This window comes from Haloarcula nitratireducens, assembly GCF_019599505.1.
Map to the genome: position 1 here is coordinate 1 of NZ_RKLT01000025.1, position 41,851 is coordinate 41,851.

General features: G+C 53.0%; 33 protein-coding genes and 4 pseudogenes. 24 read left to right on the plus strand and 13 right to left on the minus strand.

Annotation, left to right across the window (positions count from 1 at the left end):
• Nucleotides 1-1,532 precede the first annotated feature (1,532 nt).
• The 4 genes from EGH23_RS22690 to EGH23_RS22705 all read left to right on the plus strand — a co-directional run bounded on the left by EGH23_RS22690 (nt 1,533) and on the right by EGH23_RS22705 (nt 5,029).
• Complete coding sequence (locus EGH23_RS22690) at nt 1,533-2,579, plus strand: single stranded DNA-binding domain-containing protein (RefSeq protein ID WP_220582272.1); 1,047 nt, start codon at nt 1,533-1,535, stop codon at nt 2,577-2,579.
• Between the two features lie 611 nt (nt 2,580-3,190).
• A complete protein-coding gene (locus EGH23_RS22695; RefSeq protein WP_220582273.1) occupies nt 3,191-3,490 on the plus strand; it encodes a hypothetical protein in 300 nt (99 codons plus the stop codon).
• A 98-nt stretch (nt 3,491-3,588) separates the two neighbouring features.
• Nucleotides 3,589-4,452, plus strand: a complete 864-nt coding sequence (locus tag EGH23_RS22700) for a S8 family serine peptidase (RefSeq protein ID WP_220582274.1) — start codon at nt 3,589-3,591, stop codon at nt 4,450-4,452.
• 283 nt (nt 4,453-4,735) lie between these two features.
• Entirely contained in the window at nt 4,736-5,029 is a 294-nt protein-coding gene (locus tag EGH23_RS22705; protein ID WP_220582275.1) for a PadR family transcriptional regulator, read from the plus strand.
• A 99-nt stretch (nt 5,030-5,128) separates the two neighbouring features.
• Here the strand turns inward: EGH23_RS22705 and EGH23_RS27535 are convergent, their stop codons facing one another.
• The 5 genes from EGH23_RS27535 to EGH23_RS22725 all read right to left on the minus strand — a co-directional run bounded on the left by EGH23_RS27535 (nt 5,129) and on the right by EGH23_RS22725 (nt 10,419).
• On the minus strand, nt 5,129-5,281 hold the full coding sequence (locus tag EGH23_RS27535) for a DUF7837 family putative zinc-binding protein (protein WP_483867130.1): 153 nt from the start codon (nt 5,279-5,281) through the stop codon (nt 5,129-5,131).
• Nucleotides 5,282-6,796: 1,515 nt separating this feature from the next.
• On the minus strand, nt 6,797-7,321 hold the full coding sequence (locus EGH23_RS22710) for a hypothetical protein (RefSeq protein WP_220582276.1): 525 nt from the start codon (nt 7,319-7,321) through the stop codon (nt 6,797-6,799).
• 277 nt (nt 7,322-7,598) lie between these two features.
• Entirely contained in the window at nt 7,599-8,159 is a 561-nt protein-coding gene (locus tag EGH23_RS22715) for a TATA-box-binding protein (RefSeq protein ID WP_220582277.1), read from the minus strand.
• Between the two features lie 79 nt (nt 8,160-8,238).
• Complete coding sequence (locus tag EGH23_RS22720) at nt 8,239-8,403, minus strand: DUF1931 domain-containing protein (RefSeq protein WP_220582278.1); 165 nt, start codon at nt 8,401-8,403, stop codon at nt 8,239-8,241.
• Nucleotides 8,404-8,457: 54 nt separating this feature from the next.
• Nucleotides 8,458-10,419 (minus strand): archaea-specific SMC-related protein, encoded by a 1,962-nt coding sequence (locus EGH23_RS22725; RefSeq protein WP_220582279.1) that lies wholly within the window; start codon nt 10,417-10,419, stop codon nt 8,458-8,460.
• Between the two features lie 371 nt (nt 10,420-10,790).
• Here EGH23_RS22725 and rdfA point away from each other — a divergent pair, with 371 nt between their 5' ends.
• The 7 genes from rdfA to EGH23_RS22760 all read left to right on the plus strand — a co-directional run bounded on the left by rdfA (nt 10,791) and on the right by EGH23_RS22760 (nt 19,905).
• Entirely contained in the window at nt 10,791-11,432 is a 642-nt protein-coding gene (rdfA, locus tag EGH23_RS22730) for a rod-determining factor RdfA (RefSeq protein ID WP_220582280.1), read from the plus strand.
• Nucleotides 11,433-11,591: 159 nt separating this feature from the next.
• Nucleotides 11,592-12,932, plus strand: coding sequence for a glycerate kinase type-2 family protein (locus EGH23_RS22735; protein WP_220582281.1), 1,341 nt, complete (start codon nt 11,592-11,594; stop codon nt 12,930-12,932).
• Nucleotides 12,933-13,330: 398 nt separating this feature from the next.
• Nucleotides 13,331-14,089 (plus strand): IclR family transcriptional regulator, encoded by a 759-nt coding sequence (locus tag EGH23_RS22740; RefSeq protein WP_220582282.1) that lies wholly within the window; start codon nt 13,331-13,333, stop codon nt 14,087-14,089.
• 605 nt (nt 14,090-14,694) lie between these two features.
• Nucleotides 14,695-15,825, plus strand: coding sequence for a TAXI family TRAP transporter solute-binding subunit (locus EGH23_RS22745; RefSeq protein WP_220582283.1), 1,131 nt, complete (start codon nt 14,695-14,697; stop codon nt 15,823-15,825).
• 320 nt (nt 15,826-16,145) lie between these two features.
• Nucleotides 16,146-17,207 carry an isocitrate/isopropylmalate dehydrogenase family protein gene (locus EGH23_RS22750; RefSeq protein ID WP_220582284.1) on the plus strand — a complete coding sequence of 354 codons (1,062 nt, stop codon included), beginning with the start codon at nt 16,146-16,148 and terminating at the stop codon, nt 17,205-17,207.
• A gap of 2 nt (nt 17,208-17,209) precedes the next feature.
• Nucleotides 17,210-17,632 carry a universal stress protein gene (locus EGH23_RS22755; RefSeq protein ID WP_220582285.1) on the plus strand — a complete coding sequence of 141 codons (423 nt, stop codon included), beginning with the start codon at nt 17,210-17,212 and terminating at the stop codon, nt 17,630-17,632.
• A 284-nt stretch (nt 17,633-17,916) separates the two neighbouring features.
• Nucleotides 17,917-19,905: a TRAP transporter permease gene (locus EGH23_RS22760; RefSeq protein WP_220582286.1), complete on the plus strand. Its 1,989-nt coding sequence runs from the start codon at nt 17,917-17,919 to the stop codon at nt 19,903-19,905.
• Nucleotides 19,906-20,105: 200 nt separating this feature from the next.
• Here EGH23_RS22760 and EGH23_RS22765 read toward each other — a convergent pair whose 3' ends face one another.
• Both EGH23_RS22765 and EGH23_RS22770 read right to left on the minus strand, forming a co-directional pair.
• Nucleotides 20,106-21,005, minus strand: a complete 900-nt coding sequence (locus tag EGH23_RS22765) for an NAD(P)-dependent oxidoreductase (RefSeq protein WP_220582287.1) — start codon at nt 21,003-21,005, stop codon at nt 20,106-20,108.
• A 165-nt stretch (nt 21,006-21,170) separates the two neighbouring features.
• Nucleotides 21,171-22,286, minus strand: a complete 1,116-nt coding sequence (locus tag EGH23_RS22770; protein WP_220582288.1) for an alanine racemase — start codon at nt 22,284-22,286, stop codon at nt 21,171-21,173.
• A 207-nt stretch (nt 22,287-22,493) separates the two neighbouring features.
• On the opposite strand from EGH23_RS22770, the gene EGH23_RS27335 reads away from it, so the two are divergent.
• A complete protein-coding gene (locus EGH23_RS27335; RefSeq protein WP_425433267.1) occupies nt 22,494-22,592 on the plus strand; it encodes a maltose acetyltransferase domain-containing protein in 99 nt (32 codons plus the stop codon).
• A gap of 239 nt (nt 22,593-22,831) precedes the next feature.
• On the opposite strand, the pseudogene EGH23_RS22780 reads toward EGH23_RS27335, so the two are convergent.
• From EGH23_RS22780 to EGH23_RS22795, 4 genes and pseudogenes are all read right to left on the minus strand, one after another.
• Nucleotides 22,832-23,749 (minus strand): annotated as a pseudogene (locus EGH23_RS22780) (site-specific integrase); the annotation flags it as partial.
• 188 nt (nt 23,750-23,937) lie between these two features.
• Nucleotides 23,938-25,812 (minus strand): transposase, encoded by a 1,875-nt coding sequence (locus EGH23_RS27115; RefSeq protein ID WP_220582290.1) that lies wholly within the window; start codon nt 25,810-25,812, stop codon nt 23,938-23,940.
• A 63-nt stretch (nt 25,813-25,875) separates the two neighbouring features.
• Entirely contained in the window at nt 25,876-26,370 is a 495-nt protein-coding gene (locus EGH23_RS22790) for a twin-arginine translocation signal domain-containing protein (protein WP_220582291.1), read from the minus strand.
• A gap of 95 nt (nt 26,371-26,465) precedes the next feature.
• Nucleotides 26,466-26,786 (minus strand): annotated as a pseudogene (locus tag EGH23_RS22795) (phage integrase SAM-like domain-containing protein); the annotation flags it as partial.
• Between the two features lie 1,138 nt (nt 26,787-27,924).
• On the opposite strand from EGH23_RS22795, the gene EGH23_RS22800 reads away from it, so the two are divergent.
• The 4 genes and pseudogenes from EGH23_RS22800 to EGH23_RS22810 all read left to right on the plus strand — a co-directional run bounded on the left by EGH23_RS22800 (nt 27,925) and on the right by EGH23_RS22810 (nt 32,079).
• Nucleotides 27,925-28,920, plus strand: coding sequence for a ParA family protein (locus EGH23_RS22800; protein WP_220582292.1), 996 nt, complete (start codon nt 27,925-27,927; stop codon nt 28,918-28,920).
• A complete protein-coding gene (locus EGH23_RS22805; RefSeq protein WP_220582293.1) occupies nt 28,917-29,372 on the plus strand; it encodes a DUF7970 domain-containing protein in 456 nt (151 codons plus the stop codon). Before EGH23_RS22800 ends, EGH23_RS22805 begins: the two co-directional genes overlap by 4 nt.
• A gap of 212 nt (nt 29,373-29,584) precedes the next feature.
• A pseudogene (locus tag EGH23_RS27120) lies at nt 29,585-29,788 on the plus strand (AAA family ATPase); the annotation flags it as partial.
• A 1,052-nt stretch (nt 29,789-30,840) separates the two neighbouring features.
• Nucleotides 30,841-32,079 carry a Cdc6/Cdc18 family protein gene (locus EGH23_RS22810; protein ID WP_220582294.1) on the plus strand — a complete coding sequence of 413 codons (1,239 nt, stop codon included), beginning with the start codon at nt 30,841-30,843 and terminating at the stop codon, nt 32,077-32,079.
• 1,231 nt (nt 32,080-33,310) lie between these two features.
• Here the strand turns inward: EGH23_RS22810 and EGH23_RS22815 are convergent.
• Entirely contained in the window at nt 33,311-33,634 is a 324-nt protein-coding gene (locus tag EGH23_RS22815) for a DUF6788 family protein (RefSeq protein ID WP_220582295.1), read from the minus strand.
• Between the two features lie 138 nt (nt 33,635-33,772).
• On the opposite strand from EGH23_RS22815, the gene EGH23_RS22820 reads away from it, so the two are divergent.
• Nucleotides 33,773-34,699 (plus strand): MarR family transcriptional regulator, encoded by a 927-nt coding sequence (locus EGH23_RS22820; RefSeq protein ID WP_220582296.1) that lies wholly within the window; start codon nt 33,773-33,775, stop codon nt 34,697-34,699.
• Nucleotides 34,700-34,734: 35 nt separating this feature from the next.
• Here EGH23_RS22820 and EGH23_RS22825 read toward each other — a convergent pair.
• A pseudogene (locus EGH23_RS22825) lies at nt 34,735-35,193 on the minus strand (RNA-guided endonuclease InsQ/TnpB family protein); the annotation flags it as partial.
• On the opposite strand from EGH23_RS22825, the gene EGH23_RS22830 reads away from it, so the two are divergent.
• The 7 genes from EGH23_RS22830 to EGH23_RS22860 all read left to right on the plus strand — a co-directional run bounded on the left by EGH23_RS22830 (nt 35,179) and on the right by EGH23_RS22860 (nt 41,814).
• Complete coding sequence (locus EGH23_RS22830; RefSeq protein WP_236045022.1) at nt 35,179-35,391, plus strand: hypothetical protein; 213 nt, start codon at nt 35,179-35,181, stop codon at nt 35,389-35,391. The pseudogene EGH23_RS22825 and the gene EGH23_RS22830 overlap by 15 nt on opposite strands.
• On the plus strand, nt 35,388-35,768 hold the full coding sequence (locus tag EGH23_RS22835) for a DUF7970 domain-containing protein (RefSeq protein ID WP_220582297.1): 381 nt from the start codon (nt 35,388-35,390) through the stop codon (nt 35,766-35,768). Before EGH23_RS22830 ends, EGH23_RS22835 begins: the two co-directional genes overlap by 4 nt.
• A gap of 229 nt (nt 35,769-35,997) precedes the next feature.
• Nucleotides 35,998-36,672 (plus strand): helix-turn-helix domain-containing protein, encoded by a 675-nt coding sequence (locus EGH23_RS22840; protein WP_220582298.1) that lies wholly within the window; start codon nt 35,998-36,000, stop codon nt 36,670-36,672.
• Nucleotides 36,669-37,364, plus strand: coding sequence for a hypothetical protein (locus EGH23_RS22845; RefSeq protein WP_220582299.1), 696 nt, complete (start codon nt 36,669-36,671; stop codon nt 37,362-37,364). Before EGH23_RS22840 ends, EGH23_RS22845 begins: the two co-directional genes overlap by 4 nt.
• A gap of 1,025 nt (nt 37,365-38,389) precedes the next feature.
• Complete coding sequence (locus EGH23_RS22850; protein ID WP_220582300.1) at nt 38,390-39,769, plus strand: Cdc6/Cdc18 family protein; 1,380 nt, start codon at nt 38,390-38,392, stop codon at nt 39,767-39,769.
• Between the two features lie 75 nt (nt 39,770-39,844).
• On the plus strand, nt 39,845-40,882 hold the full coding sequence (locus EGH23_RS22855; protein ID WP_220582301.1) for a hypothetical protein: 1,038 nt from the start codon (nt 39,845-39,847) through the stop codon (nt 40,880-40,882).
• A gap of 71 nt (nt 40,883-40,953) precedes the next feature.
• Complete coding sequence (locus EGH23_RS22860) at nt 40,954-41,814, plus strand: beta clamp domain-containing protein (protein WP_220582302.1); 861 nt, start codon at nt 40,954-40,956, stop codon at nt 41,812-41,814.
• Nucleotides 41,815-41,851: the final 37 nt, after the last annotated feature.

Consider the following 41,851-nt stretch of genomic DNA (forward strand, 5'->3'; position numbering starts at 1 on the left):
ACGGTCATTAGTTGCGCTTCTCTGGTTTCTGCGGAGGCTTCCCATTCCACACCCATTTTGCTGCAGCCGCTAGACCGTGGTCTGCGTAAACCCGCCGGAAAGTCAGTACGAGATACAGTATCCCCAAACCAGCCAAGAGCCAAAGACCCCAGAGAATGACTTGATCGAAGCGCGAGTTGATTGGGAAGAGAAAGGGCAGCCCACCGACGATTACGGCGAAACCGACTACTCCGACGGGTGGAATGGCCAGCTTTGTCGCTGACTCGCTATCAGCCATATATGGTGATACATTGTCATCTATGGTTATAATCTCTCACCTCCACGAGGAAACTCCAGAAGAGACGCAGGTTAATAGACGGACAGAGTCAAGAGCAACAAACGACACTACGTTGGCAATCTCTCACGCTCAGCTTGTAAGCCTGAGCAATATATCGGTATCTGGCTGCTTGAGGCGTGGGGTAGACAGATAGCCGAAAGACACCGGGTTTCCGGTGAACGACATCGTGGGGCTGGCGGCAAGGAGCAAACGCCGGGAGGCTGGTGTGTGAGCAAAGTGGGACTGACAGACTGGCTGGATAAGTGCTCCTCCGTGTTATCGTATGCAGCGGCAGCAGCCGCCGCTGGGCGGCTGTGTGAAGTGGAGAGATGCCGGGAACGATAGTCCCGAATGGTGCTCCGGTAGATATACGAGTACGAGGAAACGTCCCTGAGCGTGTACCTCATTTCCAGACGAAAAGCGCGACGGGGTTCTAACTAGATTCTGCTACGGATATCTAAGTCGCTACAGATCAACAGAAGTTCTCCGAAGAAAAGCAGGCAACGCTATTCCGGTGATAATTGACAGCACTAACACGCGTACCGCTGAAATCTTCCAGAGATAGCGAACCGGATAAACTACGCTCGTATTGACGGCGACGGTGAGACAGAATCAGCACATTTTGAAAGCCCCACGGCGCTGGCGGTCGCTCAGCGACATCTCCTCGCTGCGCTCGGAGAGAGATCGCTGACCCGACTACAGCAAGCGCCAGCGCCGTGCCCCTTTCAGTCCCATCCGACCAGACCAGCAGAACCCTTGGGACCGCCCTCCCTCGCCGGAACGAGGACGCTCACTGACTCACGGCTTCGCCGTTCGTCTCTCGCGGTCGTACGCGACCGCGCACCGTTCGCTGTGTTCCGGGCGCGGCCTCCGGCCGCGCCGGGCTTTCACCCATCCGGCACTCGGGCGGCCCCGCGGGATGCTCACGGAACCGCAACCGCACAAGATGTCCGCCGCCGTCGAGGGTATCCCACCAACTCGTACTTATATACTAACTTCGTCTAAACTCGGAGTCGTAAAACTTCCTTTTGAGCGACTCTATAGCCACTCTATTCCACTTGAAGTAATCCAATTCAGTCGTTGGTTTTAAGTAACAGGCACCCATGGCCTTATGTACGGGAAGACACGACACGCGGCGCTCACGAAGGTAGTTTCACGCCGCAGGAAATCGGGTGCTAGTACACCCGACAAGTGTCTTTCCAAGGCACGAAAGACAATGTACGCTAACGACTCCGGCAGTAAGAAAGCATCGTCCGATATCGACCAGCAGCTGCAACTCGGCGCACACGTCGACGGTGGCCCCGAGCATCTTCTCCAAGAAGTCGCCGAAACGGCGAACGGCGACGAACTCGATTACCGGCCTAACCGCGGCAGTGACTCGCGGGGCAACTATTACGCTCGCCAGAACGACTACGACTGGACCCGCTCGACCGATGTCGCCCCGGATCGCCGCCACGGCGAAACGCTGGCCGCCCAAGAGCAACGCCACGGCGAAAACGCCGAACAGGCCCGCCACACCCAGACGGCCCGCGATGCCCACGGTGAGATCGACCGCGAAGCCTCGGCCCGCCAGCTCACTACTAGCGACCAAGAGCGACCCGACAATTTCGAGGCAGAACCAGATCCACGCGCCGAGATGGAGGCCGACGCACTGGCCGACGTGAATCAAGACGCTACCACGGTCAGCGACCAGACGGGTATCAGCCACGCCGCGGCAAGCCGCCTCGTCGCCGGCCACACGACCGAGAGTGATTCGCGCTTCGACGGTGTCTTCGGCGCACTCACGGCCGCTCGCGCCGCGATGAACGCGCCGGTCCCGGTCGGGGACATGAATCCCCATGGCTACGAAGCTACGATCGAGGGAACGGTCACGCATCTGATTGAGGACCCCGCCGCATCGAATCAGTATCAGGTGGCGTACGTCGAGGACGACGATGGCGACACGGCGAAGGTGACGGTCTGGGTCAAGTCCGTCCACGGTGGCGCGATGGTCCGGACCCTCCACGAAGGCGACCGCGTGCGCATCTGTGCGGGCAAGCCCGGCGAGTACAACGGACTGAAGACGCTGGCCGTGACGAGCAATACGACCATGTGTATTCTCGAACGCGGTGACGGTCCCGCCCCGACCGGCGACTGTCGCGCGTCGTTCGGCTGTTCTGGTGAGAGTCCTCGACTGGCCTCTTGGGACGTAGAGGCAGACGCCCATGCATGGGCGAATCGGATGGACACGGCAAAGGCAGTTGAGGTGACGCTGGCCGACTAACCCCGACCTCGGTCGGCTTCGCCGTCGAGGCAGGCCGCCCGGTCGGCGCTGAGGCCACCTCGCGCACGCGGCCTCGTCGCCGCCCACTGGCACAGCGGGGCGGCGACGAGCCAACCACGCGCACGGACTGGGGCTGGGGCCGCAAACGGCGTCAACGTGGGTCAGTCAGGCCGGGCATCCAGCGTGATCGGGCCTCTGGTGGGACGCTCCCGTGGGCCAGCCAGTGGGGCAATGGGAGATATCGGGCTAGTGTTTTCGACAGCGCGCGTCGCCACCGGAAGACTCACTCTGTTCGTCTTCCGAGCCCTCGTTCGCTAGCGCTCACGAGGACGACGGAGCGCTGCGCTCGGCGCAACGCGCGCCTCGCGGCGGTCCACCGTGCCTGCAGTGGCGGGCACGGTCCCTATATACCGTGCGTTCGGCAGGGTTTTCTCTAGATCGTCTCGCTGGTATCGCGATTTCGGACAGCTACTTGCGCTGAACTCATCTTTTGGTCACTCGCAAGATCTGTTACACTCCCGGCTACCAAAACAAGAGAGTCCCACAATCAGAGCATTCAACACTCGCCGCACCTAGGTTTAACACCGAGGAACGTCTCGAGAAAATCAGCTATGCCAGAGTACATCGACCCAGGTGTCACAAAGCTTCGAGACAGCAGTAGTGACGACACCATCACGCTGCTACTGGGCGTCTCTGGCGACCGTGAGGAGTTCATAGCCCGTGTTGAACAGCTCGATGCAACAGTTAACGCGTCCCTTGGTCAGGCAACAGTGCGTGTGACCTGCCCGAAGGCGACCGTGAGTGAACTATGCGAACTTGATGGACTGAAATCGATCGAGCTTGAGCGGGAGGACGTCCGAGCGCTTGATGAGGGAAACGATCGATCCCGCCGGCGTGTGACTCGCTCCTAGACTTACGCCAGTTCGTTTTCGACTCCTCTGCTGTCACACTCAATCTCCAGTCTTCGACCCACGAAGGTGAGACTATCCAGATTGGGCTCGTCGATTCAGTGCTCGAACCAACCGCTGCACTGGCCGATACGCTCGATATCGACCAGCGGCTGAACTACGTCGCTGATGACGCACCTGACACCACTGGCCACGGCGAAGACGTGCTTGAGTTACTGGGGTATTTTGCGCCTGCTGCGACGTTCAGTCTGTACCGAGTCGTGGCGGCACACGGGACTGCCAAGCGGGGGAATCTTGTTCAGGCAATCGCAGACGCGAGCAGTCACAACATCGATATCCTGAATCTCTCTGTCGGGATTCATCACCACGAAGAACCCACTGGAGATTGCGGTGGGCACTGCCGTATCGCCGACGAGGCGCGGCTTGCTATTGAGAGTGGAACCGCGGTCGTCGCCGCGGCAGGAAATCGAGAGAAGGACAATCCACTCGCAGTCCACTGTCCGGCGCGCCTCACTACTGCGATTACTGTCGGCGGGTTCGTCTCTCACTGCCGAGCCGACCTGCTCGATTCACCAGCATCTGGACAGTACTGGGTTGACAACGATACCGAACTCGTTGGCCCATTTTGTGGCCAACGCGGGTGTGGTCCAACCAAGCAGTGCGAGGAGTACCGCTATGAAAAGCCCTGGCAGGGAAACGTCTCTTTCCATAATGCTGTGCCTGACGTGCTGGCTCCAGTTCATCATCCAGCCGGAACAGACACCGATCCAGTGCTCCAGTCTGGGACGAGTTTCGGGACGCCAATCGTCTCAGGGTCGCTTGCGACCCTCCTTAGCGACCTCCCCGACAGTGAACCCGACCCTTCACCTACGCAGTTACGGCAGGCCGTCTCGATGGGAGCGACCGACATCGATGAAGGAACAGTGCCGAAATTTGATGCTGGTGGAACGCGGGAGCTGCTGTAGCCTCTTTTACTTGCCGTGACTCCGAAAGTTGCGAGTCCGTTACGGACTCACAGCTGAGATTGCGGTAGGTGCGAGGTATCCATCCATGCACTGGACCGCAATCCATGCAGCTAGACGTGACACCAAGAGTAAAACATTGCTGTGAGCAGTAGGCCGAGGTGGTTGATACACTCCCTCCCGAGCAGCGTTCAGTGTGACGCGGTACGGAAACTTCGCCGCAGTAGGGCGGAGACGTGACTTGTTCGCCAACAAACATATGAGAGAGCGACGCATATTAGATCTCATGCACGACCTCACTGGGTTCCAACGAGATCTGCTGTATGTCGTCTCTGGCCTCGATGAGCCTCATGGCCTTGCCATTAAGGATGAACTTGAGGACTACTACGAACAGGAGATTCACCATGGACGACTTTACCCGAATCTCGATACACTCGTGGAAAAGGGCCTCGTCGAGAAAGGTGAGCAAGACCGGCGAACGAATATCTACTCACTCACTCGGCGTGGCCGCCGAGAACTTGAGGCCCGCAACGACTGGGAACGCAAATACGTAGAACCTGCAGAGACCTCGGCTGCATAGATACGCTTAGAGAGGTTCTCTAGCCCCTCGCAAGTTGTTCCGATTCGACGAAGGTGACGCTGTTCTGCCCTTCTTAGCAAACTGATCGGAGACTGGCCGCTATTCGGGTTTCACGACGTCTTCACAGGTCGGACATTCGGCCCAGATGCCCGTCGTCCCATCATCTTGCTCATACTCAACTAATAGCCACGCTGGAGTAATGTCTGCATCGCAGTCCGGACACCGACCAAGTATCGACGTATCACGAGTCATGTCTTGGGGAGGTATGGGTACCAGTCTCCACGTTCCCTCATTCTGGAATGGCTTCCGTAGTAAGTGTTGGGTGGGCAATAATTCAAGCCGCGAGTAGCCGAATACCAGATAGATTAGAGTTCATCCGGATCAAGTTCCTGCAGTCGATCCCGGCGAATATGCGTACTTTCACCTTCTGAGACGCCACCTGTATCAGCAGTGCCTGCACAGAGTGAGCAGTCAGGCCAGTGATCGGGAAGTTTCTCACGCGTCGTCTCTCGAATTTCTGTGGCCTGCCGGAGCGGCTGGCAGTCTGGGTCCGTGTGGATGTGTATGGATGTTCCAACGCCGACTGGCCCTCGTTTCTTGATCCAGACTGTCTCACTCGACATTGATTCAATGCTATGGTCGCGTACTATATGAATGGGCTTACGCATTTTGGCTACCGAAAGCACAGGGTATCCGAATGGATTGTTGCTGGACTGCGTACATCGATAGCGACGGACTCCAATTTACTAGGAGAGTGGGTTCATTGCTAACCAACAGAATCGGCCTTTCGCTGGATAGTGTTGGTTAGTGGTGGCTCGTATCGCTGGGTAGCTGACCTAGTCCATATTTGGTGGTGGGGAAGGGAAGATGGAGTTCACCTCATAGCCGGTGCTTCACATCATAGCGAAGTACGCAGCTGAACGAGAAGTCTCTGAATCTCACGACCACGAGAGCTCTCAAGTCGGTCCGAAACGAAATGTTGGTTTTCAGCCAATTCGATGCCAGGAAGGTCGGGGAGATAGGTCTGGAAATTCTTTACAAGCGTGCTGACAACAGCTCCACAGGCAAGGAGTGAGACTGGGTTTTCGCTGCATGATGCACTCGGTTACAATGTGGTGGTCGGCATCGTTCTGAGACCGAGCGAAGCGCGACACTTGTGGGTCTGCCAGCCAGTCGAGGCAGGGGGTTGTTCACAGGATCGACGTGAGTGAGAGCAGTCTATCTATTGAGGCACTCCTCGGTTGAGTGCATCGGCGTGCGGTGGTTTCATCTCTGATCTATAAGAGGTTCAATAGCCACCGAAATACAAATCGATGACGGGGGGTGAGCCACCTATTGACTGCCCTTGGCAAAACACTCCCAATCTCGATATGTTTGTTCGGCTACTATCTCGATTACCGCACCAACCTGTGGGCAAGATAAAGAGTCACGTTGTTTTTGACTCATCCGGCTGCCGTCTTGCGGTTTCCCGCAAGTCACGACAAATATTTCCTATTAAGATGTGAGTCAGACGCTCGTTGTCTTGTGATTTCAGAGAAAGATACATCCGAAGAAGTGATTCTACTGAAAGCATGATAATTTGGAGGGTCGGATGCAGCTAGTTTGGCTCAGAGGAAGGGGCCAATGAGGGGCCACTCTAGTACGAGGAACACTGAATAGTTAGATATCTATGAATAACATGCGGGGTTCTAGGAACTAACGAGGAACTGAGCAACCTTCTACAACCAGCTCGAAAACGAGAACGAAACAGCCGCGTAGAGTCAGGAGTTACATGAAGTCAGCTGCGTCGAACTCGTCATCATCAGCCTCAGAAGTAGTATCATTATTGGACCCTTCTGGGGGCGCTGACTCAGACGCTTGTGACTGATCATCGGCATCTGGATCGGGGGTCACTTTCTCCGAGTCATCCTCCGCAGATGGAGAGGATTCGGCACCGTCTAATAAATTTTCAGAAGACTGGTGATTTTCCGATTCATCGCCTTGGTTTGACGAAGGAGTATCATCGCTTCCGGAGGAGTGTGGCGAGTCCAATTCCTCCTCGAACAGCGACTCGGAATCTTCGCTCTCAGCATCTATCTCCGATAGAGAAGTTGAAGCAGTATTCTGCGCAGTAGTGCGATAGCTTTCACGGAATGACTGGCTCATCTGGAGCACTGTAGTCCGTTTATCGATCTCGTCGAGAACCTCGGTCGGTGTGAGGTCAGTCTCGTCAGCAAGTTCGACGAGGAGGTCCCGTATTTCGATGGTGGCTCTACGTCCATCGGGTAAGTCCAGAATGCGCCGATCCAGCATCGTCCCCAGATCCGAGAGCGCGTCGACGTCAAGCCGTGAGAGTGCATCTCGCCACCGGCGGTCACTATACGTGAGAAATGGCGTCTCGTCGACATCGGCGGCCGCCCAAACGTCCGGATCAGTCGCAGTAGTGGACGGTTGCGTGTCTGCACTCTCCGTGGAACCCCGTGTGCTCGATGAACTGTTTGAGCATCCGTAGCCCGCTATCTGTCTCAGTGACGTTCGAGAAGCTCTACGTCTCCACTATCATGCACAGCGACCAATTCATCGCACAAACTCAGTCCAGTAACCCGAGATCGCTCAGCCGATCTTCGATTACGGTGAGCGCGTCTTCGGCATCGCTCAATTGCTTGCCACCCGTGATGACGAGTTTCCCGCTGCCGAACAGTAGTGCCACGACATCTGGCTCGTCGAGTCGATAGACCAGTCCTGGGAATTGCTCTGGCTCGTACTCGATATGCTCGAGACCGAGCCCGATCGCAATCGCATTCAAATTCAAGTTCGCCTTTAGATCAGCGCTCGAGACGACATTCTGGATATCGATCGTTGGTGAGTCGTCAACCTCGACGCCCAAACTACGGAGTTCATCAAAGACTTGTCCGAGGGCAGTCTCGACAGCGTCTACGCTTTTGGCCCCGGTACACACCACTTTTCCTGAGCGGAAAATCAGCGCCGCGGCCTTGGGATCGTGCATCCGATAGACGAGACCGGGGAAATTCTCGGGATCGTAGTCACTTCCTTCTAGGTCCATTGCAAGTGAGTCGAGATCAAGTTCCTGGCCGATATCACTAGATGCGACGATGTTCTCTACCTTGATCGACTCCGCTGAGAGACTCATAGTCGTACCGTGCTCCCACGACCCTCTTAAAACAGGGCCTGGTTCAGCGCAGACGAGACAAAAATTGGTTGAGTGTCCCTTAGAGGTCGCGTGCTTGGACCGTCTTCCGGTCGTTGGCTTCAGCTCGCTGGGCAGCGTCTTCGAGCCGTTCAGCGACTTCCTCGTCAAGTGCCTCGTAGAAATCTGCCGAGACATTGTGCTCAGACAGTGCATCCTTCACCGCGGCTTTGACAATTAGCGACATTCCGATGAGGTCTATTCGTGTCTCCTATATAAGAGTTTGAGCTGTGATTGCCGCTCAGATAGCGGTAACCCGGTTCACACTATCGTCCAGTGCTTGGGCGTCTTCCGGGAGCAGGGCGACCACGAGGTACTCCGCGTAGTCTTCGAAGTACTCGACGAGCTGGGCGATCCGGTCCGAGTCAATCGCTTCCAGCGAGTCGAGCAGCATGAACGGCACTGTCTCGTAGAGGTCGTGGACGAGGTAGCCAGCCAGTGCGAAGATGAGCCCCGTGACCTCGCGCTCACTCTCACTGAGATGCTCGACTGTATCTTCGTAGGCTGCGCCATTCTCCGTGGTCCGGACGATATGGAGATCAAACACGGTCTTGTCGACTTTCTGTCGGCCCTCACGCACGGTCTGTTCGACGCGTTCGATCCAGATGCGGTCGAGGTTCTCGTAGTCCAGAATCTCGAGCATCGCGTCCATGTGTTCGTTGAACTCCTCAACAGCGTCGGCTTCGATCTGGTCGATCTTCGTCCGTTCGTCGGTCAACTGTTCAAGCAACTCGTCGCGTTCGTCTCGGAGATCATCGGCTCGGTCCAGCATGTCTTCGATTTCTTCGATTTCCTCAGAGACGTCTTCGAGATCAGACTCGAGGCTGTCGATTTCGAATTCGAGTTGGTTAGCTTCCTTGTGGAGCGAGAGCACCTCCTCGAAATCATCGGATTCGAGGTCGTCGACCTCGGCTTCGAGCGTTTCGACGCCGTCGGTTAGCTCTTCACGCTGAGATTTGAGCGAGTCGAGTTGCGTTTCGCGGCTCTCGAGTTCGTCTTCGATATCCGCAAGCTTACGCTCGATTTGCTCACGCTCGTTTTGCTGCTGTTTGGCCTCGCGCTGGGTCGCTTTCAGGTCCTCCAGGTCGGACTTGACGTCGTTGAGTTCCTGCACCAAGTCTTGCCGGCGTTCTTGGAGCCGTTCGACAGTGTCTTCGATCTGGTCGCGTTCGACCGTCGAGCCACACGTCCAACAGGTGACAGAGTCATCACCATTACCAAGCAGTTCGTCGGTCGGTGAGCCGTTCGAGTCGGACTGCTCAGTATCATCGAGCGTCTCGAGAACCTCGTAGTCCTCATCCTCCAGTCGTTCTTCATTGTACTGGATAAGACTCTGAAGATCCGAGATCTGGGAATTCAGTGTCTGGCGTTTCTCGCGGAGCTGTTCGATTTCGGTTTCGAGGTGCTGGTGATCGCCCATCGGCGTCTCGGGCAGGTCCTCGAGTTCGTTTTCGAGGTCACTTCGCTCCTGTTTGAGCGAGCTGATACTCTGGTTTTGCGTCTCGATTTGGCGGCGCGTCGATTCGAGGTCTGAACGCGTCGAGCGGAGTTCGTCGAGCTTGTCTTCTAACTCTTCCTGGTCTTCCCGACTCGACTCGACATCTTGATTACTTTCGTCTATCTCAGCTTCTTTAGCTTCAAGCTCGTCTTCTTTATCTTGTATCTGATCCTGTATCTGTTGTCTTCGCTGTTCAAGTTCGGGTATGTCCGTTTTTCTGTCTTCGATAGTGGCTAATTCGTCGTTGATATCGTCCTTTTGTTCTTCTAATTCGCGAATCCTGTTTTTGATATCCTCGATATCGACAGGACGCATGATGATTTCGCGAAGGTCATCACCACGAGCGACAGACTGGCGTGCTTCATTAGTTTCCAGCAGGAACGCGAAGAGATCGGCTACCTCGGGATCGTCGAGGTAACCGTCACCATCGAACACGACCGAGTTACCCGCTCGGGTGAGCGTCCGTTCGTAGGTTTCGCCCTGAAGGTTCAACTGAACGCGCCCTTCGTCGGCGTCGCCCTTGAGTGTCGCCTCATTGCTCCCCATGGCAGCCATAATTGATTGGAGGAATGATGTGCGATTAGTCGCATTCTTGCCAGTCAAGACGGTTACGCCGGGTGGAATCGAGATCTGCGTACTGTCGATACCGCCGATGTTTTCGACTTCAAATTCCGCCGTTTCAGATATGGACTCAGGTGTACTCATGCTTCAAGGAAGAGGCTCCAGCTATTAAAGTCCTATATCTTACCGTCTTGTTAGTCTGTTTACATTATCTGCAGTAGGAGATGTCTAAAACAGCTCTAAGATATTGCCACCAAATGATTACGCTCTATCGATCGGAAAATTGGAGGAGACCCCATATCAGTCACTACACCAAAGAACCCAATATATTGTTGTAAACAATCCATAACAGATATCCGTCAGTTTGAAACAAGTCGTTATGCAACAAGATGATTTACTAGAGAAGCGGCCTCTATCGGGTCACTATTGGCTTTCAGTCACTACTACGATATCGGTCTGGAGTGCCCCAGAGACACAGACAGAATACTTATAAAAAAATCCACCATAGATGCCGTATGACCAACAACGAGGAAAATTCCGAGACGGGGCAAAGAAATTCACAACGTTCCAGCAAGGTAGATCGAGTTATATCTAAATATGGTCTTAGTGGGTTTGGTATAGAACTTGAAAATCGTTGGTTAGGCAATGATCGTGAGCAACAAAGTTTACGAACGCTCGCAGATGTTTTGAATCGACGAATTTTGAAGTCTGCTATGATAGATTCAGGTATGTTGGCAAAACAAGACCGAGTCGATCAATTATACACCGCTCTTACAGACGACTCGACCACTGAAGGGACCCGATTAGAAGCACTCAATGAACTAAATCGGGAAGGAATCGATACTGATGCCATTCAGGACGATTTTGTTTCCCACCAAGCCATTCATACATATTTACGGGAAGATCGGGGTATTGAACGTAGAGATAGCGATACAGACCAGGTAGCGAAGACACGAGAAACAATCGAGCGACTACAGGGACGGCTTCAAGCTGTAGCCGAGAAGGGTATTAAGAATCTGATTTCTACTGGTCGACTCGTTCTCGGCTCGTTCGATGTCATAATAACTATCCAAGTAGTTTGTACCGATTGTAATCAGCAATACGGCATTTCTGAATTATTTGAAAGAGGACATTGCAACTGTGATATAGAAGATTGAATTCTGTCTAAAATGGATTAAAATCTATTATATTAATGTTCATTTATAGTCTAAATTCAAGTATAGAACAGTCACTCACACAGAGCAGTTTTACAGTCTGTACTTTAGCTGCGATACACTCCAACACACTTTTTATTTCTTAGATGAGAATAGCCACTGATGTTCGAGAATAGAGATGTTCTTGCAGCGACCCCTGAGCATGAACTCGCTCTTGATTGCCTAAGTGCCGGTATCAGTGCTGCTCACCCAAAGTCAGTCATCGAAAAGACAGTCAGGATTGATGGAGAAGCACTCAAAATCAATGGAGCAGAGTACAATATAGACGAATATAACCGTATACTTGTTCTCGGAGGTGGCAATGCAGCCGGACAGGCAGCTGCTGCGCTGGAAGATTGCTTAGGAAGACGAATTGAGGAGGGTATTGTAGTTACGGATGATCCAGCCACCTTATCAAGAGTAGAGTGTATCGAGGGAAGCCATCCTATTCCGAACAAAGCCGCAGAAGAGGGTACTAGACAGATACTGCAATCAGCGTTGACTGCTACTAAGGATGATCTCATCATAGCTCTCATTACTGGTGGCGGAAGTGCACTTCTACCCGCGCCCGCGGAGTCGCTCGAGCTTGCTGACCTACAGACAACAACTGAGGAACTACTACGGGCAGGGGCTACAATAGCCGAGATCAATACGGTGAGGAAACATCTCTCTGATATCAAAGGCGGGAAGCTCGTAGGTGCAGCTTCCCCAGCGAAAGTTGTCGGTTTGATATTTAGCGATGTGACTGGTAATGATATTGAGGCCGTTGCTAGCGGTCCAGTGTCTCCTGACAATACAACCTATCATGACGCGCTTGATATCGTCGACCGCTATGATCTCGCGATTCCAGCAGCCGTACAGAATCACCTAACACGTGGTAACGAGGGAGAACATCAGGAAACCCTTGAGGAGAGTAGTGGTGCATTCGACGACGTAGACGTGCACATTCTAGCAGATAATTTTACAGCGCTCTCAGCGGCGAGCGACGTTGCTCGCAAGGAAGGACACGAACCAGTAATTCTCTCATCCCACATTCGTGGAGAGGCCAGTGAAGTCGCAAAGGTCCATGTTGGCATTTCGGAAGAAGTAGCCGCTACTGGAAACCCAGTTAGTCCACCTGCTGTTTTGATTTCTGGTGGAGAAACTACGGTAACTGTCGATGGCGAGGGGAGCGGTGGGCCAAATCAAGAATTCGCGCTGAGTGCAGCGCTTGAGCTCGATCTTCCTAGAACCGTCGTCGGTAGTGTCGATACAGATGGGATCGATGGGAATGTCAATGCTGCTGGCGCACTAATAGACGCCGATACAATCGACGATAAACCTGCCGCTCAGCGTGCGTTAAGCCAGAACGATGTCTACTCTACCCTTGATGCCACAAAGGCACTCCTCAAAACAGGTGCAACTGGTACGAACGTAAACGACCTCCGAGTAATCGTAATTGGTGGCCCTGATGCAGAGGCATGAAACGGCCTATTTAGGGCCAGTTTGAGGGGATTCAGTTGGTGAGTTTTTAGGAAACCGAACTAATAATGTCTTATTCACTGCTATCAATGGTCTCTGCGATCATTGTAGCGTGAGGCGAGTTGTTCGACATGTACCGTAACAGCATTACTATATAAAGTCCTATATAGTGGAACAGGGTTAGCTCGGATAGAAAATTGAGAACCTTTCGTCACAGTGCTCTAAACTTGAGAAGTGTGTGAATATAGTGAGTGTAGACATTCATATTAGAATGATTCACCCCCTACTATCTATTGATTACTCAGAATCCTAAGGTAGTGTGAACTAGTAACACGACACTGATTAGCACCATCCGTCCCACAGTGCGAAACTTTATATGCTCTGCAAGAAAATGTGGTGATATGAGCGAAAAGGTACCAATGAACTCAACAAAAAAGCTGTTTACCATCGTTGAAGAATTACGAGAGAGGAATGGGGCGAGAGTATCAGAACTAGCCACTTCACTCGAGTTGCCAAAAAGTACAATTCATCGACATCTCAAAACACTTGAAAAACTTGAGTATGTCATGAAAGCAGGCGACATCTACTATATTGGCTCGCAATTTCTGTATGTTGGTACCGCCGTACATAATCGAGAGACGTCGTATGCACACATTGAACCAAGAATCAAGGAGCTAGCTACAGAGACAGAAGAACGAGCTCAGTTCATGATTGAGGAGCATGGATACATGGTCTATGTACATCGTGAAACTGGAGATCACGCTGTGCAGACAAACACGCAACTTGGAAAGCAAATGCCAATCCACGCGACCTCAGGAGGCAAGGCAATCCTCGCTGAAATGACCGATAGAGAAGTCTCAGACATCATAGAACGCCATGGACTTCCAGCGATCACGGAAAACACGATAACTGACAGAGATGAGTTCTTTGATGAATTACGAGAGATACGGGATAACGGCGTCAGCTACAACGATCAAGAGTATATTGACGGTTTAAGATCCGTATCGGTTCCAGTGATTAAACCAAGCGGACAACCACTGGGAGCAATTGGAATTTCGGGTCCACTAAACCGATTCAAAGGGGAATTCTATCGTCAAGAGTTGCCAAATAAGCTTCTGGGTGTCGTTAACGAAGTTGAACTAAATATGAAATATTCCTAACTAGTAGAGAAGACAGTTAATCTCTAAGAGTTGTTTCTAATGCGGAACTATCCCTCCATTACATCCCTAAGATTGTAATCCCTAGCTGCCCGATAGCTGTACCATCAATCTCTATCCCACTATGTGGCGTTTTAAAAGTAGTCGTAGTCGAGTAGAATAAGATCGGATCGGAGATTTAACTCAAGTTCCCTCTCAAAGACCCCTGTATTCCTTATTTTCTCTTTTTTAGAGCGTATACCATTTCGGTAGCAGAGAGACAACTCACTCTGCCTTTACAGTCCTATGGTTGTAATGGCAATCAGCAACGTCTGGTAGAAAGCCGAATTACTTGTTCCACGATATAGCACATTATATGGGTTAGAATGAGATGAGGGTCAAGAGAAGAGGCCAGGCAACCTAATTCTACACCATATCAGGGGGTGCTTGGTTGAAAAGAGAAAAGCCAGACAACCCTCTAACGTACGCACATCAACAGAGTGCAGAGTCTGTGTACTTCTGTGTCCATAGTTCAAGAGCTCTGATACCGGCCAACTCTCCTGCTTATCGATGATAGTACATGAGGTACAGAAAGATTTATTAACCAAGTGCCTATAAGCCACTAACGGATGTCTGACCAAGACAGCAGTAACCAGACCAGACGAAACGTACTCAAAGGAACTGCGGGAATCGGCACGATCGCTATCACAGGTTGTCTTGGCGATAGCGGATCCGATGGCAGCTCTGGCGATGGATCTAGTGGTGGTTCGAGCAATGGGTCAGATAGCGGATCTGATGATGGATCCAGTGGCGGATCTAGTGGGGATACCTACGAGCTAAAGATGGGCGGCTCTTCCCAGGGAAGTACAGCGTTCAATTCCATGCAGGCACTCGCACGAGCTCTCAACCAACATAGCGATAAACTGAGCATGACTGTTCAGCAGACGCAGGGGAACGTTGCCAATATGTACCAGTACAACCAAGGCAATCTCCCTGCGATAGCGACAGATAATAACACGATCAATGCAGCGGTTGCGGGAGATGGTCGGTTTAATGAGCAACCGGTCGATAACATCGGTCATCAGTCGTTCCGCTTCAATGGACTCGATATCTTCTGGGTCGCTCGTGAGGGCTCAGGAATTGAAACCACTGATGATTTCGCTGGAAAGACAGTCTATCCTATTCAACCGGGATTCGGGACGCGACTCCTCACTGAAGAAGTAATGCGCGAAGCGGGCATGTGGGAAGAAGTTGAGATCATCAACGTCAATACAAGTGACATTCCCGGAGCGATTCAAGAAGGACGTGTTGATGCGGCAGCAGTCTATGGGTCCAACGGCGTCGAACTAACCGGCTGGGCTAAGCAGATCGATGCGAGAAACGATGTCTATCTCGTCGAAGTCTCAGACAACTTCAAACAAGCAATTAAGAATGTTGCTGGCGCACGTTTAGCGGAAATCGAGCCATATGGATGGAATCAGGAGGTGACGAAAGTTACTGATTCAATCGTTAGCTGGAATCTCGATCTCCAGTGCCTAATTTCACCTGACGTTCCTACAGAAGCGGCGCGCGAATTAGCTCGTGTCAGCCACGAACACACGGACACGATACGAGAGGCCGATCAAACGTACGCAAACCATTCGAGTGTCGAAGACATGACCACCGCAATCATTCCGGAGCTCCCTGTCCACCAAGGAATCGCTGAATTCTATAAAGAAAATGATGTTTGGGAGGACTCCTGGACAGCAGGCAAGGAATAGTAATACGATATCATCGGGATTGGTTCTCTCATCCGTTTCGGAGGACAACTAGTTAAAAGATAGTCGAGAGTCAGTCCGAATAGAGTTCCGGGCCGCTCCTAGATAGCTGCTTCAAGAGGATACTGTTACAGTCTGGCCAGTTGCAATATCGGAACACCAGTTTGCTCCAGAAGGAGTCTTACTTCTAAGCGGAATATACGCTGATTCATCCAAGCAGACCAATTAGAAGTCACAAGAGACTATGCAGTTTTGCGGTCAATTAAATCAACTCAGCCGTTACCCCCAAACACTTTTATAATGGTGCCTCATTATTCGTATCCATGTCGTATGACATAGCGGTTATACCAGGCGACGGTATCGGGAACGAAGTCGTAGATGCCACAGAATCGCTGATGATTGATCTTGCGGCTTCCCATGACGTCGAGATCCAGACGACTCAGTTCGACTGGGGGAGTGAACGCTACCTGGAAGAAGGGGCACTCATGCCTGAGGATGGTCTGGATACGCTAGAGGAGTTCGATTCGATTTTGCTTGGTGCCGTCGGCCATCCGGAAGTTCCAGACCACGTCACACTGCGGAATCTTCGCCTCCCAATTACGAAAGGGTTCAATCAGCACATCTGCAAGCGGCCTTCCTATCTCTTTGAGGGCGTTCAAAGCCCGCTCCGTGGCTACTCAGGAGGGGATATCGATTTGGTTGTCTACCGGCAAAATACGGAGGGAGAGTATGCCGACGTCGGCGGACGCGAGCACCAAGGCTTCAGTAACGAAGTTGCGGTCCAATCTGCGGTCTATACCCGTGAGGGGACGGAAGCGATCGTACGAGCAGCTTTCGAAGCCGCGACAGAGCGGCGGGGCAAGCTCACGAACATTACGAAATCGAACGCTCAGGCGTATGGAATGGTCTTTTGGGATGAGGTCGTCCAAGAGATCAGTGAAGAGTATCCAAATGTAACGGTTGAGCGCCTACTCGTTGACGCGGGAAGCATGGACTTCGTCCGTCGTCCCGACGAGTTCGACGTTGTCGTCGCATCAAATCTCTTCGGCGACATCCTCACGGATATCGGCGGGATCATCTCTGGAAGTCTCGGAATTGCTCCTTCGACGAATATCAACCCTAGCGGCGAGTATCCGTCGATGTTCGAGCCAGTTCACGGAAGCGCGTTCGATATTATGGGCGAAGGTATCGCAAACCCAGTAGGGATGCTGTTATCGATGTCCCTGATGTTCGAACACCTTGATGAAGATGAGCTCGCAGAAACACTCTGGAATGGTGTTGCGGAACAGTTAGCGGATTCCGATGCCCCACGCACTCCAGACATTGGCGGTAACGCAACGACGTTGGACGTTGCAGGTGACCTCGAAGAACGTCTCCTTCAATAACAATGTATCAGGTACTGCTCTCTATCGATGGATCTGAAGATCGGGCGAGGCAAGCCGTCTCGGCAGTTACTGATCTCCCTAGAGCCAATACAGAGGTCGCAGTGACTATCCTCAATGTTTTTGAGGAATTCGATGCAGTCGATGACAGTGGTGGTCGTGTAAAGTCATCTGATCTGTACGAGAACTACCAACCTCCCTCGAGTGTAGAGATGGCTCAGGAACTTCTAGACGAAAACGGTATTGAGTGGACATTCAGAAAAGAACACGGCGATCCAGCAGAAACTATTCTGACCGTCGCAGGGGAGCTTGGTACCAGTGCAATCGTCGTTGCACCAGGTAGCAGGTCGCCAGTAGGCAAAGTTCTGTTCGGGAGCGTTACCCAAGGTATTCTGCTCGATGCTGACCAACCAGTGATAGTCGCGTAAGCTGGTCTCCAAGAAGTTCAACGCTCTATTTCTACTTTCTTTACTTCGACTAGTGCATTAGTTCTCGAAGCTTCGTTCAAACATCCTGTTTAAGCGAATCACACAGCCTTGCTCAGGAAACAGCAAATACAGGAAATATCAGTTTGCCTTGCACTTCACTGCTCAATTCATCTGGTCAAATCAGACATTGTTCAGCAGTTCAGTAGCGATTGAGAAGAATGTCATCATTTGAGAGACGGCACCATAACTATTTTATATGCCCAAAGCAACAGTCAGAGTGAACCATGCCAGCAGAAAGTACCTCGCGATTAGAGTCAATAAACCTGAAGGAGAGAATAGGGAGTACAGTAACGCTCTCTGCCCTAGTACTCTGGGGATTAGTTATCTTCTATGCCTATACCTTAGCGATGCCGAGAGCCCAATATGGTGTATTGTTTATTGCTGGTGCGATTGGAGTATACATCCTCGACGAATTGCAGGGGGCTGTTGCCGAGAGTGAGTACCTTGATGTGGCGCTATTAGTTATCTCGTTATTGGTAACCGCAGTTGTCACAGCTTATGTGAACCTCCACTTTCAGGCACTCAACGTAAACCGAGTCGGGTATGCCTTCCCTCATGAGTACGCGTTAGCAGCTGCTTTTGTTGCGGTCATAATTTACCTCTCATGGCGGTCGTTCGGACTAACATTCCTGAGTATCCTTGTTGGCTCGCTATTGTACGGATACTTCGGTGATCTGATTCCCGGCCTTCTGGGTCACAGTGGACTAGAGGTAAATCGGCTTCTGCTGCTCTTAGTACTTGATATAACTGGGTTTTACGGCTTTCTGACCCAGTTAGTTGCAGCGTGGATTGCCCTCTTCTTGCTATATGCAGGCTTATTAGAGGGCTATGGAGCCTTCGATTTGATTTTCCGCGGAGCAGTTCGAACGTCCAGATACATTGACTCGGGTGTTGCGCAAACTGCGGTCGTCGCGAGTGCAGTTATTGGGTCGATCAACGGATCGCAAACAGCAAATGCTGGGATGACCGGATCTTTTACTATCCCCATGATGAAAGAGAATGGAATCAAACCCTCCACGGCAGGTGGTATCGAGGCTGTCGCTTCGACCACCGGTCAAGTACTCCCGCCGGTAATGGGCGCTGGCGCTTTCATCATGGCATCGCTTCTTGGTATTAGTTACATCACCGTCATTACTGCAGGACTGATCCCTGCAACGATAATGATGGTCTGTATTGTCATCGCGGTTCACTACATCGCAAGCAGTCAGCTAGACGTAATTGATGTCGATGAAGTTCTTGATGGCTTAGACGATCGCTCCCGTGAAGATACGCTGGTTGATACGGCCAAATTCCTCATTCCGTTCTGTGTGCTGGTCTACACCCTCGGGATTGTCCAGCTGACCGTGATGACGTCCGCACTCTATACAGTCATGGCGATGCTGATAACGGGTATCTCGTTCCCTATTGCTCATGCAGTATTCGATTCACGTTCCGTTACGGATCAAGCCAAGGAAACGCTCGTCGACACGGTGGCTGGCTTCCGACGAGGAGCTATTATTACGGCACCGATCGCGATAATCCTTGCAGCAATTAACGGTGTTGTCGACATCTTGATGACGACGGGTGTTCCTGGGATACTCACCCTCTCAATGATGGAGATCTCCGGCGGCATAATGATTGTCGCAGTTCTCATTTCGATGGTAATCTGTATTCTTCTGGGGCTCGGGATGCCGACGACCGCTGCTTACACGGTGGTGGCACTACTCGTCGCTCCAACTCTGGTGAGCCGATTCCTCGTGCCAGAACTGAGCGCGCACTTCTTTGTGTTCTATGGCGCGATCCTTTCCGGTCTCACACCACCAATTGCGACTTGCGCAGCCGTCGCTGCTGGAATCGCGGACGCAGACTTCGTGGATACATGTTATGAAGCCATCAAAGTTGCCGCTCCGCTATTTGTCCTGCCGTTCTCGTTCATCTATCATCCAGTCATTGTCTCTGGATCTCTTGGCCCAGCAGCGCTGTTCACCGGACTCCTCATCCTGCTCGGTGGGATTAGTATAATCCACGGCATCAACTATCGATTTGAAGCTGGAAGAGGTAAGCAGGTTGCTATCGGGTCCATATTCTTCGTCACTGGCGTACTTACAATGGTCTATCCCAGCGCGACTGTTCAGTACGCTGGTGCAGCCGTCATTATAGCTCTATTCGTCGTCCAGCAGCTCATGATGAACGGGATCTCTATTGGTGATTCGGTGAAGAGTCAAGCGAAATAAGCGAGCTATCTATAGAGTTCTGCAGTGACATATAGCCATTGTTCTGATAGGAGAAATCTGATGTTGACTCACTCTATTCGTCTTTAGACGAGTCAAGCGAACAAACCATAGAAGTTGTTCTCTAGCACTTCCATTGACCAATGCCAATGGAATACGCTCGTGAATCTAATCGTATTATCCTATTCTCTGCTAATTAGAGACTACTCGTCGATACGGGCCTTTTCACCAGCTAAATCCTCGATAATCTGGATTACGCCGGAGTGGTCATCTTGTCCATATCCTTTCTGTTCCATCGACTTATACATTTCATGAACGATCCCTGTCGCTGGCATCGGCGTACCGTACTCTTCGCCGGCATCCATAGCGATTCGAAGATCTTTGTAATGATAGGATGAGAAGAATCCCGGTGCAAAGTTCCCGCGGATGACTCGCGGTGCGCGAGCATCGAGTGACCAACAAGCGGCTGCTCCACCGCTGATTGCTTCGAGAACGCGTTCTAGGTCGGCACCGCCCTGCTTTGCCAGCAATAGCGCTTCTGCAACAGCTTGATGCTGGCAACCGACGATAATTTGGTTTGCAGCTTTAGTCACTTGCCCTGCCCCGGAATCACCACAGCGAGTAATCGTATCACCCATTGCTTCAAGCAAGTCGCAGACGGCATTGAACGTGTCTTCTCTTCCACCGACCATAATCGAGAGCGTCCCGTCAATAGCACCTTCTTCTCCACCACTAATCGGCGCGTCTAGCATTTCCGCACCTTCTTGTTCAACATCGTCGGAAAGACGCTCCGTTGCTGCGGGCGATATTGTCGACATGTCGATGTAGATCTGTCCGTCATTGAGTGCCTGAAGTACTCCATCATCACCACGAACGACTGATGTCACAGCATCTGTGTCTGGGAGAACTGTAACTACGACATCTGAATTACGTGTAACTTCTGCAGGCGATGTAGCAGCCCGTGCCCCTTTGTCAACCAATTGTTTGACCGGTTCCTGTGAACGGTTGTACGCAATAACACTGTACCCAGCATCAAGGACGTTTTCTGCCATCGGCTTTCCCATTATACCGGTTCCGATAAATCCAATTGATTTACTTGTCATCGTATGTTTCTCATCTCGCTATTCACATAAGGGCTCTGTTGAAATCGGGGTAGTTCGACTATTTTCCGCTGAAACAGCCGTTAGATGGGGCTACGAACCTAACGTGGCTGCTTCTATCTGCTAACGATAGTGTTAGTAGAAACGTATTGGATTCATTCGTTGCTGCTAGCGGACTTTCCCTCTTGCCTGCACCTCCCAGAGCTCTTCGACCCGGTCGTCCCGGATACCGATGATGAGGTCGTGGAGGTTGATTGTCGTGCAGACGTGAGGCACGATGAACTCTAGTCGGTCGCCGACCGCGAACGACCCGTCTGAGTCGCTGATGTCAATCCACCCGTGTTCCTCACTAGCGTTGACGTATTCAATGTCGTCGCGGTTCTTCGGGACCGGCATTTGCGGTTTGTCTAACGAGAACGTTTTGCTCCCTCCATCGACGACAAGTCGGTCGTTATCCGGCACGGAGATGACCGTCGTGATGACCGTCGCTGTACAGTCGTTTTTGCACACCTCCCACGGTCGGAGTTCGAGTTCGCCGACATCGTTGAAAGGATACATTCCCGGGTTAATTTCGGTTACCACCGGATGCTTACCACTGTATCTTGATGTCGCTGTCCCGCCGATTTTCACTTCGTCTACGGAGGTTACAGCGGCCTCAATGTCCTCAACTACATCCTGGGCCAGTTCCATTGCGTCCCAGCACAGTTCGTCAAACTCCGATTCGGTCGCGGCTTCGGCTTTCACGTGCGACTCATACGAGAGGATACCGTTGAATTCGAGGTTGGCCGCCTCGTCGATCCGCTCCGCGAGAGCCACGGCTTGGGGGCCAGGACCGATACCAGTCCTGTGCAATCCCACATCAACTTCGAGGATAACCTCAACCGTCGTTTGGTGCTCGTGAGCGGCTTCTTGGAGGCAATCGATGGTCGCGGCCGAATCGACTGTCGTCGCCAGCTTCTCGACCTTCTGCGAGAGCCAGCAGAACCGGTCGAGTTTCTTTTTGCCGACAACCTGATACGACAGGTAGATGTCGTCGATTCCGTTTCGCGCCATCGTTTCCACCTCGCCAAGTGTTTGACAGCATATTCCACCACCGTCAGTCATTTCGTCCTCGAGCGCTGCGAGTTCGGCATTCTTGTGCGTCTTAGCGTGTGAACGGAGTGATATGTCATTCTCGTCGGCGAACGCCGCATACTCTTCGATATTGCGCTCCATTGCATCGATGTCGACAAGCAAGGCCGGGGTTTCGAGGTTTTCGACTGGTTGATAGAGTTTTGGGCCCATTTCGTCAGTCGTCCACATAGACATAATCCGAAGGAGGCACTCCTGAAGGAATAAACTGTAGGTAAATGCAAGGGTTGTGAGAAGATTCGCCTCGCGTACGTCCCACCGAATCGACTTCCGAGCGAGGGTATGTCTTTCAGGCTTGGGTCCAGAATTCATTTCGGGATCGATAGGCTATCCGTAACCAGGGATAGCGGGAAGGAGAAGATGCTAAACGAAGAGCTGTACGACACTGACGATTCTGAACTCGCGGCCGAACGGGAACGAACGCGAGAACTCACTATACAATCGTACAGCAGTACATGAGCAGAGCGAATGACGAGAATGCTGACAGCACTCTTCGGGTCGATTAGTGAAAAGTGCGTCGTCGAGCCGCCATTTCGGTGTGAATATAGCTACACTCGACAGTGGTCGACGGCCTCAATAATGTCGTTGTTACTGCCCACAGGAGTAAAGAGGTCCCCCACCGAGCGGTTCCCGATACGACCGAACGTCGTGTGCGAGGCGATAGCGGAGTAACAGTGGAATAGCTACTCCATTCGCAGCTATACGTCAGAATCGACCTCATTGAGGGCTTCTGTCGCAACATCGCCCAGCTCCCCAGCTTCAATATGTGAGTATCGCTCTCTCACCATCTCCTCGGAGTTATCGAGATACCGGGCTGCAACCGTATACCCAAACGCTCTAACGAGGACCTCACCCATCCCACGTCGGCCGCCGTGCGGTGCGAGGTAGTCGTGTTTCGGATGATCGATGTCGATGTCCGCTACGTCTGAGAGACGCTGGAGAATCGATCGTGCACCATCAGTCGTGATTGATGGCGGTCGAACGTCCTCCTCAAGCGCTAGTAACAGGTCGCGAGCGTACTTGTCACGTCGCTCCCCAATTGCATCCGGACGTTCCCCGCGGTCAGCCAGCTCGTCCTGCACAAGCGTTGCGAGTGTCCGCTGGTCGAACGTCGGGAATACTGGCCAGCGCTCAGTTGGTGGGTCCATTAGCTTTCGATAGCTCCGCAACGGCGAAATTACTGGGTCGGGGAGACTTGCGGCGTCCCACTGCTGTTTCTTCCGGTAGACGTCCATACTCCCATCTTCAAGCGAGATATCTTCCCAGCGAACCCCGCGCCGGCGTGGATCGTTTGGGTCCCGAAGCAGTTCCCCGACACGGACGGCTGTATACGCGAGCACGAACACGAGCGCACGGTCACGAGTTACCTTCAGCGCAGTGTATCGCGCTCGCTGCCTGTCAAGAGAATTCGTATCCTCTGGGAGTGTCGTGTACGTCTCGATAGCATCGCGGGCACGCTCGTCGACATATCGGGTGAGTGCGTGACGCTGCTCAAACGTCCAGGCCTGCTGGTCACCGGGTTTGCGACCGTCATCTTCAGGAAGCGGCGCCATCGCACTCGCTCGTTGGGCGTAGTGCGCTTCGAGGTACCCCTCATTGACGCACCAGCCACACCACTAGAAGGCAGGCATGTGACCAAATAATCGGTTGAACCGAGGTTCCTTGCGACATACCCTGACCATACGAAAAGGTCCTGAGAAGACGCTGAGGGTGGCGATTCAGAAACAGCAAGAATTCTCCTGAAAATAAAGAACGTAGAACAGTGCCGCCGCTCAGGAGTCAGCGGACACAGAGCGGCTTAGCGTTAGTCGGGCGGGTCGAGGCCGTAGTATTCCTTCGCCACCGTGAGGAACTGATTGGCATCCACACGCGGCGCGTACGTCGCGTTCTCGCCCTCGATAGCGAGTTTCACCAGCAAGTCCACGAGCCGCCAGACGTTGTACAGAACACACGCAAATACGAAGTTGAAGAACCGATATGTGTGGCGTTTGCTCGTTGTGCGGACACGGAACGTCTTGATTTGCTTGTAGCCGTTCTCGATGCCCCAGCGGTGGCGGTAGCGGCGAACCCTCCGCTCAACCATGTGGATGCGCTCTACCTCGCTATCATCCTCGTTCAGCGTCACGCTGGGATGGTTCGTCTCGAACAGCGCGTACGCTTGTGAATCCTCCTTGCTCCCGACGGTCGGCTCGTTCGCTTCCTCTTCTCGAAGTTCTTTCGTGAGGGCGCTGAACCCGTGCGAGGCCTCATCATCGTCCAGTTCGATACCGAGGTCAGCAAGTTCTTCGCGCATCTCCTCTCGGATGTCTGGCCTCTCATCATCCTCCTCGTTCTCGTCCTCGAAGTCGCCGTCACCACTGGACGGGAGGTACATCCGCTTGCGGGTCGGGCCATTTGCAACTGTCTCCTCCTCGATGTGAACCGTCTTCCCGGCACGACGAAGCCGTGTACACGTCGCCTTCTCTGATTCGTGCTTCCGTGCGCCGTTCAGATAGTAGACGCCATGCTTGTCGCACGCGTCCTTCACACCCTCGCTATCGAACTCTCTGTCCATCATTACGAGTTCGATGTCGTCCACGAGGTCGAGCGCATTCTCCAGCAGGCTGTCCACGATGTCGGCTCGCTTCATCCCTCGTTTGACCGGCATCGCGTCCAGCACGAGCGGGATGTCGTATCCCACAATCTGGATTGAGGCCCACTGATAGTACACTTCACCGTCTTTGTAGCCGAGAATCCAGTCTTCCGTGATGTTGTTGCCCTCGTCGCGCTCAATTTTGCCCGTCCACGGATTACCCTTCGTGATGTCGATTGCGGCCATGAGTTTGCCGACGAGTTCGGCGTTGTGCCGAGCGCGGGCGATGAGCATCCGGTTGGTTTCGTGGAGCATCGAGCGCGTCTCTTCGGCGGAGAGTTTGCCAATCTGGTAACGGTGATTCGACGCACTTGGTGTGCGGTCACGCTGGGATTCGATGTAGAAGGAGTGCTGGCCGCTCTGGGCGTACATATTCTCGCGCATTCCCATGTAGGCGTGCTGTTCCCAGAACGCGTTCTCGTGAACCACGGTATTGTCAGCCCGGTTCAGATAGAACGCATCCGTGACGAACGGCTTGGCCTGTTTCCAGACTTCAATCGTTTTCTCCGCGACCAGCCGCTGTTCACTCCGCTTCGAGGAGATGTCTCGTTTCTCGGGTCGGAACACGGGGTCAGGAGCGGGAATCCCTTGCTCGCGGGCGAAGGCGAGGGCTTCCTCGGTGGCCGTCCGCACGAACTCGCGCTGTACGTCGGTGAACTCTTTGTTCCACATCTCCCAGAGACGTGACTGGCTCGGCGCACCGCTCGTGTCACGGCTGTGAGCGACTGGGAATCCGAAGTCGCGGCAGACGTTGGGGTGCGCATGGAGAAATTGGTGGAGGAGGCGTTCGCGGCAGTCCCACGCGAGCCGAAGCATATGCGCCTTCACCCACGCGTAGAATGAGGTAGTGTTCCGGTGCCAATCAGCCCGGTTGTCGCCGTAGGTATTGTCTCGGAAGAAGGCACTCCGAAGGACTTCAACGAAATCTGGCTTCTCGGCGTAGTGGGTGAGAAAGTGGATACTCCCGTTGTGGGCCTCGCCGCTGACGGTGAATGTGAAGTACCTGTCGTGGTCAAACGGGGATTCAGTAGGCTGAGCAACTGACACTACTCGATAGCACGAGAAATATCTTATAAAACGCTATGGATATTCAGAGACTAAAAGGAGAGTTCAGGATTCTGTCTCGTTGTTGAGCCAGTCGCTGTCATCTGATACCGTCTCAGTCTCAGTGAAACAGTGATTCGCATCAAGGTCGTTGGAGAGATGAATCGTATCGCCCTCCTGTACACGAGCAGTCACCGCGTTTCCTTTGTATTCAGATTCACAGTCCAGTATTAATGGAGCATCCGTGACGCTGGACTCTTTTCCGTCAACTACCGCTCGAACGTTCACCCTCTTTCCTTTTGAGACCTTACCAAGAGATACGACTGTCTGAACCTCTGGTGAGTAGTTTCGAATCCCGGCGGGAAGTTCGATATATTGCTGGACTAAGGTATCATCTCCGTCAACTACGGTGAGTTCGAGGATATGTCGAGCCTTCGTATTGTTGAAGACGGTTATCATCAGACGTTGCTTGGGTGCAAGAGCAGTGCATCCTGCTAAGCCCATAACAGAGACTACACCAAGTCCTTGGAGGAAATTGCGGCGGGAGGGGTGGAAAGTCATTATATCTCGTTCGAGCATCACCCGCAAGTACTTTCTGGATATTGGACACTATTCCGTGGCAGTCCAACCGATTATTTCTGACGTGCCTGACTTCTGCACCACGCAGAGATATAGCGGTAGTAGGTTTGTACGGTATTCTGCTTGAGACCTCGATCGCCGGCGAGATGGCGGGCGTACTCTCGGAAGATACGCTCGTCGAGGTCGTCAAAGGTTGGCTCGCGGTCAACATCGTCAGGAACGATTCCGGTCCAGTCACCGTCACTGCGGTCGCCGGCAGCCCACTCGACGAACCGCTCAAGTTCGCGTGCTGCATTACGTCGATAGTTTCCGCCGTCGCCACCGCGGCCTTTCCCCTTATCCTGGAGGTACCGCTCGAAGCTATCGTCAAGCGATGTCGAGAGTGACCGGTCAGGCATCGTCTGGTCCTCGCTGTTCCTGGGAGCTCGGTCTCGGCGGCTCTCCCCCGGGTGAAGCGACGTTCTGAGTTGGTTGCAGCATTCGTGCTTACCGGACGGCGTGGGGGTACTAAAAACTGGTCGTGATTACTCGTATAATCAGGAGCAGCAGACCAGATCAAGTAAGCCTCCGAATTCAGGCGTCTGTAGCCGTCTACATCCTGGATTTTGGAATTTTAGAGTTATATAAATCGTATAGTGCTATACTAAATTCTCAGCAGCTTGAGCTACGACTGCGACGGTTATAGAAGAACTGTGATGCGTGATTTCGTGGAGAACGACGTTACGGAACAACAGGAATCACATATCAGAGATTCGGTCAGTATTCATAACGATCTCACTAATTTCGGGACCAATTGAGAGTGTTACAGTAAGGGAATCGCACTCTACCGAAATAGAAGAGTCACAGCCGATTCTCGGCTCGCTTTGAGCAGCGGAAGGTTGTTGCCTACCGTTACGGCCGACGAGTGCTCGTATTCGGCTGAAGTTCAGCTTGAACGAGCCACCAACTATTCTCGAGAAAACACTCTGTAGAGGTGGTGTAAGTAGTCGTGTTCAGATGTCTGTTACAGGTATCTGTGACTACTATCTGTGATAGTAGTCTGTGATTAAGGCTTAGCCATCTCAAAGTGCTTCTGAGAGAGTGCTATATACCAGCCGACACAGGTCGATCAAGAGGAGTATACAACGTCTGAACTATCGTCGGTTCTATTGAGATGAGATTCAGTGTGCCTTTCAAGCGTACGTGGAAACTAGTAGTACCCCCTGTTACGAATGTCTGTAATAGGTGCCTGTAACAGCCTTCTGTAATAGATTCTCCTCAATAGATGAAGCAGTTATTAGCTTCCGATTATCTGTTACAGACATGGGTGACCGGCTTGTGTTACAGATGTCTGTAACAGATATCAATAACAGTTAGTTGTTACAGACGACAGAAAACAGCAGCAGCGGCCTAATGCTGACTAGATTGCGGGACAGAGCGCCACAGATAATAATTACAGATAAAAGTTACAGACGCCAGTTACAGATGTCTGTTACAGATATCTGTCCCAAGCGTCTGACACAGATTTATGATACAGTAACCAAGATATCGGTACGTATGATTACGGCCGTAGTATACTCGGAGTCAGGTGGGACGTATAAGACGACAATGACGGCTAATCTCGCAGTCGCACTAGAACGAATGGGTCAGAACACACTCGTACTTGATTTTGACCCACAAGAAGGGAACCTCACGAGTCTCTTCGACGCCGGTGAACATCGAAGCGACCCGGACGCCGACAATTTGGTCAAACATATTCTGGACATGCCAGACGGTGAGTTCGGCGACCTTATCGAGACGACAGCGGAAGGAGTCGACATCATCCCGAGTCACGACATGCTCGGCGATTTCACGTCGAATCTCGAGCAGAAGATTTCCTACGAAACTGGCATGCAAAATATGAGCCGGGATGAGTACCCACGCTTCGAGCTCCTGTACGAGCTGCTCTGGGAGAGGGAGAACCTCCACGAACAGTACGATGCGATACTCATCGACCCTAACGCGCGAGCGGAGGACCTGCTCTACAACGCGATTTTTGCCCTTCGAACCCTCGTCGCACCGGTCAAACCGGCTGGGAAAGGGAACCTCAGCTTGGATGGTCTCGACGAACTCGTCGGCAACATGGAAACACAACTAGATATCGAAATCGGTCTTTCCTGCGTTGTGCCGTCGGGCGTCGGACAGACTAATGCGCATCGCCAATACCAGCAACAGTTCGAGAACACAGCCGAGTTTGCGACCCCCGTGACCATCGGCAATCGCGAGAGTCTCATGGACGCGATGTGGGAAGCCAGAGGATCGGCTTTCAAAGTGGTCGAAGAGCGCTGGAAGACGTTTGAAAGAGACGGTGAGATGGTCAGTGAGCCAGGCCAACGACGGGTGCGTGATAGAGAGATCGACACGCTAGAGAAACTGTACGAACTGGCCTGGTTCATCGCAACACAAACCTTCGACGCTGACGTCGATCCGGTACTCAAACTGGAAATCGACGGGCACGAGAACCAGCAAATCGAACTGACTGACGACGAGTCAATGGAGGCGACGACCTCATGAGCAACTTCAAGTCAGGCTCCGGAAATCTCGATTTCGGTAGCGATAACGACGGCAAATCAGCCGACGAATCGGTAGAGGACCAGAGCCAACCTGAGACAGAGAGTGAGCCTGCCCCATCTGGAAAGAAGACGACAGCACCGTCAGAGAAACCCTCGTCAGGAGCAGTAGAGAGTCCCGATAATGAATCCCCAAACGAGTCTTCGACACCTGACTATCCCTACTTCGTCCGGCGGAACAACGTCGGCGACGAACGCGACAAGCGACTAGAAATCCATCTGCGAGACAAAGTCGCCGCTCAGGAAGCGGCGTTCCGGAACGAACTTGCTACCGAACTGGAAACTGATGAAGTAGCGAAGACGGATGCCCGCGAGTTTGCGTTACTCGCTGCGTTCCAACATCCCGAACAGGTCGCTGAGCTGATGAAGTCAGAAGGATACGGCGCACTGGATTAAGTGCTCTAGAACAAGCAAATAGACATCAAGGGAGACGGACACAGCCCCTGAAAAATCAACTTCGGAAGTTTCCAGAGACGCACGATTTCCGGTGTCAGAAACCACCTAAATGCGGATGAGAATATAGATTCAGCTGGGATGTAAAGGTGGCTTTCCGGAAACAACCCGGTCACGCTTGTATAATTCGACGTAAAATCAGTCTGTCAGGACACATGATTCGCGATGCGCGCATCCTCCCCACTGAGTTCATTCCTCGAGAAGTTGAGCGTCGCAACCAAGAGGTCAACCATCTCACTAGTGTTTTCAATCCGATGATAAATGACGAACCAGCTGATACTACTATTATGACTGGTCCCCGCGAGACGGGGAAAACCTGCCTTTCACAGTTGGTCACTGAACGCCTTCGTGAAGAGATTGACTCCACTGGCGCGACAGGCACGCTAGCTCGTTAAATATCCCGTCGGCAACGCGGCCTGCTTCAACATCAATCTCTCTCGAAAGTTTTGCTACTATCTCTAGACCGATAGCGACCCGATGCCGGCGGCCGACCTCTCGATACTCCGGCTCGCTGTTCCCAAGACCGAGGCGACTGGTGAGCAGTACGATGAACTCACCGTCAACAGAATCCTGTCACCCGTCGGATGAGAATAACCGGATATCCAGCGATAATTAGAGAACACTCAGAACAGTACGCTGTACGGATGGATCTAATCACCCCACCATGTCCGCTGTTCTCGAGTGAAACGAAGAGTGAATCAGAATTACTGCGGACATAGTGGGGTGGTTCGACTGCTTCAGAACTACCATTGTATAATATTGGAGTCAGTAGCACCTCTAGTGCGGGAATAGTTGGAAAAGAAAGGGTGTGGCAACAACTCAATATATAAAACACCCCACTATGTCCGCAGTTCTATACTCTAACTGCCCAAAGAACTGCGGACATAGTGGTGTATGACTTGGAGAGTTCAAACAAACACGATTTCGACTACTAACTGAAAGGCTATCACGAGAGGAGTTTGGGAGACTATTATCGACTTAGGGCATCTATTGAGCCTGTTTTGCCATGATTTCCGGGAGGGAACAAAGATTGATCTAGTGAAGGGTGCCGTTGATGAGATTGGATCCGTTTAGCGACACCGAGAAAGAAAGAGTTACCCTCCCACCCCACTGTGTCCGCAGTTCTTTGTATGGAGAAGAAGGCAAAACCGAGACTGTTACCCTAGTGTCAATCTCTAGAATAGATTGACTGGTGATTAGCTGTCGTTCGGAAACTACCGTACTACTACATAATAAAACTATCCTAGTCTAATATTCATTTAATCTGCTGGTTGGTAGTCTATCAGTAGTTACAGCGGACATAGTGGGGTGGGTGTGTTCCTCCTTTCTTTATATAGGTATAGAACAGCGGAAACTGCGGACACAGAGGGCGGGGGTGGTTTTATTATCCATCAATTCATACAGCCGACCAATGGGTATGTTTGAACGGGACACGGAAATCTATCGCAATCGGGATGCTCTTCGAGGTGATTACCAACCTGACGAGCTTGTTGGCCGTGATTCTGAACTTGAGCGATATAAAACAGCACTCCAACCCGTCATCAACGGGGAACAGCCGAACAATATTTTCCTATACGGAAAAACTGGTGTTGGAAAAACTGCTGGAACACGTTACTTGCTCGATCATCTCGTTGACGACGCAGCGCAGTATGATGATATCGACCTTACAGTAAAGATGCTCAATTGTGATGGTCTCTCGAGTAGCTACCAGATTGCAACGCGATTAGTTAACAAGTTCCGAGACGACGCAAATCAAATTAGCACCACGGGATATCCGCGTGCTACTGTCTACGATATGCTCTGGGACGCGTTAGACAGCTGTGGCGGGACGGTTCTAATCGTACTGGACGAAGTGGATCACGTCAATGATGATAGTATCCTCTATCAACTACCCCGCGCACGGGCCAATGGTAGCTTGTCAGAAGCAAAGATCGGAATCATCGGGATTTCGAATAACTTCTCCTTCCGAGACAATCTCTCTCCCAAGGTCAAAAGCTCGCTCTGTGAGGAAGAACTGCAGTTCCCAGCGTACGACGCCCAAGAACTGATCGAAATTCTTCAGCAGCGTGCTACTGTCGCATTCCACGAGGATGTAATTGATGAGGGGGTTATCGAACTTTGTGCTGCCTATGGTGCGAAAGACGCTGGTGATGCACGGCAATCACTTGACCTCCTGATGAAAACCGGGGATCTGGCACGAGATCAAGATACAGATGTTATTACAGACGATTTAGTTCGCCAAGCCAGAGAAGCTCTTGAACGGGGCCGAATTCGTGAAGGAATTTCCGGACTCACCCAACACGGGCACTTGGTTCTCTATGCGCTACTCACACTAGAACAACAAGGCCAAACACCGGTTCGATCTCGTGATGTTCGACCCCGATACACAAAATTTGCCGAGCAAATCGGGGTAGACCCACTCGTGCCGCGCCGAATGCGGGATCATCTCGGCGAATTATCGATGCTCGGTATCATCACTAGCGTTGAGCGAAACGAAGGCCGTCGGGGTGGAACATATCGCGAGTACTCTCTTGATATGGATATCAGTATGGTACTGACTGCGCTCGAAGAGACGGTGGAAAGTGTTGGCGTCCACGAATCTGTCGCAGACCTTGTCAGTCAGGAGACCACCCTTACTGAATATACCTGATATTCTGAGAATATGTCTCCGCTTTCACGAGAATAACCGTCAGTGCTGGCTGAAGAACTGCGGACATAGTGGGGTTGTTTGGTGTTCAGTCTCTTGAATTTCGTCGCGCTTAACCAAGAAACCCTATACATAGTGTACTTGGCAGTTTGAATTCGTGCCTGCCGGTGTACTGGCACAGCTCGACACGAGTAGGCTCGGATAATCGGTCGCTCTCTGGCGAAGCTCCTTTGAAAACTGGCGGTGAACCAACGCAATTCCGTACACATTAGCGCACTATTCTCCAATACCGAGGGTGTCTGCCAGTTCATGGTCCCACCGAAGTGCCGACCTAACTGGACTCTCAGTCGAAAAGCTCCGGACACAGTGGTGTGTTGAGTCGGGAAATAGTGGTGTATGTAGTCCCAGGTTAGATCTTCGGCTGAAAGCTCCGGAAACAGCAGTGTATCTTCTAGCACCCCTCGAATTCGCCTCGTACTACGAGACACAGCAGATCCGAGCCGTCGAGAGCGTGCTGTCACCACTCGGATGGGACCGATCCGACATTCGTCGAGAGTTCTCAGCTGAGAGATGCCGTCTTGAGTTCGTTCGGTGCCGGCGACGATTTGTAGTCGCAACTTCACGCCCCACCCCGGATTTCCGTCGTTCCGATCCAACCCCACGTTTCCGACGTTCATTGTCCGATATCAGCGTTAGAATGCTGTAATTCGGTGGAATTGGATTGGTGACAATATAGTCGTGTTTCCGACGTGAGATAGGAAACCCGGAGACAGGAGTGTGGCCTCGATCTCGAATTCCGAACCCACACACCCCACGTTTCCGTCGTAATCACTGAACAGGTGGGGAGGGGACTCGAAGAAGGCCTCCCCGACAAGATACCCAAGACGAGAGCGGCCTAGCCGTCCATAGCTGGCCGTCTATAGCAGCAGTTGGAAAGAATTGTTTCATCTGAGGGGGCGAAGTATTTCGCCTCCTTGTTGGCTGAATTACACTTACTGGGTTCTTCTCAGCTATACTACTCTAATCTATGCATTATAAAAGTTATTTCATATCTATATTATTTCTAGATCAAAATAATTATCCACTGCATAGTACTATTCGTGGACTCTCCCTACGCTATCGTGGAGAAACGACGGAAACGTGGGGGGTGTGGCCCCTTCGAAATCAGCCGCACCCCTCCACCCACGTCCGGTTACGACGGAAACGTGGAGTGGGTGTCCTCCCTCATCGAGTTTTACTCCTCCGGGTTGACCGGCCCTTTGTACTGGGAGCAAATTTTCTCACCTTCTCGCCACTGCCAGTAGTAGTAGCGATTGTCGTTGATATCCTTGATCGTGATCGTCGCTTTGGCAGGGACATCGTCTGGGAGATCGTCTGGTCGCTCCTCGACTTCGTCTTGATCTGCCGATTCCTCGAGACGGGCCTCACGTTCCTTGTGCTCGGCGAGCGCTTCAGCGAATGTAATAACGTCTCGGAGCCGTTCCGGGTCCGACTTGTTGAGCGTGTTGACGATCTCCGTCGGGAGGTTCGCCGGTGGGGTCGGGGGTTCGTAGGACATCGGCTACTCTCGTGTTAACCAACACAATCCGCTAATCGATAGTTTTGTTGGTTAAGACAATAGGGGCGGCTCCTGTATCTGCTGACTGTAACACTACTCGAAACTCCTTTATATACAAGTTTCGTACTATGTTACACTGTGCTCCGACGCATCGAACTCGAGGTCCTCGCTACGGTCGACCGCGGCGACACGATCTCCGAGCTCGCGGCGAAGCTCGACCACAGCGAGAGTTACCTCTCTCGTGCCGTCGCCGACCTCGTCGAGAGGGGGCTCGTCTACACGGAACGCGACGGCCGGCGAAAACGGGTCGTTCCGTCGGATGCTCGCGCCGTCGAACTCTACCAAGATCTCGTCCGTCAGCACTCCCACATCGACTTCCCCGAGCTGCTGACCGGTAAGGCACTCGAGGTGCTGTACTACTTCGACCAGCCGCGAACCGTCTCCGAAATCGCCGACCGGAGCGACAACTACCGCAACACGGTCAACCGAGTCCTCAAGTGGTTTCGCAACCGTGGTCTCGTCGGGACGGACAACGGCCGCTATGATTTCAACGCCGACTTCGACCGCCTCCACGAGTTCGCACATGAACTCGCACACCATCTGCATCGCGAACGCCTCGAAGCCGTCGCCCCGAAGGGCACGTTTCTCTGGGAGGACTACGACGAATTCCTCGCCCAGGCCGAGACGGAGATCGATGCAGAGAGATTCCACGAAACCGGCCTCCCTCGATTCGCGGCTTTCGACCTCCAGTTCCTGCTCACCGGCCACCGCTACTACTTCTACTCCGAGGACCTCGACGCAGTCTCGCCGGCGGAGTTGTGTTGTCACACCCTTTTGATTGACGACGGTAGCCGTCACCGCTCATACTGTCTCCTCCTGCTCAGCCACGTCAACGTCGACGAGGAGGACCTCCGAGAGCAGGCGGTTAAGTATGACCTCGAAGACGAAATCGACGCCTTGCTCCGCTACCTCGAGACGCACGGCGAGGTCGATGACGACCGGCTCCCGGCGTGGGACGAGTTCCAGGAGCTGGCGGCTGACTACGAGGTGCCACTCCCACAATGAGACCAACATTCGGCTGCGAGTGAATCTGCCCGAGGTCAAGCTTCAGGGCTTCCTGCTTCGATGACACGCTTTGCATCTACTTTCAGGGAAGTAGACGTAGGGAGCGCAGTCTCCACAGGCGTTGATTCGGAGCATCCCACCCCTACTTTCGCCTTACCGCGAGTTCGGATATTTTTCGCTGCATTCAGGTCCCGACCCTCTTCGTGATCACATGCCGGACACGAATGCTCGCGTACCCACACCGGCTTAGGCGTCTCTACACCACACCGCGAACACTCTTTCGACGTCCCAGCTGGATTAACCCGGATGACGTGTGTTCCATACAGCTCGCCCTTATACTCTAACAACCTCAAAAACCGCGACCATGCCGCATCCTGCTTGCTTTTCGCACTCTGACGTGTCTCCAACATTGGCTTCACATTCAAATCCTCAACCGCTACTAAATCATACTCCTTCACCAGCCACGTCGTGAGTTTGTGTTGGAAGTCGAGTACGACGTCCCAGCCGTTTTCCGCAAGCGAGAGTCGCTAATGCAGGAGATGTGGGACTCACGCGCCACTGCCTACGAGGTCGTGGAAGAGGCCTACAAAGACGGTGAAAAAGGCGTCCGACGCGTTCCGGACCGCGAACACGAGACGCTCGAAAAGTACGACGAGCTGGCTGCTGATATCGAGGAGGCGTTCGACGCATGAAGTCTGGTGCCGGCTCTCCGTTCGACGAGGACGACTTCGCAGAGGAAGACGAGGGTGAAAGCGTCGAGACGACCGAAAGTGAACCAGAACTATCGAGCAGCGAGGAAACTACGGCCACGGACCGAGAAGAGACGACGAGCGATCTCCCGTACAAGTACCGGAGAGACGGGGTGCAGGACGGCCGCAGTCACGGGAATATCTTTCTTTGTGACGAGGCTGAGGAACACGTCGAAGAGCTTGTGGATCGGATGGACGACGTTTTCGACAACGAGGCAGTCTACAAGATCGACGTGCTGGAAGCTGCTGTCCTCGCTGTGGACGAACCAGATCGGACACTGGAGGATGAACTTCGGAAAATGGGCTACGGGATGAAATAAAGTACAGTTTAGGGGTGTGAGGCCCTTAACACGATGCAGATCGGGTCGATACACCCCCTATCGTCGGCGTCACCGGCTACGGTATGATGTTGTGGGCTTTCGTATTTTCGTGCGCGTTATCCTACCGAATGAGCGTCAAGTCTTCTGGGGTGTCTGAATTGAGGGTGACCTTCTAATAGCAATATCAAGTAAGGTTTTTAACTGTTACCGGATTATAGGTAACTACCAGATGTACGAGGTACTCGACGAGACAGCGGCACAGGTCATCCTCGCTATCGAGAGCGGTGACTCCATCCGCCGTGTCTCGCAGCACCTCCACACGCCGTACGAGACGGTGAGACAGGCCGTCAATCGCCTTGAAGACGCAGGCTACGTTTCCTATGACGATGGTCTCACTGTCGTCGACGGGCGCGTACGCGACGCAGCGCGCGAGTTCGTCGCTGCCAGCGCCGGCGTCAGTCCACCCTCAATCGAGGAGGCCTACGTTATCCCACAATTCGGAGACTGGCCGTTCGCGTTCACACGGATCGATGCTGTCTACGTATGGACCCAGGGCGGCTACCAGGTTGGTCGCGAGCCGGACGACTATCCGCTATTCCTTGCCGTCCGCGAACAGGACGTCGATACCTGGGAGGCGTTTTTCGACTCGTTCGATCTTCCCACCGCATTCGAGCGACAGCCCCGAGACGAACTGGATGGGCCGCTGCAGATCGTCCTTGAGTCACGCCCGTCACTCGAAATTGAACACGTCGAGGGGTACCCGGTAATCCCGAGAGACGAGACGATCGAGTACATGCACGAGAACTACGCCCAGTTCCAGTCGGCACTGGCGATGCTCAACCGGATGTACGAGGACCTCGACCTCGGCGTCACGTATCGGGAGACGGAACGGGCACAGCCATGAGTTTCAACAACCGAAGTGATGCGCTCATCGAACTGCTCGAGGAGCTCATCCAAGAGAACCACGAGTACGTTCTTGTCGGCGGTTACGCTGTCTCAGCGTTCAATGCTCGCTTCTCCACGGACCTCGATATCGTTGTCGCACCAGACTCCAAGGCTGAGTTCGTCGAATTCCTCGAACGTCAGGACTTCGAGAAAACAGACAGTCACGCCAAGGAGTGGTTCTACGACACCGAAGTCATCGAGTACGAGAAGCGGCTTACGCCGCAGCAGCCGATTGGCTTCGATTTGCTGGTGAATGGACTTGGTTGTCGCCAGACTGAGGCACAGTGGTCGTTCGACTACCTATACGACCACAGTCACCAACAGGAGGTTAGCGGCGGGACGGTAACGACGACCGCCAGAGTCATCGATGGGGCGGTCCTCGTGGCGGCAAAGCTCCATAGCGGCCGCGAAACAGATCTTCGGGACGTCCTGGCAGTCGCAGAAGAGATCGACCTCGAGACAGTCACACCCCACTTGCAGCGGGGCGATGAAGATGCGCTACGTGAGCAACTTGAGCGTGGACTGGAGATTTTAGAGAGTGACGAACTCAAGCACGGGTATCGGAGTGACTTTGGAGCATCTGCTGTCTCAGAAGAGACGGTTACCACCCTCCAAGAGTATCTGTCTTCTCAGATTGACCAGCTGAGCTGACAACGATTACGGGTCTCGTCGGTCAATACCCAAGAGACAGACATCGCCAACCGAGTTTGCATACCTACCCACCCCCCGGATTTCACGAGAGTTTCCAGAGAAATGGTGGGAGCAGGCTCAAATGACATATTCTGTAACCTGCTTGTAAATCGTTCACTAGCCTAACTCAGGGCAATAAAGAACGAGTCATGCAGTTACGGAAGTCAGCGATCAGCTAGCCGCTATGACATCGAAGATCTCAAAGTGGACGGTCCTTCAGATCTTGGAGGTACCCCCACCCCGGATTTCAAATGAAATCGGTTCCAACGGAAGGAGGGGTTAGTTGGGAGGGGAGCTCCATTAAGAGGGTAGAGAAGGTAGCTTGTGCGGCAGAGATGTTCTATCCAAAGAAGATAGCGTTTTAAGTTTCAGATGGAAACTAGTTGTTCATTCGCGTTATTATATATTTTATTGTAACGGTAAAGTAGTAGTAGTAGTAAAGCTGTAAAAGCTGAGTTTTTGAGAGGTAGAGGAAATATTAGACCTAGCCCAATCTCTGCTATAGCTGCATTTATACCACCCTCCTAGAGAAACCCAGTTAGAAATCCGTCAACTACTCATTCACCGTTTTCTCATAGTACATACCAACCTGACACCGAATTTCAATTGATTTCCCGTAGAAAGCACCTCTACTCCGCAGATAGCCGGGTTTCACGAACGCCCCCTCTATAGCTTCTCGGCTAACAACGGGGGTTACGCCTGCTTGAATTCATTTGAAATCCGGGGTGGGTGTGTAAGGATCGCTGCATCCCGGTCGTTCATTCGGGAATTTCATTTGAAATCTGGTGTGGGTATGAGCAGTATTCAAGGTGTCCTATCCTCACGAATCATCTGAAATCTGGTGTTCTCTATGAGTCTGTTCGTCTGGTATTCGATGCCTCTCATAAGAGGGGGTCAAGGAGATAGAAGCAGCGATGCAGGTGGATCCAAATGACAAGTGGATTCGGGGGGAAAGAACTAAGTCGATTTCATTTGAAATCCGGTGTATGGCTTCAAGTGAGGAGCAGATGAGCACACTCGGCGATTATGCTGCCGAGCACGGAGCAGTTGCCCACTCTCGCTCCAAGTCTCGCGATGATCCACTTTCTGTCCTGGACGAGGAAGATCCCATCTTTGCTGATGAAGATTTACTCCGTATTGACCATATCCCGGACCACGACAAAATCGTCGGGCGAAATAATCAAATCGAAACCGTTGCTCGTCGATTCAAACCGGCAATCACTGGTGGTTCAGGAAAAGGGACACTTCTGCTAGGAAAATCTGGCTCCGGAAAAACACTCGTTACTCGGTATGTTTGTCGAGAGGTAGCGGAACGTGGTGCAGATAATGATGTTCGTATTGGTCGTGCTATTATCGACTGTGCTCAACGCCGATCAGAAGTCCAAACCATCATTCATCTTGCGAAGAGCCTGAATGATTCCGACAAAACAGGGGTGAAGATTCCGCAATCGGGCATTGCGACGGGAGCTTACTACGACCGGTTATGGACGATTATCGACGAACTCTATGACGCCGTTATTGTCGTCCTTGACGAAATCGACCGTCTTGCACCGCCTGACGATGTTCAAAACATTCTCCCAGAGGAAGCAGATGATAGCAAACTCCTCATGCAGCTGTCCCGAGCTGGTGAGGAGAATGACATCGAAGCCGGCATTACAGTTACTGGCATCAGTAATGACCTCAAATACGGTGACCGATTAGATACTCGTGTCGAGAGTTCGTTCGCCCCAGATGAGATCGTTTTCCCTGCATACGATGCAAACCAGCTCGGCGACATTCTAGACCGACGTCGCGACGCCTACCATGGCGATATCCTTTCGGGGGACGTCATCCCATTGTGTTCAGCGTTTTCTGCGCAGGAACACGGCGACGCACGGCGTGCTATCGATCTCTTCCGACTTGCTGGGGAAATCGCACGTAACGATGATGCCGACCTGGTCCGTGAAGAGCACGTCCGCGCTGCCAATGATGATGCCGAAGTGACGCGAATTCAGGATCTTATTCGAGGGTGCCCAACGCAGGCAAAGATTGCGATTGCCGCACTTGCCGCAATGGATGAGTTCACAAACCAATCGCATTTCAAAGCCACTGAAATGTATCAGATCTATCGTGAATTCGCGCAATCGATTGATGCGGATGTCCTCGGACAGAAGCGAATCACCGATCAGCTTCGAGAGTACGAGACGCTGAAAATCATCGATATGGTTAGAACGAGCGACGGGTACCGAGAGGGAACATATCTACAAATCTCGCTTTTGGACGAGGCAAGTCTCTTGCTTCAATCGGTCGGCCTTGATGACCGCTGTTCGGAGATTCCGATTGACTCACGGATGCGCCAACGAATCGTCGATATTGTTGGTCGCTAGTCTCTGAGCTTTTCAAAGATTACACGTTCTTGGAGACTCATTTTGTGCCCTCTCGGCGAGTGGAGAGGAAAACAAATGACTGACTCACCACTCAGTGCGTTCAGTAGCGATAGTACCGACCTCACACCTAACGCCGAGAGTGTCGCTCGCTGTGCGACCATCACGCCCGCACCCGATTGCCAGGGCGTTTCGTGGAGTACCCCCGATAGCGACTGGGGCCTCACAACTCGTCGGCCGTACTCAAGTATCCACACGTCCGGTGGTCGAGCACACCAACAACAGACTCGCTGGGTCGTCGACGGCGACGTCGGCGCCTACGTTAGGCAGTCTGGCACCGGCGAGGTGCGTTCGATTCCGAACACCTACGGCGAATTCAGCAGTGTCGAAACAGACGTGACATTCGTCGACGGACTCGGCGCTCAATATGGCTACGGATTCGACGGCAGCGTAATCGAGAAAGCGCTACGAGTGCTCACTGGCGGCGGGCGGTATTCAGCCTCGAAGTATTCGCTCACTCCCTGTGGTCGCCAGCCGTGGGTCTTGACTGGCCCTGAAGGCACGCTGCTGTGTAGCTGTGCGCCAGTCGACCGACCTACTGAAGGGCGGCTCACGACCGAGGTGGAAACCGACACCAGCACAATAGCAATCGAAGAACAGAACCAGAGAGTCCTCGACGGCGTCCATCAGTTCATCTGGCTCATCGAAGACTCGGTAGGCGGCCGGATTACGAGCGTCGAGTACCAGCGCACCCGTGGCGAGACACAGCACGTCTTCGTCGACGACGAGGCTGACGAGCAGTGGGCGATCAGCGCCGGGGACCTCGCACAGCTGGCGTCGCTAACGACCGACCCATCGAGTATCCAGGGCAGCGTCGGACGAGGTATCCAGCCGCCCCGTGGGGGTGAGACGATCGTCGCCGAGTGGGATGGGCCCGGGCATCCGGTCGGATATCTAGAGGACGGGGACATCATCGCTGGCTATGAGTTCCACTGGGAGACACCCGCCGGCGCTCTCGAAGATGTCGCGACGGTGCGGACCTATCGCCTCACACAATCGTATGGGACGTGGACCGTCGAATATCGCACCGACCGCATCGCGACGGTCGTGCCCTGATCGAGAGCGTCGGTTCGCATCATTCTGCGGGTGTCGATTTTGTGCTTCCCTGGTGGGTGAGGGAATTCTCGATGAGTACCGATCAGCAGCAGCCAGCCGACGAACAGGAGCCAGCAACCGAGACGCCCGATACGCCCGACAGAGTCACAGATAACGATGCGACTGCGCTCTTTACTGGGCCAGCCCCGACGCAGTTCGACCTCGCGGCGGATGTCTCAGTCCTGAAACCCATCTTTGAGGTGGCCGCCAGCCTCGTCGAGCAATGTCGGATAGCTGTCTCGGCGGATGGGCTTGCAATGCGGGCCATCGATGCCGAATGTGTCTCGATGCTCGAGCTGCGAGTGGATGCAGCGTCGTTCGACAGTTTCGACGTCACAGAGGGCGTCCTCGGCGTGAACGTTCAGCACGTCGTGGATGCGTTGTCAGTCGGCAGTGCAGACGACGGCGGGCGACTCACGCTGAACGCCAGTGTGAGTGAACTCGAAATCGACGTCGACGGAATCACCCGGACGACTGAACTTATCCCGACCGAGTCCATCAGAACGCCGCCGAGCCTGCCCGAGATCGAGTCGCCGGCGACGTGTCACATCTCGCGGCCGGACCTCTCGTTCGCGCTGTCTGCCGCCGGTGTTCTCTCGGAGCGAGTCGAAATCGACGTCGACACTGATGATGGGGAACTTCGGCTCTGCGCCAATGGCGACGTCGATAGTATGGTGTACCGCCGTGAATCTCAGGAACTGGTCGCGTTCGAGCCTGCCGACGCACTGGCGCGGTTCGAGACGAGTCGCCTCCGTACTATCGACCGTGCCCTGCCGGGCGAGGCTCCTCGGAAACTTGAGGTGGGCCAGCACAATCCCGTGCGAATTAGCGCACCATTCCCCGACGCCGAAGGCGTCTGTCAGTTCATGGTCGCACCGAAGCTGCCGACCTGACTGCGCTCTCGGGCGAAAAGCTCCGGACACAGTGGTG

Bases quoted from the DNA above. Each gene is read 5' to 3' on its own strand.
- EGH23_RS22690 (WP_220582272.1), top strand. From the start codon at position 1,533: ATGTACGCTAACGACTCCGGCAGTAAGAAAGCATCGTCCGATATCGAC.
- EGH23_RS22695 (WP_220582273.1), top strand. From the start codon at position 3,191: ATGCCAGAGTACATCGACCCAGGTGTCACAAAGCTTCGAGACAGCAGT.
- EGH23_RS22705 (WP_220582275.1), top strand. From the start codon at position 4,736: ATGCACGACCTCACTGGGTTCCAACGAGATCTGCTGTATGTCGTCTCT.
- EGH23_RS27535 (WP_483867130.1), bottom strand. From the start codon at position 5,281: ATGACTCGTGATACGTCGATACTTGGTCGGTGTCCGGACTGCGATGCA.
- EGH23_RS22710 (WP_220582276.1), bottom strand. From the start codon at position 7,321: ATGCTGGATCGGCGCATTCTGGACTTACCCGATGGACGTAGAGCCACC.
- EGH23_RS22715 (WP_220582277.1), bottom strand. From the start codon at position 8,159: ATGAGTCTCTCAGCGGAGTCGATCAAGGTAGAGAACATCGTCGCATCT.
- EGH23_RS22720 (WP_220582278.1), bottom strand. From the start codon at position 8,403: ATGTCGCTAATTGTCAAAGCCGCGGTGAAGGATGCACTGTCTGAGCAC.
- EGH23_RS22725 (WP_220582279.1), bottom strand. From the start codon at position 10,419: ATGAGTACACCTGAGTCCATATCTGAAACGGCGGAATTTGAAGTCGAA.
- rdfA (WP_220582280.1), top strand. From the start codon at position 10,791: ATGACCAACAACGAGGAAAATTCCGAGACGGGGCAAAGAAATTCACAA.
- EGH23_RS22735 (WP_220582281.1), top strand. From the start codon at position 11,592: ATGTTCGAGAATAGAGATGTTCTTGCAGCGACCCCTGAGCATGAACTC.
- EGH23_RS22740 (WP_220582282.1), top strand. From the start codon at position 13,331: ATGAGCGAAAAGGTACCAATGAACTCAACAAAAAAGCTGTTTACCATC.
- EGH23_RS22745 (WP_220582283.1), top strand. From the start codon at position 14,695: ATGTCTGACCAAGACAGCAGTAACCAGACCAGACGAAACGTACTCAAA.
- EGH23_RS22750 (WP_220582284.1), top strand. From the start codon at position 16,146: ATGTCGTATGACATAGCGGTTATACCAGGCGACGGTATCGGGAACGAA.
- EGH23_RS22755 (WP_220582285.1), top strand. From the start codon at position 17,210: ATGTATCAGGTACTGCTCTCTATCGATGGATCTGAAGATCGGGCGAGG.
- EGH23_RS22760 (WP_220582286.1), top strand. From the start codon at position 17,917: ATGCCAGCAGAAAGTACCTCGCGATTAGAGTCAATAAACCTGAAGGAG.
- EGH23_RS22765 (WP_220582287.1), bottom strand. From the start codon at position 21,005: ATGACAAGTAAATCAATTGGATTTATCGGAACCGGTATAATGGGAAAG.
- EGH23_RS22770 (WP_220582288.1), bottom strand. From the start codon at position 22,286: ATGGGCCCAAAACTCTATCAACCAGTCGAAAACCTCGAAACCCCGGCC.
- EGH23_RS27335 (WP_425433267.1), top strand. From the start codon at position 22,494: ATGCTAAACGAAGAGCTGTACGACACTGACGATTCTGAACTCGCGGCC.
- EGH23_RS22790 (WP_220582291.1), bottom strand. From the start codon at position 26,370: ATGACTTTCCACCCCTCCCGCCGCAATTTCCTCCAAGGACTTGGTGTA.
- EGH23_RS22800 (WP_220582292.1), top strand. From the start codon at position 27,925: ATGATTACGGCCGTAGTATACTCGGAGTCAGGTGGGACGTATAAGACG.
- EGH23_RS22805 (WP_220582293.1), top strand. From the start codon at position 28,917: ATGAGCAACTTCAAGTCAGGCTCCGGAAATCTCGATTTCGGTAGCGAT.
- EGH23_RS22810 (WP_220582294.1), top strand. From the start codon at position 30,841: ATGGGTATGTTTGAACGGGACACGGAAATCTATCGCAATCGGGATGCT.
- EGH23_RS22815 (WP_220582295.1), bottom strand. From the start codon at position 33,634: ATGTCCTACGAACCCCCGACCCCACCGGCGAACCTCCCGACGGAGATC.
- EGH23_RS22835 (WP_220582297.1), top strand. From the start codon at position 35,388: ATGAAGTCTGGTGCCGGCTCTCCGTTCGACGAGGACGACTTCGCAGAG.
- EGH23_RS22840 (WP_220582298.1), top strand. From the start codon at position 35,998: ATGTACGAGGTACTCGACGAGACAGCGGCACAGGTCATCCTCGCTATC.
- EGH23_RS22845 (WP_220582299.1), top strand. From the start codon at position 36,669: ATGAGTTTCAACAACCGAAGTGATGCGCTCATCGAACTGCTCGAGGAG.
- EGH23_RS22850 (WP_220582300.1), top strand. From the start codon at position 38,390: ATGGCTTCAAGTGAGGAGCAGATGAGCACACTCGGCGATTATGCTGCC.
- EGH23_RS22855 (WP_220582301.1), top strand. From the start codon at position 39,845: ATGACTGACTCACCACTCAGTGCGTTCAGTAGCGATAGTACCGACCTC.
- EGH23_RS22860 (WP_220582302.1), top strand. From the start codon at position 40,954: ATGAGTACCGATCAGCAGCAGCCAGCCGACGAACAGGAGCCAGCAACC.